Genomic DNA, 55,612 nt, shown 5'->3' with positions numbered 1-55,612 from the left:
CACGGGGACGCGCGGCGGCGCGGGTTCTGGGCCTCGTGGCCGCAGACCGGCGCGCCTGCGGGGCAGTTGCTCGCGACCGGCGTGCTGTCCCTGCTGACGGCTGTCCTGTCGGACGCCGCGTTCGGCAGCTGGGGCTGGCGGATCCCGTTCCTGCTCTCCGGGGTACTGGTGATCGTCGGTTTGTGGATTCGTCTGTCTGTCGATGAATCGCCGGTCTTCAAGCAGGCGTTGGCGCAGGCCGAGGCCCGCAAGGCGGACCGGGGCGCGGAGGCGGAGAAGCTGCCGCTCGTCGCCGTGCTGCGGCACCACTGGCGTGACGTCCTGATCGCGATGGGCGCACGCATGGCGGAGAACATCAGCTACTACGTGATCACCGCGTTCATCCTCGTCTACGCCACCACCTCGGCCGGTGTCTCCAAGCAGACCGCGCTCAACGCGGTGCTGATCGCCTCGGCCGTGCACTTCGTGGTCATCCCGGCATGGGGCGCGCTGTCCGACCGGATCGGTCGCCGTCCCGTCTATGTGATGGGCGCCGTGGGTGTCGGACTGTGGATGTTCCCGTTCTTCTCACTGATCGACACCGGCGGCTTCGGCAACCTGATCCTCGCCGTCACGGTGGGACTGGTGCTGCACGGGGCGATGTACGCCCCGCAGGCCGCGTTCTTCTCCGAGATGTTCGCGACGCGCATGCGCTACTCCGGAGCGTCCATCGGCGCGCAGTTCGCCTCGGTCGCGGCGGGCGCGCCCGCGCCGCTGATCGCGACCGCGCTGCTGGCCGACTACGGCAGCTCCACGCCGATCGCCCTGTACGTCATCGCCGCCGCCGTGCTCACGGTCGTCGCGGTGGCGGCGGCCAAGGAGACCCGCCACCGGGACCTGGCCGACGTCGCGCCTCCCACCGACGCGGAGCGGACGGCGGCCGCCCCGGCGGCGGACGCCCGGACGAGCTGATCCTCCAGGATCCTGCCGGCCCAGCCCCCGTACGACCGTGTACGACCGTGCCGGCCACGTACGGGGGTCAGTGCTGTCCCGGCTCCGACAACCGGTGCAGACGCAGGGCTAGTTGGATCTCCAGGGCGCGCGCAGGGGTCTGCCAGTCGTCGCCGAGGAGGCGGCCGACCCGCTCCAGGCGCTGGGCGACCGTGTTCACATGGACGTGCAGTTCGTCCTTGGTGCGTGCGGGGCTCATACCGCAGGCGAAGTACGCGTCGAGGGTCCGCAGCAGTTCGGTGCCGCGTCGTCGGTCGTATGCGACGACCTGGCCGATGGTGCGGTCGACGAAGCCGGGTATGTCCCGGTCGCCGGCCAGGAGCAGCCCCAGGAAGCCGAAGTCCTCGGCGGCGGCCCCGTCCCCGGAGCGGCCGAGGAGCCGCAGGGCGTCGAGGCAGCGCCGGGCCTCCGCATAGGCCGTGGCCACGGCGTCGGTGCGGGTGGCGAGGTCCTCAGCGGGTGCGGAGGCACCGACGGTGACCGGTGAGTGGACCGCTGTGCCCAGGTGCCGCGCGGCGCGGCGGGCCAGGTCGGTGGCACTGTCGCCGGGACCGAGGGGCAGCAGCAGGACGGTGCCGCCGTCGCGCGCGGCGGCCAGGCCGTGCCGCGTCGCGGCGAGGTGGGACGCCGCCGCTGCCAGGCGCCTGCGGGCGTCCGCCTCCTGGTAGGCGTCGGCCGCGGTGCTTTCGAGGCGCGCGGCCAGCACCACGTGGACGGCGTCGAGGTCGGCGTGCAGGCGGGCCGCGCGCTCCCGCAGCAGGCGCGGGTCGCGGTCGCGGGCGTCCAGCAGGTCGTCCAGCAGCTCGCCGCGTACGCGCTGTTCGGCCTCGGCGGCGGAGCGGCGGGCGAGGAGCAGCAGGGAGGTGACCATGGCGGCGCGCTCCAGGGTGCGCTGGTCGACGGGGTCGAGCCCCGGGTGGCCCCGCAGCACGAGGGCGCCGAGCAGTTCCCCGCCGGCGGCGACGGCGGCGATCCAGTCGTCCTCGAACCGCACGGCGTGTCCCTCCGCGCGGGACGTTTCCAGGGCTTCGGCCGGTGCGGCGGAGGCCTCGGCGAAGACGACCGTGCCGTCGAGGACCTCGGAGACCGCTGCGGCCACGTCGTGCACCCCGCCGCCGCGCAGGACCAGTTCGGCGAGCCGGTCGTGCACGTCGGAGGCCCGCTCGATGACGCCGCTGCGGTCCCGGATGATCTCGTTGGCCAGTTCCAGGTCGGCGAGGGCCGACCGGGTCTCGGCGAGCAGGTTCGCGGTGTCGATGGCGGCCGCCGCGAGGGCGGCGAAGGAGCCGAGCAGGGCGATCTGCTCGCGCTCGAAGACCCGGGCTCGGCGGTCCGCGGCGAACAGCACGCCGATGACGTGGTGCCCGAGCATCAGCGGCACGCCGAGAATGGCCACGAGCCCCTCGTCCCGCACGCCCGCGTCGATGGTGAGGGTGTGCTGGAAGCGGTCGTCCTTGAAGTAGTCGTCGGTGACGTAGGGGCGGGCGGTCTGCGCGACCAGGCCGCCGAGGCCCTCTCCCATGCCGAGCCGCAGCTGCTGGAACCGGGCCGCGACCGAGCCCTCGGTGACCCGCATGTGGGTGTCGCCTCTCGCCGGGTCGTTCAGGCTGAGGTAGGCGACGTCCGTGCCCAGCAGCGACCGGGCCCGCTGCACGATCGCCTGGAGCACGGCGTCGAGGTCGCGCAGCCCGGCGAGGTCGTGGGCGGTCTCGAACAGGGCGGACAGCTCGGCCTCGCGCCGACGCCGTCCCTCCAGCTCCGAGCGCACCCGCACGGCGAGCGGCTTGGCCCGCTGGAGCGCGGCGATCCACTCCGCGGACCGGCCTTCGGCGCGCGCGAGCAGCACCGGCTGCTCGTAGGCGTCGGCGGAGGCGCCCCGGGCCAGCAGCTCGAGGAACGGCGTCTCGACGTCGGCCGGTGGTGCTTCGGCGGCGCCGACGGAGCGCTCGGCTGACTGCGCGTGATCGCTGGACATGCTCACAGGATTCACCATGACCGGGCCGTCCCGTCAGCCCTGTGGACAACTCGCGGACCGTCGAGGCCAGGAGGTCAATGGGCGGTCCAGCCGCCGTCGAGCACGAGCGAGGTGCCGGTCACGAAGGACGCCTGCGGACCGCACAGATACGCCACGGCCTCGGCGACCTCCTCCGGTTCGATGAGCCGCTTGACGGCGCTGTCCTGCAGCAGCACCTCGGACAGGACGCGCTCCTCGGGGATGCCGTGCGCCTGCGCCTGGTCGGCGAGCTGCTTCTCGACCAGTGGGGTGCGCACATAGGCGGGGTTCACACAGTTCGAGGTGACACCGTGGGGTGCGCCTTCGAGGGCGGCGGTCTTGGAGAGTCCTTCCAGGCCGTGTTTGGCGGCCACATAGGCCGACTTGTAGGCCGAGGCGCGCAGCCCGTGTACGGACGACACATTGACGATGCGGCCCCACCCCTGTCCGTACATGTGGGGCAGGGCACCGCGAATGAGCCGGAACGGCGCCTCCAGCATCACGGTCAGCACCATGTGGAAGGCGTCGGGAGGGAACTCCTCGATGGGGCGCACCAGCTGGAGCCCGGCGTTGTTGACGAGGACGTCGGTGCCCGCGGCGGCGTGTTCGGCGGCGTCCAGGTCGGTGAGGTCGAGGACGTGCGGTCGCACGGTGCCCGCGAGGTCGTGTCCCTGTTCGGCGAGTGTCTCCAGTCCCCCGGCGTCGCGGTCGACGGCTCTCACCTCGGCCCCGGCGGCCGCGAGCCGCAGCGCGCAGGCGCGGCCGATGCCGCCGGCGGCGCCGGTGACGAGCGCGGTGCGGCCGCCGAGGTCGAGCGAGGAGGCGTGGGGAGCCGGAGAGACACGGGGCACGGTCATGCGTCGACCTTAGGAAGCGCCCCTGCCTGACCCCATGTGGTCACGCCCCATAGTTCAGCTGGAGGCAGTGGGGTCGAACCATGTGGGGGCGTCCGACACAGCCTGCTTGATCCTGAGCAGGCCGAACTCGTTCAGTTCGGGCAGGGCGTCGACGTCGAACCAGCCCACGTCCAGCGACTCGTCGTCGTTGACCCGTGCCTCGCCGCCGACGGCCCGGCAGCGGAGGGTGATGTCCATGTACTGGCAGGTGTCGCCGTTGTCGTACGTGACGGGGGTGAGCGCCTGGACGAGGACGACCCGCTCGGCGACGCAGTGCACGGCTGTCTCCTCGTGGACCTCCCGCACGGCGCAGGCCGCGGGCTCCTCCCCCGGGTCGGGGATGCCGCCGATCACGGACCACTTGCCAGTGTCGGACCGGCGGTTGAGCAGCACTCTGCCCTCGTCGTCGAAGACGATGGCGGTGACTCCGGGGAGCCAGAGCAGCTGATGGCCGGCAGACGCGCGGAGGGTGCGGATGAAGTCAGGAGTAGCCATGGCGACGACCCTAATCGGCCGGTCGCGGTGTCCCGCGCGATTTAAGCAGCGTGCAACGGGCGTACGGCTACACGTCACCGGCGCGTCGTCCGCGCAGACCGGCGCCCACGGCCCACCCCAGTCCGCCGGCCGCGACCAGCACGAGGGCGATCTCCGGCAGTACCCCCAGCCGCGTGGCGGGGGTCTGCGAGGACCGCAGCGGCACCTTCTGCACCAGTGAGTCGGCGACGAACATTCCGGTCTTCTGCGTGATCTTCCCGTCCGGCATGATCATCGCGCTGACGCCGCTGGTCACCGGGACCGTGACCGTACGGCTGTGCTCGACGGCGCGGACCCGGGACATGGCGAGCTGCTGGTAGGTCATCTCGCTGCGGTCGAAGGTGGCGTTGTTGCTCGGCACGGAGATCATCTGGGCGCCGTCGGTGACCTCGGAGCGCACGGTCCAGTCGAAGGCGGCCTCGTAGCAGGTGACGAGTCCGACCTTGGCGCCGTCCATGGTGAACACGCCCGGTTCGGTGCCACGGCTGAAGTCCTGGCGGACCATCGCCGTCCAGTTCTTGTTGATCGCGCCGATGAAAGAGCGCAGCGGCAGGTACTCGCCGAACGGCTGGATCTGGCGCTTGTCGTAGGTGTCGACGGGGCCCTTCGCCGGGTCCCACAGGATCTGTTCGTTGTACAGCTTGCCGTCGCGCTCCACGACGCCCCCGACCGAGATGGGCACGCCGATGGCCTTGGCCGCCCTGTCGATCACGGCGCGGGCGTCGGGGTTGGCGAAGGGGTCGATGTCGGAGGAGTTCTCCGGCCACAGCACGAAGTCGGGACGGGCGACCTTGCCGGCCTTGACCTCGGCGGCCAGGCGTTCCGTCTCGCGCGCGTGGTAGTCGAGCACGGCCCGCCGCTGGGAGTTGAAGTCGAGGCCCGCCCGGGGCACATTGCCCTGGATCGCGGCGACGGTCACGCTGCCGTCCTCGGCCTTGTCGCTGACCAGCGGCCGGGCCGCCACGGCAGCCACGACCGGGACGGCCACGCTCAGCAGGCCCACGGCCGCGGCGGCCCGTCGTACCGTCCCGGTGCGCCGGGTGAGCACGGCCAGCCGGACGACCTCGTACAGCCCGAAGCCGCACAGGACCACGGCGAAGCCGAGCACCGGGGTACCGCCCACCGCCGCGAGCGGCAGGAACACGCCGTCGGCCTGCCCGAACGCGACCTTCCCCCAGGGGAAGCCCTCGAACGGCACGCGCGCGCGTGCCGCCTCTCCTGCGATCCACACAGCGGCCGCCCACACCGGCCAGCCGGGAAGCTTCGACACGGCCGCGACGCCCGCGCCGACCAGAGCGACGAAGATCGCCTCGATGACGACCAGGGCGAGCCAGGGGCCCGGCCCGACCTCCACTCCGGTCCACACCAGCAGCGGCAGCAGGAAGCCGAGGCCGAAGAGATAGCCGAGGCCCAGTCCCGCCTTCCAGCTCCGGCCGCGCAGCACCCAGCCGAAGACGGCGAAGGCCGGCAGGGCCAGCCACCAGAGGATGCGGGGCGGGAAGCTGACATAGAGGAGCAGGCCGGAGAGCGCGGCTGCGGTGGGCGGAACGAGACGCCGGGCCCACGTCCGCGCCCCGGGCGCGTTCCGCGGCTCCAACTGGTCCGACTCGCCGACGGAGGTTGCGGTGACGGTCACTCCCGGAGTCTAAGGCGAGTGACCTTGAGGCCGACAGCGCGGTCCACGAGGCGGCGGCAGCACGCCGTTCGGGCGACCGCGCGCGGCGTCGTCCCGCCTGCGCAGCATCGTTCCTGCTCATTTCGTCACGACACATCCACAAACCGTCCACCAGCGGCTACGGTGTGCCGAAGCCTCAGTCGTGCGGCCCGTGGCGGACCGTGCGGCCGGGGTCTTCACAGGTCGGGGGCGACGTGGTGCGGGGGGCGGGGCGGGGTGGGTTCACATGGGCTGACGTCCGCGTCCGGGCTGGACGCGGACGGCGAGAGAAGAATCGTTTCCGATGCGGCGGGCGTCGTGGTGCTGGGGGCTTGCGCCGGCTGGTCCCTGATCACGGCCGCGGTGCACGAGGGCCGGCCCGAGGGCGTGCTGCTCGCGGTGCTGGCCGTGGCGGCCGGGTACGCCGCGGGACGGATCGGCGGGGCCCTGCTGCCGGTCGGCGCGCCCTGCGCCGGGGCGCTGGCGGGTGTCGCGCTGACCGTGGCCGTTCCGCACCTCGCCCCGGGTCCGCAGATCACCGCGCCCCTGGGACACGCCGGAGCCACAGCGGCCGTGCTGACGCTGTCGGCCGGTGCCGCGTGCTGCGCGGCCTGGGCCGCCGCCGCGCCGGCCGTCCGGATCGCCCTGCGCGTGCTGGCCGCCGGGACCGCGGTGCTGGCGGCCGTGCTCGGTTCGACCACCGGCTGCGTCACCTGTGCGGCGGTGCTGCTGTGCTCGCTCGCCGCCAGCCGCACCCGTCACCGCGGTGTCGGCCTCGCCGTACTGGCCGCGGTCGCCGCCCTGGTGACCTGCCTGGCCTGGGCGGTCGCCGCGCGGGCCGTACCGGGCGGGTTCGTGGCCGCCCTCGAAGGGCGGCTGACGCCGCACCGCGTACAGCTCTGGGAGGACGCGTGGCACCTGCTGCGCGAGAACGCCGCTCTGGGGGTCGGCCCGGGCCGCTTCGGGGAGCTGAGCACGACGGCCGCCCAGTCACTGGTGTCCGACGGCAAGCCCCACTCGGCGCCCCTGCAGCAGGCGGCCGAGCAGGGCATCGTCGGCGTTGCCCTGCTGGCGGCGGCGTTCGGCTGGGTGCTGTACGCCCTGTGGCGCGGCCCGCGCCCGACGCCGGTGGTGCTCACCGCGGGCGCGGCCCTGACGGCGCTCGCCGCCATCGCCGCGATCGGCAACGCGCTGAGCTTCACCGCGGTGTCGGTGGGTGCGGGCCTGCTGGCGGGCATGGCCACGGCACGCCCCTGGGCCGACGAACAGTCGGCCCGGGCCCCGGACACCCACGCGCGCGGCGCCGGACGTACCCCCGCCTGGTGACCGGCCGCCGCGGTGAGCATGGCCGGCGATCGACCGCCCTCAGAGCGCGGGAGCGCCCGGTTTCGTGTGCCGCAGCCGTGCCTTGATCACCTGTACGGCCGCCTCCGCGTCGTCCACGGTGACCGTGAAGGTGTGCCCGTCCCACAGCTCCAGCACGACGCCCTCACCCTGTCGAACGACGACCGCGGTGCCCTTCTCGGGCCGCCAGCGATAGCCCCAGCCGCCCCAGTGGCGGGGGGTGACGTGCGGGATGTACGTGGCGCCCGCCACGTGGGAGAGCGGGATACGGCGGCGGGGCAAACCGATGTGGCCGCAGCGCACCTCGAGGTGCTCGTCGTCGACGCGCAGCGCGACGTGCACGAAGGCGAGGGTGCCGAAGAGGACCAGCAGCCCGGCGGCGATGCACCCGACGACGGCCATGACGAGCGGGGCGCCGGACGTCCACGCCGAGTCGACGGCCAGCTCGATGCCCAGCGCCATGCAGGCGGCGCCGACGAGCGCCAGCAGCCACTGGACCCGGTTGGTGGCACGACCGGTCCAGACATCGGGGTGCGAGTGGGGGGCGTTCTCGCCGTGGGGGTGGTCCCTCATGCATATGAGGTTACTCAGGTTTCGCTCTGCCGGTAGCAGGTGGCGGAGCGTGACTGCGCCGACCGGGCGGCGGGCCGGCTCGGCACGGGGCGATGGCGTCCGGCGTCCGGTGCCGGTCAGCCGGCGGGCGTGACCGCCTGGAGCAGTCGCCCTTCGTCGTACGCCAGGGCCGGCGCGGGCAGCGTGCCCTCGCGTCCGCTCAGCAGCACGGTGAGGGTGCCGTGGGGCGTGGCCCCCGGTGCGGGCTGCTCGCCGAGCCGGCGCAGGGCCTGGGCGGCGACGGCGCCCGCGGAGCCGTGCAGCACGAGGGGCGGGCGGCCGGGGCGCTGGACGGCGGTCCGGATGCGCTCGGCGACCAGTTCGTAGTGGGTGCAGCCCAGGACGACGGTCGTCACCTCGTCGGGGGTGAGCGCGGCGGCCGCGGACACGGTGGCGTCGATCGCCGCCTCGTCCGCGTGCTCCACCGCCTCGGCGAGGCCCCAGCAGGGCACCTCGGTGACGGGCACTCCGCCGGCGAAGTCCCGGATCAGGGCCTGCTGGTACGGGCTGCCGGTGGTGGCCGGGGTGGCCCAGATGGCTATGGGCCCGCCGCCGGCCGCGGCGGGCTTGATCGCCGGGACGGTGCCGACGACCGGGAGCTCCGGTTCGAGGCGGGCGCGCAGGGCGGTGAGCGCGTGGACGGTCGCGGTGTTGCAGCCGACGATCAGGGCGTCGGGGCGGCGCGCGGCGGCCGCCTCGGCGACGGCCAGGGCACGCTCGGTCAGGTCCTCCGGAGTCCTCGGTCCCCACGGCATGCCGTCGGGGTCGAGGGAGAGTACGAGATCGGCGTCGGGGCGCAGCCGCCGCATCGCGGCGGTGGCCGCCAGCAGGCCGATTCCGGAGTCCATGAGCGCGATCTTCACCCGATCACGATAGACGATGAGCCTTCCCGGCCAGGTCCGGTGGGGCAGACTGCGCGCGTGAGCGCCGTTGTGTGGACTGCCGCTGGATCACTTCTCGCCTGGCTGTGGCTGCTGCTCTGTCAGGGCTTCTTCTGGCGCACGGATGTGCGGCTGCCGCGGCGCCGGGACCCGGACGCGTGGCCGGCCGTGTGCGTCGTCGTCCCGGCCCGCGACGAGGCGGCGACACTGCCCGCCGCGCTGCCGTCGCTGCTCCTGCAGGACTATCCGGGACGGGCGGAGGTCTTCTTCGTCGACGACGGCAGTTCGGACGGCACCGGTGATCTCGCTCGGGAACTGGCGCGCCGGCACGGCGGGCTGCCGTTGACCGTGGGCTCGCCGGGCGAGCCGCCCGCGGGCTGGACCGGGAAGCTGTGGGCGGTGCGCCACGGCATCGGCCTGGCACGCGCGCGTGATCCCGAGTATCTGCTCCTGACGGACGCCGACATCGCGCACGCGCCGGACAGTCTGCGGGAATTGGTGGCGGCGGCCCGCGCGGGAGAATTCGACGTGGTCTCGCAGATGGCCCGGCTGCGGGTGGGCAGCGCCTGGGAACGGCTCGTCGTGCCGGCCTTCGTCTACTTCTTCGCTCAGCTCTACCCCTTCCGCAGGATCGGCAAGAAGGGAACGCGGACGGCCGCCGCGGCCGGCGGTTGCGTCCTGCTGCGGGCGGAGACCGCCGAGCGGGTGCGGGTCCCGGACGCGTTCCGGCACGCCGTCATCGACGACGTCGCCCTCGCCCGGGCCGTCAAGCGAGGCGGCGGGCGGGTCTGGCTGGGGCTCGCCGACCGGGTGGACAGCGTGCGGCCGTATCCGCGGCTGCACGACCTGTGGCGGATGGTGTCGCGCAGCGCGTACGCCCAGCTGCGGCACAACCCCCTGCTGCTGGCCGGGACGGTCGCGGGGCTGGCGCTGGTGTACCTGGTGCCGCCGGTGGCGGTCGTGGCCGGCCTGGCCGCGGGGAGCGCGGCGGCGGCGTTCACCGGCGGACTGGCGTGGCTCGTGATGACCGGTACGTACGTCCCGATGCTCCGCTACTACCGGCAGCCGCTGTGGCTCGCTCCCCTGCTGCCGTTCACCGCGTTCCTCTATCTCCTCATGACGGTCGACTCGGCGGTGCAGCACTACCGGGGACGCGGTGCGGCCTGGAAGGGCCGCACCTACGCCCGTCCGGACGCCGTGCCCGACGAGGGCTGACGGCCGCCGGTGAGAAAGGGGGTCACTTCCGGCCGGGGGTCCAGTTCATGCCCCACCCGTAGGCGTAGTCGACCGTGCGCTGCGGGCTGACCCCGCGCTCGGGCACCAGGTAGCGCGCCTCCCGCTGGACGACCAGGTCGCCGCCGGTGTTGGTGATCAGGGCGAGCGCGCACACGGGTGAGGGGACCGTGCACTCGTCGAGGGAGAACTCGATGGGGGCTCCGTACTGCGGCTGGAGCGTGACGGTGGCGTTCAGGTCGGCGAAGGACCGGGCGCCTTCGTAGATGGTGACGAAGACGAGGATGCGCCGGAAGGCGTTCTTGTGGTCGAGATTGACGGTGAGGTTCTCACCGGCCGCCACGGCGCCGGTGCGGTCGTCGCCGTCGAGGTGGATGTACGGGGGCTGGTGCAGCGCTCCGAAGGTGTTGCCGAGGGCTTGTACGACGCCCTTGCTGCCGTCGGTGAGTTCGAACAGCGCGCACAGGTCGAGGTCGAGGTCGGAGTGCATCGCGGCCGGGCGGCCGAATTTGCTGCTCCACCCCGAGAACTGCTTGCGCACCTCCCAGTTGAGGTTCACATGGAGGGCGCCGGAGGTGCCGCCCTGCTTGGTGAGCGAGACGGACGGGGCCGCCTTGGTGAGCGTCACCTTGGTCAGACGGACCGGCGCCGGTGCCGCCGGGGGCGCGGCGGGCGGGGGCGGGGCCGCAGGCCGCGTCATCTGCGGAGGCGTGGGCGCCGGGGGCGCTGCGGGCGGCGGGGCGACCGCGGGCGGTGCCGCGGCCGGGGCCGCCTGCTGCGGCTCGTCCACCGTGATGCCGTAGTCGGTGGCCAGCCCTTCGAGCCCGCTGCTGTAGCCCTGCCCGACGGCCCGGAATTTCCAGGCGCCCTGGCGGCGGTAGAACTCGCCCAGCACGAAAGCGGTTTCAGTCGTGGCGCCCGGGTTGTCGAAGCGGGCCATCGGGATGCTCCGGTCGGCATCCTGCACCTCGATGTACAGGTCCGGGACCTGCCCGAAGGTGCCGCCGTCGGCGGAGGCGGCGAGGACGACCGTCTCGATGGCGGGCTCCACGCGCGCGAGGTCGACCAGGAGCGCGTCGGTCACCCGGCCATCGGAGTTCCGCTTGCCCTCGTGACTGATGGCGCCTGAGGAGTGCGCGGGCTGGTTGTAAAAGACGAAGTCCGCGTCGGAACGCACCTTCCCGCTTACCAGCAGCAAAGCGGAGGCGTCCGCGTCGGGCACACCCGGTCCGGCCCGCCAGCCCAATTCCACCCGCAGCGCCGCGGTAGGCACAGGAGTGTTTGAACCTTTCAGCATTTGCATGTCCGCCCCCATCGCGTATCACCGCGCCAGGCACATCCCGGCCGTCCGTCGAGTTCCGTGCGCACAACCTATTCCTCCGCGCGGCGAACTCCCATGCGCCGCCACCGGAAGATCCGGCGGCCAACCCCTGGTAACCCGCCCGGAACTCGGCCTTTACACGATCAGAACCCGGTTCGGCGCCCTTTTTTGGCGAGTTCGCTCGCATTGGGGATCCCAGGTCACTGCGGACGCGGAAAACAACCCTCTTATCGGTCTCCCCAACCAGCACATCGTTGGCTTAACTTATGTGGCATGACCTCCCCCCGCTCCACCTATGGCGGCGGCTACTACTCCGCCTCCTTCCCGGACACCCCGATCTACGACAGGCTCGTCGCCGAGCGGGGCACCCCGCAGATCGCCCCGATCCGGGTCCCCGCGCAGTACGACATGCCCGGCAGCAACCTGCCCGCCCTCCCGTCCGCGCTGCCCGCTCTGCCGGCAGCCCCTTCCCAGCCCGCCTACGGCTATCCGCAGGCACAGCAGCCCGCCCCGCTCCAGCAGGCGCCCGCGGCGTACATCCCGCAGCAGGCCTCCGCACCGCGCGGCTACCCCGGTCCCCAGCCCCAGCAGCCGCGCCCTGCGGCGCCCGGCGGCTACGAGGCGATGCGCCCCGCGGCTCCCCGGCCCGCGCCGGCTCCCTATCAGGACCCGTACAACAACCAGCAGTACCGCGGTTACTGAGCGCCCCCGGGGGTTGTCGGTGCCGGCTGGCACGATGACCCCATGGGGTACGCACAGCTGCACTCGATTCACGTCCATCCGGTCAAGGCGGTCCGGGGCCTGGCGCCCCGGAAGGCCGTCGTGGAGCCCTGGGGGCTGGCCGGAGACCGGCGCTGGGTGCTGATCGACGACGGGGGAAAGGTCCTCACGCAACGCCAGGAGCCGCGCCTGGCACTCGCCGCCGCAGAGCTCCTGCCGGACGGCGGCGTCCGACTGTCCGCGCCCGGCATGGAGCCGCTGACGGTGCCCGTTCCCCGCCCCCTCGGCACGGTGCCGGTGCAGATCTTCCGCGACAAGGTCGAGGCGGTCCCGGCCGAGGACGAAGCCGCGCACGCCTGGTGCAGCGCCTATCTCGGCATCGATGTGCGCCTCGTGTACATGCCCGATCCGGCCACGCGCCGTCCCGTCGACCCGGAGTACGCGCGGCCCGGCGAGACCGTCTCCTTCGCCGACGGCTTCCCGCTGCTGCTCACGACGACGGCCTCGCTCGACGCCCTCAACACCCTGATCGCGCAAGGCGACCACGCGGACGAGGGCCCGCTGCCCATGAATCGTTTCCGGCCGAACGTGGTCGTGGCGGGCACCGCCGCATGGGCCGAGGACGCGTGGTCGCGCATCGCCGTCGGGGAGGTGTCGTTCCGGGTCGCGAAGCCCTGCGGCCGGTGCCTGGTGACCACCACCGACCAGAGCACGGGCGAGCGCGGCCGCGAGCCCCTGTACAGCCTGGGGCGGCACCGGCGGCTCGGCGGCAAGCTGGTCTTCGGACAGAACCTGGTGCCCCTGTCCCGGGGCACGATCCGGGTCGGGGACCCTGTCAGGGTCCTCTGACAGCGCGGGCGGAAGGTCTCCGGCGACCTCGGGAACCGCCCCACGGGCCCGGGCGTTGGCCTTGTGTGAGAAGTTCATGAGAGACCCGTGAGAGGTGATTTGGCTCTCTCTTCGACGGGTCGGCGCGTGGACGGCTCCGCCGGGGGTTATCACGGAGCGGGAAGGGGGTGCGGTCGGTGCGAGCGATCAGGGGGCTCTGGCGCTGGCGGCGCAATCCGCTGTGCCGCGCGACCGATCTGGCCGAGGCCTGGGTGGCGCTGGCCGCCCTGCTGCTGATCCTCCTGGTCGCCCCGGTGGCCGGAGCCCTCGTCGGAGGCGCCGCCCAGGACACGCTGCAGCAGTCCGTCCGGACCCAGCACGAGGCACGGCATCCGGTGACGGCCACGGTGGTCCGCAAGCTGGACCGCTCCCCGCTCGACGCCGACCCGGAGACCTCGACGGGCAGGGATCTGCGCAACCGCGTCCTCGCCGACTGGACCGCCCCGGACGGCACCGCGCACCAGGGCCCGGTCCTGGCGGGCCTCAAGGACCCGCAGCAGGGCGACGAGTTCCGGATATGGACCGACCGGCACGGCCGGATGGTGGCCCGCCCGCTCGACTCCGCGACGGCGTCGACGCACGCGGTCCTCGGCGGCATCGGCGCGGCCCTGGCGGCCGGCGGCCTCGTGGAGGGCGGCAGGCGGCTGATCGTCTGGCGCATGGTCCGCCGCAGGTACGCGCGTTGGGACCAGGCATGGGACAAGGCGGGCCCGGACTGGGGCAGGACGGGCACGGGCAGCTGAGACGGCCTTCCGACTCTGGTCAACCCACCACCCGCGCGCACGCTACGGTGGTCCGGCCGAGACGATCGGCACAACCCGCGCGCGAGCGAGCAGGAGGGGCGCGCCGGTGTCGCTGCCGCGTGCGCGCGCAGGCCCGAGAGGCCGAGCACGGCCGCGACTCACGACACGGGCTGAAGCGCCCCGAGGGCGAACGAGCCATCAGTACGACCGAGGTGGGGGCACAGCTACACCATGGCACAGGGCACGGTCCAGGTGACGCACACCGGCACGTCGCGGTGGCGGCGCCGCACGGGTGAGTACGCATCGCTCGCCGCTGCCCTGGAGGCCGCGGCCGACGGAGACGTCCTCACCGTCGCCCCCGGCACCTACCGGGAGAACCTCGTCGTGCAGCGCGCGGTGACCCTGCGAGGGCCCGAGGGCTCCCCCGGCTCGGTGCGGATCGCGCCGGTGGACGGGGTGCCGCTGACGGTGCGCGCCTCGGCGGTGGTGCAGGACCTGCATGTGGAGGGGCAGGACTCGGCCGCCCCGGCCGTGCTGGTGGAGGAGGGCACACCGGAGCTGCGGGACGTGCGGGTCGTCACGCGCTCGGCGGCGGGAATAGAGGTGCGCGGCAGCGCCCGGCCCACGGTCCGGCGCTGCGCGGTCGACAATCCGGCGGGCGTCGGCATCGCCGTACTCGACGGCGCGGGCGGCGTGTTCGAGGAGTGCGAGGTCGTCGCGGCCGGCCAGGCCGGCGTGGCCGTGCGCGGCGGCGCCCACCCCCGTCTGGAGCGCTGCCGGGTGCACCACGCCTCGGGCTCGGGCCTGTCGGCGACCGGGGAGAACTCTGCGCTGGAGGCGGTGGGCTGCGAGATCTACGAGGTCCGGGGCAGCGGGGTGCAGATCACCGGCCGGGCCACCGCGCACCTCACGGACTGCGATGTGCACCGGACGACGGCCGACGGCGTCACTCTGGACACGGACGCCGTGCTGACGCTCGCCGACTGCCGTATCCACGACATCCCGGAGAACGCGGTCGATCTGCGCTCGCGTTCGGTCCTCACGCTGACGCGCACCACGGTGCGGCAGTTCGGGCGCAACGGCCTGTCGGTGTGGGACCCGGGCACGCGCGTGGACGCCAACCAGTGCGAGATCTTCGACAGCACGGGCGACTACCCGGCGGTGTGGGTGAGCGACGGCGCCACGGCGGTGCTCGATTCGTGCCGGGTGCACGACGTGCCGGACGCGCTGTTCGTCCTCGACCGCGGTTCGCGCGCGGACGTCGTCGACAGCGACCTGTCGCAGGTGCGCAACACGGCCGTGTCGGTGAGCGACGGCGCGACCGCCCAGCTGGACGACTGCCGGATCCGGGACGCGGCGACGGGCGCCTGGTTCCGCGACCACGGCAGCGGCGGCACCCTCAGCAACTGCACGCTGGACGGCACCCAGACCGGCGTCATCGTCACCAAGGGCGCCGACCCCACCGTGGAGCGCTGCACGATCGACTCCCCGGCGGAGGCCGGGGTCTATGTCTCGGCCGGCGGCCGCGGCAGCTTCCAGAACTGCCGGGTGACGGGCAGCGGCGGCTACGGCTTCCATGTGATCGACGGCAGCCGTACGACGCTCCGGAAGTGCCGCACGGAGCGCTGCACGCGCGGTGGCTACGAGTTCGCGGACAGCGGCGCGGACGCGGCGTCCGGGACGGGCCCCGTGGTGGAGGACTGCACCAGCGACGAGAGCGCCGGGCTCAGGGCGCCCGCGGCGCGGGAGACGGCCGTGCAGACGGTGAACCACTCCCCCGGTCTGCTGGGCGCCCTCCCGGAGCAGCGCGCCGAACCGGCGCCCCCGGCCCCGGCCGTGGAGCCCGAGCAGCCGTCCCGCACGTCCAAGGCCGTCCTCGGTGAACTGGACGCGCTGGTGGGCCTGGAGAGCGTCAAGCGCGAGGTGCGTGCCCTCACCGACATGATCGAGGTCGGCCGGCGCCGGCAGCAGGCGGGCCTCAAGGCGGCGTCGGTCAAGCGGCACCTGGTCTTCACCGGCTCCCCCGGCACCGGCAAGACGACGGTCGCGCGGCTGTACGGCGAGATCCTCGCCTCCCTCGGGGTGCTGGAGAAGGGCCACCTGGTCGAGGTGTCCCGGGTCGACCTGGTGGGCGAGCACATCGGCTCGACCGCGATCCGCACCCAGGAGGCCTTCGAGAAGGCGCGCGGCGGGGTGCTGTTCATCGACGAGGCGTACGCGCTGTCCCCCGAGGACGCGGGCCGCGACTTCGGCAAGGAGGCCATCGACACGCTGGTGAAGCTGATGGAGGACCACCGGGACGCGGTCGTGGTGATCGTCGCGGGCTACACGGCCGAGATGGAGCGCTTCCTGTCGGTCAACCCGGGTGTGGCGTCCCGCTTCTCGCGGACCATCACCTTCAGCGACTACGGCCCCGAGGACCTGCTGCGGATCGTGGAGCAGCAGGCCGAGGAGCACGAGTACCGGCTGGCGCCGGGCGCCGCCGAGGCCCTGGAGAAGTACTTCACGGAACTCCCCAAGGGCCCGGCGTTCGGCAACGGCCGTACCGCGCGGCAGACGTTCGAAGCGATGGTGGAGCGGCACGCGAGCCGCGTCGCCCAGGTCGCGGAGCCGAGCACGGACGATCTGACGCTGCTCTACGACGAGGATCTGCCCGAGCTGCTCTGAGGGTCCTCCTCAGGGCCCGGGCAGGGCGGCTCGGCGGGATGCCGGGGTGCCGGCAGGCCCGGCCGCAGCCGGGCCAGCAGCTTGCGGCGTTCCTCGGCGAACGCCGGGTCGGCCTGGTAGTCGGAGTGGCCGAGGATCGGCGCCGGCAGCGGCAGCAGGTCTGTGCGGCCGTAGGCGAGGGGGTCTTTCAGGGGGCCGTGGTCAACCTGGTGGCCGCGGTCGCCGGGCAGGCGCATCGGGCCGCCGATGGGGTCGGTGAGCCGGTAGAGGTTGCGCCAGCAGTCGACCTCCCGGTGCAGTGAGCCGAGCGCGGCGGGGCCGAAGTGTGCGGGGAACCAGCGGCCGTAGAGGCGTTCCAGCGGGGAACCGTAGGTCAGCAGCGCGACGCGTTTGCGGGCGGACGGGGCGAGTTGCCAGGCCGCCGCGGCGGCGAGCACGCTGCCCTGCGAGTGCCCGGAGATGACCAGCCGTCCGCCGGTGGTCCGGGTCCAGGTCGCCATCCGCCAGGTCAGGTCGGGCACGGCGCGTTCGGCGTAGCAGGGCGGGGCGAAGGGATGGGCGGCGCGCGGCCAGAAGGTGCCGACGTCCCAGAGGATGCCGATGGTGCGGCGGGCCGCCGCGTCCTTGTAGGCGCGCCGGCCCCAGGTGACGAACAGTATGAAGCCGAGGCCGATCAGCCAGGAGCCGAGGGCCTGGGCGGTCTCCGCGGCGCCGTGGACGACGGGGTAGGCGCCCTGCGCGGCCTCTCCCGGTGTCTCGTCGGTGGTCAGGGCGCCCACCAGGGCTCCGGCGCCGAGGAGCAGGGTGACGCCGGAGGTGACGGCGACGATGCGGGGGCCCCGGTCGGTGAGCGCGGCCATCGCGCGGGTGTAGGCGATCCGGCGGGTGCGGGCGCGGTCCTGGGCCTCGTCCGGGTAGTCGCGTGCCACGGCCTCGCGTTCGGCGCGGGCCAGCTGCCAGGCGCGCCGGGCCAGCCAGCCGAAGAGCACCAGCAGCACCACGATCAGGGGCGGGATGACGGACGCCTGCCAGGTCAGCAGGACCGGTGGGCCCTCGATCGACGTGCCGGTGCCGTCCAGCCAGTCGGACACGCGCTGGGACACGCCGCCGGACATCACCCCGCCCAGGGCGCAGGCCAGCATCGCGACGGCCGGTCCGCCGAGGCCGCGCAGCACGGCCCGCCGGTCGGGGTCGGTGCGGTGCAGGGCGTGGGCGACGCCGGCGAGGACGATCACCAGCAGCCCCTGCACCAAGGCGATGCCGCCGAAGGTCATGTCGCCCGGCAGCCGGCCGGCCGACTCCCAGCCGGGGCGCTGCCACCCGGCGTACAGCAGGGCGAGGCCGAGCAGGACGAGCGCGGCGAGCGGCAGACGTCGTACGAAACGGTCGTCGAGCTCCCGGTCCAGGCGCCGCTCACTGCGGCCCCGGCGGCACACGACCCACACCACGGCGACCGCGCAGGCCACGAGGGCCGCCTCCAGGAGCAGGCCCAGGATGTTCAGTACGGCGGGGCCGCCGGGCTCGCGGTCGCGGCGGGCCGCGGCGCCGGCGACCGCGGCCGCGACGGTGATCAGTCCGGCGGCGGTGTGTGCCGCGCGCAGCCGGGCGACCAGCCGGCGTCCGTACCAGAATCCGGGACGCCCCAGCGCGGTCGGGCTGCCGTCCTCGTCGGGCTCGGGGCGGCGTTCGATCGGCTGCTGGGACTCGTAGTCGGTCCAGGTGCGCTTGGACAGGTACCACAGCAGGGCGGTCAGCGCGGTGGGGACGAAGGCGGCGAGGGCGAGCCTGCGGCCGGGGCTGCTCCACCAGCCGCCGTCCGAGACGGTGGGTGAGAGGAAGCCCAGCCAGGAGTGGCGCTCGGCGCACGCGGAGGTGCCCGCGCACTGCCATGCCGCCAGGTCGAGGGCCACCTCGCAGGCCGCCGCGACGAGCAGCACGGTCAGGGTGAGTCCCGCCAGCCGCACCAGGAGGCCGTAGAGGCGGACCGTGCGTCTTCGGCCGCGGGCGGTGGGGCGCATCCAGTGGGCGAGGTTGACGACCATGAACGGCAGCAGCAACAGCCACAGGGCGCGGGTGCCGTTTCCGGAGGTGAGGTTGCACCAGACGTAGGCCTCGGGCACCGGTCCGTCGCGGCGGTGGGCGTCGGGGCTGGTCTCCGCGTCGACGTCGTCGGCGCGGCGGAAGACGGCCGCGATGTTGTCGCCGGTGATCCGCACCGTGCGCGGATCGTTGAGCATGTCCTGCGGCGTGGTGCCGCCCACGCCGTGGACCAGGAGTTCCAGGGCGGTCCCGGTCTCGCCGGGCCGCGGGGCGGGCTGGTCCGGCCCGCCGGTCGAGACATGTTCCTGCGCACGTTCCACTGATTCGCACTTCCCCCGTGACACGCCGTCGGCTCTGTCCGTGCGGGCACAAGGATCTCCACTTCTGCGGCGCCGCACACCCCCTGTCACGGAATCTCCCCGATCCGTGATGCGGGGCAGCGACGGATGAGCCACGAGTGACATGTGCGCGACGAGTGGTCGGTGGCGCCGCCGGCTCCGCGACATGCGAGGATGAGACGTCCGCGCACCGGAGCCCGGGGAGAATGTCCTAGTGGGGGCGGGTGTGCTGGGCGAGTCGGACGGCATTGAGGCGAAAGGACCGGAGCGTACGTGAGCGAGAATCAGAACCTCCTCGCGGAGCAGCGGCGATCCCTGATCCTCGACGAGGTCCGTCGCCGGGGCGGTGTCCGGGTCAACGAGCTGACCCGGAAGCTCGGCGTGTCGGACATGACGGTCCGCCGCGATCTCGACGCGCTGGCCCGCCAGGGCGTGCTGGAGAAGGTGCACGGCGGCGCGGTCCCGGTGGTCGAGGCGAGTACGCACGAACCGGGCTTCGAGGCGAAGTCGGGCCTGGAGCTGACCGCCAAGGAGGACATCGCGCGGGCCGCGGCCAAGCTGGTCGCGCCGGGCGCGGCGATCGCCCTGTCGGGCGGAACGACGACCTTCGCGCTGGCGCACCAGTTGCAGGACGTACCGGATCTGACGGTGGTCACCAACTCGGTGCGGGTGGCGGACGTCTTCCACGCGGCGCAGCGCACCTCGGGCCCCCGGCAGGGCGCGGCCACGGTCGTGCTGACCGGTGGGGTGCGCACTCCGTCCGACTCGCTGGTGGGGCCGGTGGCCGACCAGGCGATCGCGGCGCTCCACTTCGATCTGCTGTTCCTCGGTGTGCACGGCATATCGGTCGAGGCCGGTCTGTCGACGCCGAACCTCGCGGAGGCCGAGACGAACCGGCGGCTCGTGCAGTCGGCCCGGCGGGTGGTGGTGGTCGCCGACCACACCAAGTGGGGCAAGGTGGGCCTGAGTTCGTTCGCCTCGCTGGAGCGGATCGACACGCTCGTGACGGACGCCGGCCTGCCGGACGAGGCGCGCGGCGTGGTCGTGGAGCATCTGCGGCGGCTGGTGGTGGCCGGGGAGCCCGAGGAGGGGGCAGACATCTGACGGGCCGCCAGCTAAGGTCTGGCAGACCCTGGGGTGACGCTTCCGGTCATCGCCCGTTCCGTGCGAGGAGGGCTTCGTCCATGCCTCACCGTCTGCGCCCCGTCGGGCTCGACTTCGCCGGGATCGCGCCCGTGCGGCATGTCTCCGCGCTGGTGATCTCGGCTCCGGTGGAGGCGGTCTACCGTGCGCTGGAGGACGTGCCCGGCTGGGTCGACTGGTTTCCCCAGGTGACGGCCGCCCGCGAGATCGACGGAGGCGCGGGCCGCGACATCACGCTCACCGGGGGCGTCCGGTTCCGTGAGTCCGTCATCGCGGCGAGGGAACCCGAGGTGTACGCCTACCGCGTCGACGTCACCAACGTGCCCGGGGTGCGCGCGATCGTCGAAGAGTGGCGGCTCGCGCCGGCCGGTGACGGCACCCGGGTGCGGTGGACCTTCGCCACCGACGGGACGGCGGCCTACCGGCTCGCCATGAAGCCGATACGGACAGCCCAGGCGCGCGCCTTCCGGGATGCCGTCTCGGCGCTGGACCGGAGGCTGGCGGCCTGACGCCGCGGGCCCGGTCTCAGTCCGGCCAGACGCCCGTCTCCAGCAGCGAGTCGATCGCGGCCGTGTACGGCGCGATGTCCAGTCCCTGGGCGGCGAGCCAGGTGTCCGAGTAGTACTTGTCGAGATACCGGTCCCCCGGGTCGCACAGCAGGGTCACGACACTCCCCTGCCGCCCCTCGGACACCATCTCGGCAGCGATCTTCAGCGCGCTCCACAGACCCGTGCCCGTCGAGCCGCCCGCCTTGCGGCCGATGGCGCGCTCCAGTGCCCGTACGGCGGCGACGCTCGCAGCGTCGGGCACCTTCATCATCCGGTCGATGGCGCCGGGCACGAAGCTCGGTTCCATACGGGGCCGGCCGATGCCCTCGATACGGGATCCGCAGTCGTACGTGACGTCCGGATCACCGGTGGTCCAGCCGTCGAAGAAGCACGAGTTCTCCGGGTCGGCCACGCAGACGCGCGTGTCGTACTGCATGTAGTGGATGTAGCGCGCGAGGGTCGCGGAGGTGCCTCCGGTGCCCGCCGTGGCGACGATCCACGCCGGCTCGGGATACCGCTCCAGGCGCAGCTGGCGGAAGGTGGATTCGGCGATGTTGTTGTTCCCGCGCCAGTCCGTGGCCCGTTCGGCGTAGGTGAACTGGTCCATGTAGTGACCGCCGGTCTCCGTCGCGAGACGGGCGGACTCCTCGTACATCGTGCGAGGGTCGTCGACGAAGTGGCACCGTCCGGAGTGGAACTCGATGAGGCGGATCTTCTCGGTGCTCGTCGTGCGCGGCATGACGGCGATGAAGGGAACGCCGATGAGCTTCGCGAAGTACGCCTCGGAGACGGCCGTCGAACCGCTGGAGGCCTCGATCACGGGTCTGCCCGGACGGATCCAGCCATTGCACAGGCCGTAGAGGAAGAGGGAGCGGGCCAGCCGGTGCTTGAGGCTGCCGGTGGGGTGGGTCGACTCGTCCTTCAGGTACAGGTCGATGCCCCAGCGCTCCGGCAGGGGGAACTGGAGCAGGTGTGTGTCGGCCGAGCGGTTGGCGTCGGCCTGGACCCTGCGGACGGCCTCTTTCAGCCACGCGCGGTAGCCGGCGTCACTGTGGTCGACGTCGAGGGTGACGCCGGTCCGGGTCTGCTGGGGAGTGCTCACGAGGGGGCTCCTAACGCTGCGCGCCGACGGCACGTCGCGCGGCCGACACCTCGATGATATGCAGCTTCCGCACGCTTCTCACCTGCATAAACGCATCTTTGAGCCCCCCAAAGCGCCCCCTGGGGCAGAGGCCGGGGCAAGGGGGCGCGCGGTCCCGGGGGCGCATTCGCGTGTGTGCTGCGGGCGCCCCCCGGCGAGGGGGTCTCACGCACTGGTGCTCGACGCCGGGTGCGGGCAGACTTCACCGCGGGACCAAGGCCCCGCACGGGGTACCGGCAGGGGTACGAAGCACCGCCGGAGCGGGCAGGCGAGGCACACTGGATCAGAACACGAGCCGTACCGGGCGCCGCGGGGAGCGCGGGCCGGTACACCGAGGCGCACAAGGGGGCGGGTGGCATGGCGGAGCCGGAGTTCAGGGCCACGGGAGTGCGGATCGGGAAGCGGCTGCGTTCGCTCACCCGGGCCGGACAGGTCCGGATCAGCGACGGCCGGCTCGAGCTGCTGACCAGCTACGGCAGTGAGATCGACAGCGCGCCGGTACAGGCGGTGCGCGCGTCCAAGCCCTGGTTCGGCCCCGATGACCGGGCCACGGCGGACCTCAACGGCAATCGGTACCTGCTCACCCTGGGCGATCATGACCCCGCTCCGGGCGAGCCGGGGCCGCCCGCGGCACGGCGCTTCATCGAGGCCGTGCGCCGAGCGGCGGGGCGTGGCGACTGAGATGTCCGCGAGTTGCGGTACCTCACCCCCTGCGTCACTCTGGTCTCACGTCACTCTGGGTTTACCGGCGATAACGCTGCGAACCAGCCCGCCGGCCACGACAGCGGGCGGCAGTGTCATAAAGGCGCCCTGCTGGATCCGAACTCCGTGTTCTTCCGGACCTCACGTCGGGGAGTCGCAGCCGTGATCAGCTACCCAAGCAGACACTGCACGGTGGAGCTTCAAGCTTTGCCGTCGCGGATCGGCCAGGTCCGCAGAATCGTATCTGCGCAATTGCGCTACTGGCATCTGGACGCCCTGATCGACCGGGCCTCGCTCGGCGTGACGGAGCTGTTGTCCAACGTCCACCGGCATGCCCAGCCCGACAAGACCTGCACGGTGGAGATAGAGCTCCTCCTCGACCGGCTCACGGTCTCGGTGCACGACCACGACCCGCGGATGCCCGTGATCGAGGACCCCCAGGACATCGCGCCGCTGGCGACCTGCGGGCGCGGGCTCGCGATGGTGGCCGCCATGAGCGAGAGCTGGGGCGTCCGGCCGGACGGCGAGTCCGGCAAGGTCGTGTGGTTCACCCTGCCGACCTCCGTGGTGGCGGCGCCGTCGCGCCGGGCGCGCCGCGCCGTCCTGGAGAAGCCCGCGCGCAGGTTCGCGGAGGCCCCCTCCGCCGACGGGCTGCGGCCCGATCATGCTCCCGCCCGGTCCGCCGTTGCCGGTTGACCGGGCGGTGACCACCCTTCGCACGGCGGTCACCTCGAGGTGACTCGTTCGGTCAGTATGCTCACGCACCACCACCCTTGGCCGAGCGCCCGAACTCCTCGTTCAGTACGGACAGCCGGCGCCAGTACTCGTCCTCGTCGATCTCGCCGGAGGCGAAGCGGTGGCCGAGCACGGCGATGGGCGAGTCGTTCTCGACAGCGGGCTGCCGCCACGGCCCGCCACGGCGTCCGCGCCACACGGTGCGGCGCAGCAGCATGATGCCGCCGCCGATCACCAGCGCCCAGATCAACGGGAAGAACAGGATCCACGGGCCGGGCCCGCCGCCGTCGCCGAAGTTCGCCAGGGTCTGCATGTCGTCCAACTCCTCGGATTCGCTGCCGCGATGTTCTTTCTCTGCTTCCGAGAGTCGCCCCGCAAGGGGGCACCGGTCGTCGTACGGCCAGCGGCAGTCCGCGTACTTCGTGGGGAGTAGGCGCGGCCTCGACTTCTGTAACTACTGGTATGTACAGTGAGCGCATGAGCACCTCGGAACGGCTGATCGAGTCCACTCGCGAGCTGCTGTGGGAGCGTGGCTACGTGGGCACGAGCCCCAAGGCGATCCTGGAGCGCGCGGACGCCGGGCAGGGCAGCATGTACCACCACTTCAAGGGCAAGCCCGATCTCGCACTGGCCGCGATCCGGCGGACCGCCGAGGAGATGCGGGCCACCGCCGAGGGAGTGCTCGGCGGCCCCGGAACGCCGTACGAGCGCGTCGAGGCATATCTGCGGCGCGAGCGGGACGTGCTGCGAGGCTGTCCGATCGGCCGGCTGACCATGGACCCGGACGTGATCGCGAACGACGAACTGCGTGCCCCCGTCGAGGAGACCCTGGACTGGCTCCGGGGGCGGATCGCCGGGATCGTCGAGGAGGGCAAGGAGCAGGGCCAGTTCGTACCCTCGCTGGACGGCGAGGAGATCGCGGCCGCGGTCGTGGCCACGGTCCAGGGCGGCTATGTCCTCGCCCGCGCCTCCGGCTCGCGTGCCGTGTTCGACGCGGGGGTGCGGGGGCTGCTCTCGCTGCTGGCACCCCGTACCGCCTGAGGAGGCTGCCGTGCACGCCATGCAGTACGAACTCACCCTGCCCGCCGACTACGACATGGGCGTCGTCCGCGACCGGGTCGCCCGTGTGGGGCGGCTGCTCGACGACTGGGACGGGCTCGGCCTCAAGGCCTATCTGATGCGCGAGCGCGGTCTGCGCGGCTCGCCGGTCAATCAGTACGCGCCCTTCTATCTGTGGAACACCATGGAAGGCATGAACTCGTTCTTGTGGGGCGGTGGGTTCCAGCGGCTCGGTGACGACTTCGGGCGCCCGTCCGTGCGGCAGTGGACGGGGCTCGCGTACGAGGAAGGGGGCGGGGCCCAGGCGCGGTTCGCGGTACGGCACCGCCAACCGGTCCCCGATGGGGGGCTGTTGGCCGAAGTGGTGGCGGACGCCGTGGGCGAGGCCCGGCGGCTGGCGGCGGAGGACGGGGCCCTGCTCGCCGCGGCCGCCGTCGACACGAGCCGGTGGGAGCTGGTGCACTTCTCGCTCTGGGAGCACGACACGCCCAAGGCCGACGGCGACGTGTTCGAGGTGCTGCACCTGTCGGCGCCGGGCCGGGAGCGGCTGCCCCGAGGGCGTCAGTGGTGAGCGCGATACGCACGGTGCTGGGGGACGTAGCCCCTGAAGACCTGGGCGTGTGCGACGCCCACGACCATCTGTTCTTCGGCAGTCCCCGGCTGCCCGGCCAGGAGCTGCGCAGCGTGGCGGCGGCGCGGGCGGAGCTGGCCGCGTTCCGGGAGCGGGGCGGCGGGGCCGTGGTGCAGTGGACGCCGTACGGGCTGGGGCGGCGGGCCGCCGATCTGCCGCCGCTGTCCCGGGAGACGGGTGTGCACGTGGTCGCCGCGACGGGTCTGCACCAGGCCGTGCACTACGACGAGGACACGCTCGCGGGGCTGCGTGGCCGGCTCGCCGACGTCTTCGTCTCCGAACTCACCGAGGGCATCGGGGTGTCGGGAGTGCGGGCCGGGCTCGTCAAGGTCGCGGGCGGGTTCCACGCGCTGGACGCGCACGCGCGCTGGACCATGGAGGCGGCGGCCGAGGCGCATCACGCCACGGGGGCGGCCGTGGCCGTGCATCTGGAGCTGGGCACGGGCGCGCTCGACGTACTGGACCTGCTGTGCGGGGAGTTGGGGGTGCCGCCGCACCGTGTGGTGCTCGGGCATCTCAACCGCTCCCCCGACCTCGTGGTGCACCGGCAGGCGGCGGAGTCCGGCTGCTATCTGGCCTTCGACGGGCCGTCACACGCCCACCACGCCACGGACTGGCGGATGCCGGACGCCGTACGGGCCCTCGCCGACGCCGGGTTCGGGGACCGGGTGCTGCTGGGCGCCGACACCACCACGGCCGCCGCCCGCTCGGTGGGCGGCGGCCCCGGGATGCCTTATCTGCTGCGCCGGGTGCGGCCCCGGCTGGTCCAGGCCGTGGGCGAGGACCTGGTGGAGCGCATCCTCACGGAGAACCCGGGCCGGGCGTTCGCGGTGGAGTGGCGCTGACCGGCGTGGTCACGGGCGTCAGCCTCCGGCCTGGTCACTGTCCTTCAGTTCGCCCCATCCGTGCCAGCGGTCGACCTCGATCCAGGCGCTGACCCGGGGGCGGACGCGGTCGGGGTAGGGCTTGCCGATGTAGTGCCCGGCGAGGCGATCGATGTCGGCCAGGTCCTTGTCGTCGTACATCTCGGTGACGCGGCCGATGAGAGTGACGTGGGTGTACCAGTCATCGCCGTCCAGGACGGTGAGGGTGACGCGCGGGTCGCGGCGCAGGTGCTTGAGGCGCACGCGGCCCTCGTCGAGGTTGATCAGGACACGGCCGTCCTTCCACAGGTACCAGGTGGCGGTGGAGACGGGCGCGCCGTCGGAGCGCAGCGTGGCCATGACGCACGGGTTTGGCCGGCTCAGCAGGGCGTCGGCCTCGGGCGGCAGCGGCGGCTTGGACATACGGGGAACCTCCTGGGTCGATCAGGTGGACGGCTTCTCGTCGAAGCTGGCGAAGTAGGCGGCGACCATGTCCTCGTCGCCATGGCCCTGGGCGGCGGCACGCTCCATACGGGTGGCGGCCGCCTCGGCGACGTCCAGGCGGACGCCGTTGCCCGCACCGGCCTGGACGATCAGGCGGGCATCCTTCGCGGCGGTGGTCACCGCGAACTGGGGCGGTGTGAGCCGGTCGTCGAGGACCAGCTCGGACTTGGCGCGCAGATAGTTCATGTCGAGCGGGCCGCCGGCGACGAGGTCGAAGAAGCCGTGCGGGTCGACGTCGAGGGCCTTGGCCAGCGCCAGGGCCTCACCGGCGGCGGCCGTGACGGCGAGAACCCAGCTGTTGGCGACCAGCTTCAGCCGGGTGGCGGCACCCGCGGCTCCGTCCTCTCCGGTCCACATGGTGCGGGCGCCGACGGCGTCGAAGACCGGCGTCACCCGGTCCCGCCCTTCGGCGGGCCCGGCGGCGAGCACGGTCAGCTGCCCGGCCTCGGCGGGCTGACGCGTGCCCAGGACGGGCGCGTCGTAGAAGACCAGGCCGTGCTCGCGGGCGAAGGCGGCCAGATCGGCGATGCCCTCGACACCGGCGGTGGTGGACTGCACCCATGCGATGCCGGGGCGCAGGGCCGGGGCGGCCTCGCGCATCGTCTCCAGGGCGGCCGGACCGTCGTAGAGCATGGTCAGGACGACATCGGCGTCCCGCACCGCCTCCGCGGGCGTGTCGACGATCCGCACGCCCTCGGCGGCCAGCGGCTCGGCCTTGGCACGCGTACGGTTCCAGGCGCGGACGGTGTGGCCGGCCCGGGCGATGTTGCGGGCCATGGCCGCGCCCATGATGCCGGTGCCCAGGACGCTCACGGTGAGCTTGTCGGTCATTGCGCTCAACTTCCTCGGTGGTGCGGTGCGGGCGTACTGCCTGCGAACCAGCCTGCCCGCTCAGCGGCGAGCCTTCCCGGAAGCGGCGCGGGCACGCCTGTCCCACCACGCCTTTGTGCCGCTTCAGCTCACCGAGATGTCCACGGACGGCCGCAGCTTCGCCGCCGCGGCCAGCGCCTCGTGCACCGGGTGGGTGTCGAACCGGTTCAGCAGATCCGCGTCCGCCGGGTGCTCGGCGACCGGGTAGGCGATCTGCTCGTACGCCGCCTGGAAGCGGGGACCCCAGCGGCGGGCGCCGAGGCGGGCCGTACGGGAGCAGTTGTCGACCATGTATGCCACGTCCCGGGCGTGCATGTACGGCAGCAGGGAGTCGACGGCCTCGATGACGGACTCGTTGACGATCTCCGACCAGGGGTGTCCGCGGTCGGCGAACTCGTCGATCTGGGCCGTCATGGTGGCGACGAACACGCCGGCGGTGAACGGGTCGACGGGCAGGTCACGGGTGCCGCGCCGGGCCCGCACTCGGTCGCTCGCCGACCACATGGGGGATCCCCCGATCCCGCTCATCGGGCGGGCGCCGAGCCGCCGTTCGGCGAGGATCACGCTGCGCAGTTCGGTGCCGTCGGCGACGTCGTCGTAGATCTCGGCGACGATCTCTCGCGCGGGGGCGTAGGTGGCCGTGTACGCCCGGTCGAAGAGGTCCCGGTCGGAAGGGTCGAGGCCCTCGCGCACGGCTCGCAGCCCGGCTTGCGAGATGGTGCGGGCGATCGGGCCGGTGATGTTCTCGCAGGACCGTTCATAGGCCGTCACCTCGTCGTCGCCGGCCAGGCGGCAGCGGGTGTGCAGGCTCTCGACGATGCCGTGGACGGCACCCAGCAGAATGGCGCGTTCGCCGACGATGTCCGAGCGATACTCGCTGTCGAGGGTGGTGCGGAAGGTGTAGGGCGAGCCGAGCGCCACGGACCAGCCGAGCGCCAGGTCGACGGCCCGCCCGTCGGGATCGGCGTGCACCGCGAAACTGCTGTTGATCCCGGCGCCGTTGATGTGCGCGCCCTGCTCGTAGAGCCGCCGCACGGAGTCGCCCATGCCCTTGGGGCACACGGCGATCACCCCGTGCCCCGACGGGAACTCCCCGCCGGTTTCCTGGAGATGGCCGAGCAGGAAGCCGTGCGAGAGGCCGATGACGGCGCCCGGTCGCAACGCGGCGAAGATCTCCTGGTGGTGCGCGGCGAGCGCGGCGTCGGCGATCAGCAGGAGCACCAGGTCGCTGTCCGCCGTGACCTGGAGCCAGTCGCCGAGGGTGCCGTCGTCCTCGGTGAAGCCGTGGGCGCGGGCGTCGGCGCGGGAGCCGGAGCCTGGGCGCAGCCCGACGGTGACCCGGATGTCCGTATCGGCTAGGGAGTCACGCAGGTTGAGGGCCTGCGCCCGTCCCTGAGGCCCCCAGCCGATGACGCCGATGCGGCGGACACCGGCGAATGCCTGCGGGAGGAGCGGGAAGAGGTGCCGTCCGCCGCGCAGCACGGTCTCGGTGCCGCCGGGCACGTCCATGGTGTCGAGCGCGAAGACGCGGGAGGTGTACATGGTTGTCGACGTCATGGTCGAGTTGTAGGCTCGGCAGGATCCTTGCGGCAAGCGCAACTTGTGCAGCGCGGTGTTGCACCGAATGAAAGGGCCAGGTCACCCCGTGCGGGACGAGCACCGGGAGCTGCGGCTGTTCCTGCATCTGGCGCAGACGCTCAACTTCGGCCGGACGAGCCTGGACTGCCACGTCAGCCCGGCGACGCTGACGCGGACCGTGCAGCGGCTTGAGGCCGGACTCGGGCACCGGCTGTTCGATCGGGGGCCGCGCGGGGTGTCGCTCACGGCCGAGGGGCACCGGTTTCGCGAGTACGCCGTCCAGGCCCTGGAGTTGTGGCGCTCGTACCGCGAGGAGCACCCCGACCCCGCCCGGCTCACCGGCCGCCTGGCCGTGTTCGCCACGGTGACGGCGTGCCAGGCGCTGCTGCCGGACCTGCTGGGTCCCTTCCGTGCCGCACATCCGCGGGTCCGGCTCGATCTGCGCACGGGTGACGCGGCGGCGGCCCTGGCGCGGCTGGACGAGGGCGAGGTGGACGCGGCCGTGGCGGGGATCCCGCCGAGGCTGCCGGAAGCGCTGGTGAGCCGCACGGTCGCGGTGACGGAGCTGGTCCTCGTCACGGCCCGGGGCCGTCCCGGTCCCGGACTCGACGGTCCGTTCGTGCTCCCCCACCGCGGTCTGGTCCGCGATGCCGCCGACCGGTGGTTCCGCACACGGGGTACGGCACCCGACGTGGCCTGTGAACCGGACGGCCACGAAGGGCTGCTGACGCTGGTCGCCCTGGGCTGCGGCACGGGCGTGGTGCCGCGTCTGGTGCTGGAGCACAGTGCGGTGCGGGACCGGCTGGTGGTGGTCCCGGCCGATCCGGCGCCGGAGCCGTTTCCGATCGGGCTGTGCGTACGGCGGGCGGATCTGCGGCGGCCGTCGGTGGCGGCGTTGTGGAGTCTGGCCTCGGTGAACGCGCTGAGCGGCCTGGGTCTTACGTGAGCGCCCCGAGGGGATCGTCCAGCACCGGCTGCCACGCCAGTTCCGCCGCGCCGACCAGGCTGTTGTGGTCGAGGGTGCACGGCAGGATGGGGACGCCGCCGCTCTGGCCCCAGAGGCTGCGGTCGGCGACGACCGCGCGGAGACGGTCGGGGTCGGCGTCCAGGAGGGTGCGGTGCAGGCCGCCGAGGATGATGCGGTCCGGGTTGAGGATGTTGACCAGGCCGGCGAGTCCGAGGCCGAGCCGGTCGATGAGGGCCTCGGTGGCGGTGCGTACGCCCGGGTCGTCGTAGTGGTGGCGGACCAGGTCGATGGACTGCTGGAGCAGGGACACCTCGGGACCCGGGTCGCGGCCCGCCGCCGTGAGGAAGGCCAGCGGGTCGGTCTCCACGTCCAGGCAGCCGCGGCTGCCGCAGTGGCAGGGGCGGCCCTCGGGGTGCACGGTGAGGTGTCCGACCTCGAGGGCGAGGCCCGAACTGCCTCTGTGGAGGCGGCCGTCGAGGACGAGCGCGCCGCCGACGCCCCGGTGGCCGGTGGCCACGCACAGCAGGTCGCGGGCGCCGCGCCCGGCGCCGTGCCGGTGCTCGGCCAGCGCGGCGAGGTTGACGTCGTTCGCGGCGAAGGCGGGTCCGTCGATGCCGGCCGCGCGCACCTGCTCGGCGAAGATGTCGCGGACGGGCGCGCCCGCGGGCCACGCCAAGTGGAGCGGGTTGAGCGCCAGGCCCTCGGGTTCGGCGACCGCGGACGGGACGGCGAGTCCGGCGCCCACACACCGCCGCCCCGTCTCCTGGAGCAGCTCGGCGCCCGCCGTGACCACGGAGGCGAGCACCTTCGCCGGGTCCGCGTCGACGACCTCGCAGCCGGGCGCGGTGGCGACGATCCGGCCGCCCAGCCCGACCAGCGCCGCCCGGAACCCGTCGGCGTGCACCTGCGCGGCGAGCGCTACGGGGCCGTTCTCGGCGACGGCCAGCCGGTGCGAGGGCCTGCCCTGGGATCCGGCCGCCGCGCCCGGCCGGGCGTCGACGCGGATCAGCCCGAGCGCCTCCAGCTCGGCGGCGACCGCGCCGGCCGTCGCCCGGGTCACTCCGAGCTCGGCGGTGAGTACGGCCCGGGTCGGCGCGCGTCCGGTGTGGACGAGTTCCAGTGCGGGTCCGAGCGCTGAGCGCCCCCGGTCCAGCCGCGTCCTCGAGGTGCTCCCATCCCCCGCCTGCCGGGGGTCCGCCTTCCCGCTCATGAGGGCGAGTCTCCCATGATCCGCCGGGCCCCCGGCCTACAGACCGCTGACCCGGAGCGTGATGTTGAGCCGTCCGGTCAGGCCGAGCCCGGGCGGTGCCGTGTCCCCGTGTACCCGGGGAACCCCGTGGTAGGCGAGCCGGGACGGGCCGCCGAAGACGAACAGGTCGCCGCTGCGCAGCTCGACATCGGTGTAGGGCCGGGTGCGGGTCTCGGTGTTGCCGAAGCGGAAGACGCAGGTGTCGCCGAGGCTCAGCGACACCACCGGGGCCTCCGACTTCTCGTCGCCGTCGCGGTGCATGCCCATGCGGGCGTCGCCGTCGTAGAAGTTGATCAGCGCGATGTCGTAGGCAGCCGTCACCGGGTCGCCCAGGGTGTCCTGGACCGCTCGGCGGCCCAGGTCGCCCAGCCACTCGGGGAAGGGCTTGACCGGGGCGCCGTCGCCGTCGGCGACCGTGCGGGCGTAGGCGTACGGGTACCAGTGCCAGCCGAGGCAGACCTGCCGGGCGGTCATCGTGCCGCCGCCGGGTGTGCGGACCGTGCGCAGTCCGGCCGGTGGGCGGGCCCATTCCCGGCAGGCCTCCAGGAGCTCCCGCTGGTGTTCCGCGTCCAGCCAGTCCGGTATGTGTACCGCGCCGGGTGCCACCTGCGTACGGGCCCTGGGGAACAGCTCGCCGTCCATGCTTCCCATCCTGCCCGACACGGCCTGAGCTGCGGCTCGGCTAGCCTTGACGCACGATGAACGACCGTATGACGACGCCGTGGGGCGAGTTCGCGCTGACCCGTTTCCCCGAGGATCCGCGAGACAGGCTGCGTGCCTGGGACGCTTCCGACGAGTACCTGCTGAGGCATCTGGCGCGGGAGCGGGTCCCGCTGTCGGGCACGGTCGTGGTCGTCGGGGACCGGTGGGGCGCGCTGGTGACGGCGCTCGCGGAGCACGGGCCGACGCAGATCACGGATTCCCATCTGACCCAGGAGGCGACCCGGGCCAACCTGGCGCGGCACGGTGTCGAGCCCGGCGCGGTCCGGCTTCTCACCACGCAGGATCCGCCACCCGACCGCGTCGACGTGCTCCTGGTGCGGGTGCCGAAGAGCCTGGCGCTGCTGGAGGACCAGTTGCTGCGGCTGGCGCCTGCGGTGCACGAGGGGACCGTGGTCGTGGGCACGGGGATGGTGAAGGAGATCCACACCTCGACGCTCGAGTTGTTCGAGCGGATACTCGGCCCGACCCGCACCTCGCTCGCCGAGCGGAAGGCCCGGCTGATCTTCTGCACGCCGGATCCCGCACTGGAACGGCCCGCCAGTCCATGGCCGTACGTCTACACGCTGCCGGACGGCATCGGCCCGGCCGCGGGAGGCACCGTCGTCAACCACGCGGGTGTCTTCTGCGCCGACCGGCTCGACATCGGCACCCGGTTCTTCCTCGGGCATCTGCCGGGCAGCAGGGGCGACGGCCGGCGAGTGGTGGACCTGGGGTGCGGCAACGGCGTGGTCGGTACGGCGGTGGCGCTGGCCGACCCGGAGGCCGAGGTGCTGTTCGTGGACGAGTCGTTCCAGGCCGTGGCATCGGCGGAGGCGACGTACAAGGCGAACGGGGTGCCGGGGCACGCCGAGTTCCGGGTGGGCGACGGGCTGGACGGGGTGCCGTCGGGCAGTGTCGACCTGGTCCTCAACAACCCGCCGTTCCACTCCCACCAGGCGACGACGGACGCCACGGCCCGGCGGATGTTCACAGGGGCGCGGCGCGCGCTGCGGCCGGGCGGCGAGCTGTGGGTGATCGGCAACCGGCATCTGGGCTACCACGTCACGCTGCGGCGGATCTTCGGCAACAGCCGACTGGTCGCCAGTGACCCGAAGTTCGTGGTGCTGAAGGCCGTCAAGCGGTAGCCGGGCCGAGGGTCCGGAGGGCTCTCGCCACCGTCTTTGTCATCGCCTCTCGCGCCACCGTCAGGTAGCCGCGCGGGTCGACGGCCTCGGGGCGCTCGGCGAGGAAGTCCCGGATGGCGCCGGTCAGCGCGATGTTCAGGGCCGTGCCGATGTTGACCTTGGCGATACCGCCCGCGACCGCTGCCATGAGTTCGTCGTCCGGGACGCCGGAGGAGCCGTGCAGGACGAGCGGGACGTCCAGGGTCGCCGACAGGCGCTTGAGGAGGGCGTGGTCGAGGCTCGCGGTGCGGGTGGTCATGGCGTGGGCGCTGCCGATGGCGACGGCCAGGGCGTCCACCCCCGAGTCGGCGACGAAGGCCCGGGCCTCGTCGGGGTCGGTGCGGGCGCCGGGGGCGTGCGCGTCCAGCGGGGGTCTGCCGTTCTTGCCGCCGATCTGCCCCAGCTCGGCCTCGATCCAGAGGCCTTGCTCGTGTGCCCAGTCGACGGCCGCCCGGGTCGTGGCGAGGTTCCGGGCGTAGGGCAGCCGGGCGGCGTCGTACATCACGGAGCTGAAGCCGGCCTCGGCCGCCTGGTACAGCAGGGCGTCGCTCTGTACGTGGTCGAGGTGCAACGCGACCGGTACGGCGGCGCGTTCGGCTTCGGCGACGGCCGCGCGGGCGAGCGGGAGCAGTTGCCCGCCGCGGAACTTGACCGCGTTCTCGCTGACCTGGAGCACGACGGGGGCGTGCACGGACTCGGCTCCGGCGATGACGGCCTCGATGTGTTCCAGCGTGATCACGTTGAACGAGGCGACGGCCGAGCGGGCCGCGGCGGCGCGGGTGACGAGCTCGCCGGTGGTGGTGAGGGGCACGGTGCCTCCAGGGTCAGGGACGAGGATGACCGAGGTCAGTGAGTGAGGATCACCGAGCGGGTGAGATGGCGGGGGCTGTCCGGGTCGAGGCCGCGGGAGGCGGCGACCGCGACGGCGAGCCGCTGGGCACGGACTAGTTCGGCGAGCGGGTCCAGGGTTCCGGCGATCCACAACGCGCCCGTGCCGCCGACCTGTTCGGCGAGGCCGTCCGGCGCGTCCCCGAACATCCAGGTCGCGGTTCCGCTGGTGGTGACGCTGATCGGCCCGTGCCGGTACTCCATCGCCGGGTAGGCCTCCGCCCAGGACAGCGACGCCTCGCGCATCTTCAGCCCGGCCTCGTTGGCCAGGCCGATGGTCCAGCCGCGTCCCAGGAAGGCGAACTGGGCGCATTCCACCAGGCCTTCGGGCAGGGGCTCCGCCAGTGCCGTGCGCGCGTCGGTGACGGCCACGTCGGGGTGGAGTCCCAGATGGGCGCGGAGCAGGGTGAGGGCGGTGGTCGCGAACCGGGTCTGCACGACGGAGCGTTCGTCCGCGAAGTCGAGTACCGCGAGCTCGTCGGCCGCCGCCATCACGGGCGTGTCCGGGTCGGCGGTGATCGCGGTGGTGCGGGTGCGGCCCTTCAACCGGCCGAGCAGGTCGAGGACTTCGGTCGTGGTGCCGGAGCGGGTGAGGGCGACGACCCGGTCGTAGTCCCTGCCGTAGGGGAACTCCGAGGCGGCGAAGGCGTCGGTCTCGCCCTGGCCGGAGTCCTCGCGCAGGGCCGCGGCGGCCTGCGCCATGAAGTAGGAGGTGCCGCAGCCGACGATCGCGACCCGCTCCCCCGCCGCCGGCAACACCCCCGCGTACTCCGCCGCCTCCGAGGCGGCGCGTGTCCAGCACTCGGGCTGGCTGATCAGCTCGTCCTCGACATGCGTCATGCCGCACCCTCCGCTCTGATTGTTCCTGCAAGATATCGCCACCTTTCGAGCAACATCAAGCATTACGTGAGATCGGGTGCGCTAGGGTCGCCCGGAGATCGAGACGTGGAGGTGCGGATGTCGCGCGACGCCCGCTGGAAGGCGCTGCTGGACCTGCTCGTGGAGCGCGGCCGGCTGGACGTCGAGGAGGCGGCCGGAGAGCTGGGGGTGTCGGCCGCGACGATCCGCCGCGACTTCGACGGGCTGGCCGAGCAGCAGATGCTGGTGCGCACCCGGGGCGGCGCGGTCGTGCACGGCGTGTCGTACGAGCTGCCGCTGCGCTACAAGACGGCCCGGCACGCCTCGGAGAAGCAGCGCATCGCGAAGGCGGTGGCGGATCTGGTCGCGCCCGGCGAGGCGGTCGGACTGACCGGCGGTACGACCACCACCGAGGTGGCGCGGGCGCTGGCGGCGCGCGGGGATCTGGCGTCCGGGTCGCCCGCGCTGACCGTCGTGACGAACGCGCTGAACATCGCCAACGAGCTGGCCGTACGCCCCCAGTTCAAGATCGTGCTGACCGGCGGGGTGGCCCGCGCGCAGTCGTACGAGCTGGTCGGGCCGCTCGCGGACGGGGTGCTCGGGCAGATCACCGTCGATGTGGCAGTGCTCGGCGTGGTCGCCTTCGACGTCACACACGGGGCCGCGGCACACGACGAGGCCGAGGCCGCGATCAACCGGCTGCTGTGCGAGCGCGCGGAGCGCGTGGTCGTGGCCGCCGACTCCAGCAAGCTGGGCCAGCGCGCCTTCGCCCGGATCTGCGCGGCCGAGGCGGTGGACACGCTGGTCACGGACACGGCGGCCGACACGGAGACGCTGCGCCCCTTCGAGGAGGCCGGGCTGCGGGTCGTCACGGTGTGACACGCGGCCGCTTCCTGTCTGCGGGCCTAAGCTGATAGCCAGGCGCTCGCCAGGCAGGGAGGCTGCCATGCGGGAAACAGCGGACGGGCGGCGGTATCTGCCGATCGCCGAGCACGGGCTGATCGGCGACCTGCGCAGCGTGGCCCTGGTGGGGACCGACGGCACGATCGACTGGTACTGCTGCCCGGCCTTCGACGCGCCGAGCGTGTTCGCCTCGATCCTGGACGCGGAGCGCGGCGGCTGTTTCGAGCTGGCGGCGACGGTGCCGGCCCGGACCAAGCAGTTCTACTTCCCGGACACCAACGTCCTGATGACGCGGTTCTTCACGGAGGACGGCGTCGGCGAGGTGCAGGACTTCATGCCGGTGGACGGCGGGCCGGCCGAGGCCGAGCGGCACCGGCTGATCCGCCGGGTGGTGTGCGTACGCGGCTCGATCCCCTTCCGTACGCGCGTGGCTCCCCGGTTCGACTACGGCACCCGGCCGCACACCGTCCGGCTGAACGGTGAGACGGCGCTCTTCGAAGCCGACGGGATGGCGCTCGCGCTGACCGCGACCGTGCCGCTGGAGGCCGACGGTCCTGACGTGTGCGGGGACTTCAAGCTCGGCGAGGGCGAGTCGGCGGTGTTCGCGCTGGACAAGGTCGGCGGCGAGGTGTCGCCCCGCCGGTGTGCGCGCATGGAGGCGGAGGAGCAGCTCTCGGCGACGGTGGCGTACTGGCGGGCGTGGCTGGCGTCGTCGCGGTACCGGGGCCGCTGGCGGGAGATGGTGCACCGCTCGGCCCTGACGCTGAAGCTGCTGACGTACGCGCCGACCGGGGCGATCGTGGCCGCGCCGACGACGAGCCTGCCCGAGCGGCTAGGCGGCGAACGCAACTGGGACTACCGGTACGTGTGGGTGCGCGACGCGGCGTTCTGCGTCTACGCCCTGCTGCGGCTGGGCTTCACCGGCGAGGCCGAGGCGTTCATGGATTTCGTGTCCCGGCACATCAGCCCGGGCGACGGCAAGCACTCCGGACCGCTGCAGATCATGTACGGCATCGACGGGCGCGCCGACCTGCCCGAACGCACTCTCGACCATCTGGAGGGCCACGAGGGCTCCCCTCCGGTACGGGTCGGCAACGCGGCCGCCGACCAGCTCCAGCTCGACATCTACGGCGCGCTGATCGACTCCATCTACCTCTACGACAAGTGGGCCAAGCCCATCTCCAGCGGTCAGTGGGACGATGTGACCGCGCTGGTTGACTGGGTGTGCGCGCACTGGGACCAGCCCGACGAGGGGGTCTGGGAGACCCGGGGCGGCCGCAAGAACTTCCTGTACTCGCGGCTGATGTGCTGGGTGGCGATCGAGCGGGCCATCCGGATGGCCACCCGGCGCGGGCTGCCCGCCGATCTGCCGCGCTGGCGGGAGTGCCGCGACACGATCTACCGGCGGATCATGAGCCGGGGCTGGTCCGAGGAGCGCCGGGCCTTCGTCCAGCACGAGGACGGCGACGTGCTGGACGCGGCCGTGCTGATGATGCCGCTGACGAAGTTCATCGCCCCGACGGACCCCAAGTGGCTGTCGACGCTGGACGTCCTCACCGAGGAACTGGTGTCGGACTCGCTGGTCTACCGCTACGACCCGCAGTCCAGCCCGGACGGTGTCCGCGGTGACGAGGGCACGTTCTCCATCTGCTCGTTCTGGTACGTCGAGGCCATGGTGCACGCCGGCCGGATCGACGAGGCGCGCCTGGCCTTCGAGAAGATGCTGACGTACGCCAACCATCTCGGCCTGTACGCCGAGGAGATCAGCCACACCGGGGAACAGCAGGGCAACTTCCCGCAGGCGTTCACGCATCTGGCACTGATCAGCGCGGCCTTCAACCTGGACCGTGCGCTCGGCTGAGGCAGCTCAGTGCCCGTGACCGTCGCCTGTATGCCCCTCCGGGGTACCCGGTCCGTCGGTCGCCGTCCCGCCGGCCCGGACGGTGAACGCGGCCGTGCGGACCTTTCCCTCGTGCTTGAAGTCGAGGAACAGGCGGTAGGAACCGGTGCTGGGTGCCGTGGCCGTGAACGAGACGGCCGGGCCGGGCCGGGTGGTGCCGTCGCCGGGTTCGCCGTTCGGGTGGACGTGCAGGTAGGCGAGGTCGCCGGAGCGCAGGGCGACCAGGTGGCCGTACGCGCCGAGGTAGGGCTGGAGGTCGGTGACGGGCTTGCCGGCCCGGGAGACCCGCAGTTTCAGTTCGCTCGCCTTGCCCGGGCGCAGGGCGCCGGCCAGCTCGACCTCGTAACCGTCGGTCTCGGCCGTGGTGCTCGCCGACGGGAGTTTCTCCGGCTGGTAGGGACCGGAGGCGGCGAGGTCCGCGCCGAGGGTGAGGTTCCGGGCGTTCTTCTTCGCCGGGGTGAAGTCGGCGAAGACGCGGTAGCCGCCGGCGCGGGGCAGGTCGACGGGGATGCTCCAGGTGCCGTCGGCGGCGCGGCTGGGGTGCAGGTGGCGGTAGGTGACCAGGTCGCGTGAGGCCACGATGAGGTGGAGTTCCTTGTCGTGTTCGCGCTGGTAGGCGGTGACGGCCCGGCCGCTGCCGTCCCGGACGGTGAAGCGCAGGTCGGCCCGCTGTCCGGCGGTGACGCGCGGGGTCTCGAGGTCGAGCGTGTAGCCGCCCTCGGAGATCTGGAGTCCGCCGGCCGGGGGTGCCCCCTGTCCGGCGCGACCGCCGCCCTCCTCCGGCTCCGGCGCGGGCCGGGTGTGCTCGTCCTCGTGTTTCGGCGGGGCGTCGGCGACGACGGGGTCGATGCCCTGCCCGACGCCGTAGGCCGTGCCGAACGTCGCGGCCAGGGCGGCGGCGAAGGCGGTGATCTTCAGTCCGGTATTCATGGCCGGCGTCTCCTTCAAGAAGCGGGCCTCCCGCGCTGATGCGGGGACTCCATGCAGCTCACCATACCCCCGGGGGGTAGTGAGTCAAGCTGTTCTCGCGCTTGCATCCTATACCCCTCAGGGGTATACAGGAACTCGGCGAGGGATACCCCCGCCCCGTATCATTCGGAAGCACCCCCAGGAGGCACCGATGCCCGCCACCACCTACGCCGTCGCCGGAATGTCCTGCGGTCACTGCAAGGCCACGCTGACCGAGGCCATCGGCGGGCTGGACGGCGTCAGCGGCGTCGAGGTCGATCTCGGCAGCGGACACGTCACCGTCACCAGTGCCGCCGAGCCCGACGACGCCGTGATCGCGGAAACCGTCGACGAGGCCGGCTACGAGCTGACCGGGCGGGTCTGACCATGACCATCGAAACGGTCGGGACCGGCGCCGAAGTGGAGCTCGCCATCGGAGGCATGACCTGTGCCTCCTGCGCGGCTCGCATCGAGAAGAAGCTCAACCGCATGGACGGGGTCAGCGCCACCGTCAACTACGCCACCGAGAAGGCGAAGGTCAGCTACTCCGGTGATATCTCGGTCGGGGATCTGATCGCCACGGTCGAGGCCACCGGGTACACCGCCCAGGAACCGGCACCGGCCGAGCGGCACACCGAGCCCGAGGAAACCGACGAACTCCGTCCGCTGCGCGAGCGGCTGGTCACGGCCGTGGTGCTGGCGGTTCCCGTCGTGGCCATGGCCATGATCCCGGCGCTGCAGTTCGAGTACTGGCAGTGGCTGTCGCTGACGCTGGCCGCACCCGTCGTGACGTACGCGGCCTGGCCTTTCCACAAGGCCGCGTTCACCAACGCCCGGCACGGCGCGGCCACCATGGACACGCTGATCTCGGTGGGCACCTCGGCCGCGTTCCTGTGGTCGCTGTGGGCGCTGTTCTTCGGCACCGCGGGCACGCCGGGCATGACGCACCCCTTCGAGCTGACCATCGAGCGCACGGACGGCGCCGGGAACATCTACCTGGAGGCCGCCGCGGGCGTGACGGCCTTCATCCTGGCCGGGCGGTACTTCGAGGCGCGTGCGAAGCGCAAGGCGGGGGCGGCGCTGCGGGCGCTGCTGGAGCTGGGCGCCAAGGACGTCACCGTGCTGCGGTCCGATGACCGTGAACAGACCGTTCCTGTCTCCGAGTTGAAGGTCGGTGACCGCTTCCTGGTCCGGCCCGGCGAGAAGATCGCCACGGACGGGACGGTCGTCGAGGGTTCCTCGGCCGTGGACGCCTCGATGCTCACCGGCGAGTCCGTGCCAGTGGAGGTCAGCACCGGCGATCCGGTCACGGGCGCCACGATCAACGTCGGCGGCCGGCTCGTCGTGCGCGCCACCCGGGTCGGCTCCGACACTCAACTGGCCCGTATGGCCCGGCTGGTGGAGGACGCGCAGAACGGCAAGGCCGCGGCGCAGCGGCTCGCGGACCGAATCTCCGCCGTGTTCGTGCCGGTCGTGATCGCACTCGCGCTGGGCACGCTGGGCTTCTGGCTCGGCAACGGCGTCGGTCTGACGGCCGCCTTCACGGCCGCCGTCGCCGTCCTGGTCATCGCCTGCCCGTGCGCCCTCGGTCTGGCCACACCGACCGCGCTGATGGTCGGTACCGGGCGGGGTGCCCAGCTCGGCATCCTCATCAAGGGCCCGGAGGTCCTGGAGTCCACACGCCGGGTCGACACCGTCGTCCTCGACAAGACCGGCACCGTCACCACCGGCCGGATGACCCTGCTCGCGGTGCACACGGCCGACGGCACCGGCGAGGCCGAGGTGCTGCGGCTGGCCGGGGCACTGGAGCACTCCTCCGAGCATCCGATCGCCCGGGCCGTCGCCGACGGGGCGCTGGAGAAGCTGGGCGGCGCGCTGCCCCCGCCGGAGGACTTCGCCAATGTGCCCGGGCTCGGCGTCCAAGGCGTCGTGGAGGGCCACGCGGTGCTCGTCGGGCGGGAGCGGCTGCTGGCCGACTGGGCGATGGAGCTGCCGGAGGACCTGGCCCGAGCCAGGGCGGCGGCCGAGGACGCCGGACGTACCGCCATCGCCGTCGCCTGGGACGGCGAGGCGCGTGCGGTGCTGGAGGTCGCCGACGCGGTGAAGGAGACGAGCGAGGAAGCGATCCGGCGGCTACGCGCGCTCGGGCTGACCCCGATCCTGCTGACCGGCGACAACGAGGCGGTGGCCCGGTCCGTCGCCCGCGAGGTCGGTATCGCTCCGGAGGATGTCGTCGCCGAGGTCCTCCCGCAGGACAAGGTCGACGTCGTCAAGCGGCTGCAGGCCGAGGGCCGCTCGGTGGCGATGGTCGGCGACGGTGTCAACGACGCGGCGGCCCTGGCCCAGGCCGATCTCGGACTGGCGATGGGCACCGGCACGGACGCCGCGATCGAGGCCGGGGACCTGACCCTGGTGCGGGGCGACCTGCGGGCCGCGGCGGACGCCATCCGCCTCTCCCGCCGCACCCTCGGCACCATCCGCTCGAACCTGTTCTGGGCCTTCGCCTACAACGTGGCGGCCCTGCCGCTGGCCGCGGCCGGACTGCTCACGCCGATGATCGCCGGGGCGGCCATGGCCTTCTCCTCGGTCTTCGTCGTCGGCAACTCGCTGCGGCTGCGCACTTTCCGGGCGGCCGGCTGAAGCGGTCGCGGGACCGCGACGGCGGCCCGGTCAGCGGTGGTGCCAGACCAGCGTGTAGCGCCAGAACAGGCGGCGGCGCAGACGGGCGCCGGGCAGGACGGCACGGGCCTCGCGGAGGATCTCGGGGAAGGTCATGTCCGCCGGTCTTGTGGGGGCGGTCATCGAGGCAGGGCGTGCTGCCCGGCGGCCCCGGTTCTTCACCAGGGCCATGACGATGTTGAGCGGGACCGACACGATGCCGAGAAGGTGGTCGGTGGGGGTCTGTTCCCGGGAGACCCCGACGACGACCAGGGTGCCGCCGGGGGCCAGACGGTCGCGGAAGGCCTGCAGGGTCTCCGTGAACGGCAGGTGGTGGAGCACGGCGACGCAGGTGATGACGTCGTACGACTCGTCGGGAAGCCCGGCCGGCGCGTCGGCCACCGCGTAGGTCACCGGGGCCGTCGCCGGGGTCAGCTCCCGCGCCCGGGCCGTGATCGCCGGGTCGGCGTCGATCCCCCGCACCCGGTCGGCCCGGGTGGCCAGCAGCCGGGCGAGGTCACCGCTGCCGCACCCCACGTCCAGGGCGCTTCCCGCACGCGCGGGGAGTCGCCGCAGGATCCAGCGGTGGAAGTGGGCGTTGTGGTCCCAGGGGCGGGCGGCGTGGAAACGGTCGAGTGCGCGCAGGGCCCGGTGCGGTGGTGATGTCATGCCGCAAGTTCACCAGTACGCCACCGGACGGCCGTGCCGAGCCCGCCTCACGGCGCACGGATGGCCGTCCGCCGCGTGGGCACTCAGCAGGTACCGGCCCGCGGGGGCGCCGAGCGTGCGCCCGGCGTGAGCCGGTACCTTGCTGGGGAAAGGCCACTGCGGGGAGAAGCACATGACCGATCCGACGATCACAGACGCGGACGCCCCCCGTCCGCTGCCGAGCGGAGGGAAGCCCGCAAACCGACCCGGCCGGCTCCTGGCCGCCGTCCTCGGCGATCTCAGGGCGGTGGACGGCGCCCTGTACGCGGCGGTGGCGGCCACCCCCACGCCCACCCTCGACCGGACGCTGCGCCATCTGTCCCACGCGGCCGACCACTCCAAGATCTCGTTCGGCATCGCCGCCGCCCTGGCGCTGGCCGGGAAGCGCCCGCGCCGGGCCGCGGTCGTCGGCGTCGGGGCGATCGCCGTGGCGGCGGCCTCCGCCAACCTGCTCGGCAAGCGCCGGGTGCGCCGGGGCCGGCCCGACCGGGAGGCGGCCCGGGTGACGGTGGACCGGCATGTCCGGATGCCCACGTCGGCCTCGTTCCCGTCCGGGCACACGGCGTCGGCGGTCGCGTTCGCCACCGCCGTCGGTGTGGTCCTGCCGCCCGCCGCGGTGCCGCTCGGGGCGCTGGCGAGCGCCGTCGGCTACTCCCGTATCCACACGGGCGTGCACTATCCGGGCGACGTGGCCGCCGGGGCGGTCCTCGGCATCGCGAGCGCCGCCGCGGCGCTGGCCGCCGCGGCGGCCACCCCTTCGGCGCGGACCCAGGCCCTCTTGACGGCGGCTCGTGCGTGGCCGCGGATCAGCATCGGTTCCACGGGACGTTGAGGCCGTCGGCCGGGCGTGCGGCTTGCCGCCCCGCGCCCGGCCCCGGCACACCGGCGGGCCCTCAGCCGAAGGCCTTCACCGCCTGGTAGTACGTCCACGCCGTGCTGTCGCAGGCGTTCTTCGTGCCGCCCGTGTAGGCGGCGCAGATCCGCTTGAGGTCCTCGTAGAAGGCGCTGTCGAGACGGGACTTGTCGGCGCTGAAGGTGCCGGCGGCCTTGTAGTTGCGGTAGCCGAAGTCGTGGCGGGCGCAGGACATCAAGAAGGGGAAGCCGAACGGGTTGTCCGGCGACGAGGAGCAGTAGTCGGTCGACCAGTCGAAGGCGTACGCGGACCAGGCGGCCTGGTTCGCACGGGCGGCGGCCCAGGCGTTGTAGCTCGACGCGCTGGTCTGCGTCCAGCTCGCGAGCACCTGGGGCTTGTCGGCGGGGGCGGCACTCGCGAGGCTCGCGGTGCCGACGACGGTGACGAGGGACAGGGCTGAGGCGGCAAGACCGGTGGCGAGTCCGCGGTGCATCCCACACCTCCATGAGGCTGCGGCCCGCCGATCGAGCCGCAGGTTCATGACAAGAGCATCGCCACCTCCCGAGGGCGCTCACACCTGAGGTGCCTCAATGGCCCCTTAATTCTTGGCTATTGAAGGAGAACGGCAGCCGACCGGCGTACGTCGACGGCGGTGAGCGCAAGAGCCATCGGCCCCGGGACCAGGAAGGCCAGGGGCAGCAGCATCCACGCGCACAGCGCGGCCGTCGCCACGGCGAGCAGGACCAGCCCGCTGCCGCCCGCGTCCGCCACGGCGTCCCGGGCGGCCCCGCGCACCGCAGCGCGCCAGTCGGTGAGCGACTCGGGGCGTCCGCAGGCCCGCAGGCCGACGACCGTCGCACAGGCCCCGATGACGGCGGCGGCCACCGCGAACAACCGCGCCCCCGGCAGCCCCGCCCCGGCCAGCGCCAGATCGGCCGAGAGCAGCAGCAGACCCGCCAGCGCGACGCCACCGGCCAGCAGGTCACCGGCCCGCAGCCGCCGCCGCAGCAGGGCGAAGTACCGCCCCGCGGTGACGGGCCGGTCCTGTCCCGCGCCGCGCAGTACGGCGCAGGCCGTCGACAGCGCGGCCGGTGCGGTCACCAGCGGCAGACAGGCCGCCGCCGTGGCAAGGCCGACGCTCAGCACATCGGCGAACAGGGCCAGGCGCGGCCCGAACACCTCACCGGCCTCACGATTCCGCACCCCGCTCACCCCTTGACTCCGGAACTGGCCATGCCCTCCACCAGGAACCGCTGGAAGGCGAGGAAGAACAGCACGATCGGCAGTAGCGCGATCACCGACAGGGCGAACATCGGGCCGAACGCGGAGGTGCTGGAGGCGTCCACGAAGGACCGCAGCGCGAGGGTCAGCGTGAACTTCTCCGGGTCGAAGAGGTAGATGAGCTGGGTGAAGAAGTCGTTCCAGGTCCAGATGAAGGTGAAGATGGCGGTGGTGATCAGGGCCGGGCGGGTGAGCGGCAGGACGACCTGGAAGAAGCTGCGGAAGGGACCGCAGCCGTCGATCCGGGCCGCCTCCTCCAGCTCGCGCGGCAGCCCGCGCATGAACTGCACGATGAGGAAGACGAAGAACGCCTCGGTGGCGAGGAACTTCGGCAGGATCAGCGGCCAGTAGGTGTTCACCAGGCCGAGCTGGTTGAAGATGATGTACTGCGGGATCAGCACCGCGTGGTGCGGCAGCATGATCGTGGCGATCATGAAAGCGAACAGCGGCCCGCGGAAGCGGAACCGGAGGCGCGCGAAGGCGTAGGCGGCGAGCGAGCAGCTGATGACGTTGCCGAGGACCGCGCCGCCCGCGATCAGCAGCGAATTGCCGAGCAGCCGCCAGATGGAGACGTCGTTGACGCCGTCCAGGGCGGTGGAGTAGTTCGACCACTCCAGGTGACTGGGCAGCAGGTTCAGGCTCGCGATGACCTCGTCGGCGGGCTTGAGCGAGGTGGCCAGCAGCCAGGCCAGCGGGTACAGCATGACCAGCAGCGCGACCAGGCAGCCGAGGTGCACGGCGATACGGCCCCAGCGAACGGGCCTGTCAGTGATGGTCGTAGAGGTCACCGGTCCCCCTCGGAGGCGTAGAAGACCCAAGAGCGCGAGGTGCGGAACAGCACCGCCGTGACGACGCCGATCACGAGGAGCAGCACCCAGGCCATGGCGGAGGCGTAGCCCATGTGGGAGGCGACGAAGCCGCGGTCGTAGAGGTACATCGTGTAGACGAGGGTCGAGTCGGCCGGTCCGCCTTTGCCGCCGCTGACCGCGAAGGCGGGTGTGAACACCTGGAAGGCCTGGATGGTCTGGAGGACCAGGTTGAAGAAGAGCACCGGGGAGAGCATCGGCACGGTGACGGACAGGAACTGCCGCCATTTCCCGGCCCCGTCGACCGCTGCCGCCTCGTACAGCTCGGCGGGTATCTGCTGGAGTCCGGCGAGGAAGATGACCATCGGCGCGCCGAACTGCCACACCGTCAGCAGCGCGACGGCCAGCAGCGAGAAACCGGGCTTGTTGACCCAGCCGCCGGTGCCGAGCAGATTGTCGACCGTGCCGCCGTCGTTGAAGACGGCCCGCCAGACGAGGGCGATGGACATCGAGGCGCCGAGCAGCGAGGGCGCGTAGAAGGCGGAGCGGTAGAAGCCCTTGCCGCGCTTCATGCCCTTCAGGGCGAGCGCGACGACGAGGGCGAGGGCCAGTTGCAGGGGCACCGCGATGACGACGTACGTCAGGGTCGTCACGACCGAGCGCCAGTAGCGCGGGTCCTCGGTGAACATCTGCGTGTAGTTGCGCAGGCCGACCCACTTCGGCGGGTTGAACAGGTCGTAGTCGGTGAAGGAGAGGTACAGCGACACGGCCATCGGCAGCAGCGTCAGGACGGTCGCGCCGAGCACCCACGGGGAGAGGAACACCCAGGCGGCGCCCTCGCGTTCGCGCCTGGGGCGGCGCTTCGGGGGGACGGCGGGGGCGCGCTTCGCCTCCGGGGGGATCGCGGTGGTGGTCATGACCTCAGCTCCGCCTTCGCCTCGGTGACGTAGTTCTCGGCCGCCTCGCGGGGCGACATGCGCGCGTAGGACACCTGGTCGTAGTCGCGCTGGAAGGTGGTCTGCAAGGCGTTGTCGCCCGAGGGCGGGGCCTGGGGCGGGTCCTTGAGCTTGCCGTCGAGGGATGCCTGGAAGTCGGCGATGGTCTTGTCGAAGTCCTTGAGTTCCGGGCCGATCTCGTCGCGGATGGTCTCGTTGACAGGGATGCCGCGGCCGGCGCCGAGGATCTTCGCGGCCCGCCGATCGTTGATCATGAAGTCGACGAGCTGGGCCGCCTCCTTGGGGTGGCCGGTGTTGGCCGAGACGCCGAGGAACATGGACGGCTTGAAGTACTGGCCGGGTGTGCCGTCCTCGCCGGACGGCATGGGGGCGAGGGCGACTCCGCTCGGGATGAGCGCGAGGTAACCGCTGGACGGGGCGTCCCAGTTGGCGTCGGCGGTCGCCTTGCCGCGGCCGAGCGGGGTGTTCTCCACGGAGCCGTCGAGCTGTGTGGTCTGCTCGGCGGGCGAGACGGCGCCCTCGCGGCGCAGCTTGTCCGTGAAGGTCCACCAGCGGGTCAGGTCGCCGGCGGTGAAGCCGAGCCCGCCGTCCTCGGTGTAGAGGGACTTGCCCCGGCCGCGCAGCCAGACCTCGAAGGCGTCCTCGCTCTGGCCCGGGTCGGTGGCCCCCGGTCTGCCGGTCTTCTTCGCGAGGGCGCGCATGGCGTCGGCCCACTGGCTCCAGGTCCAGCTCTCGCCGGGGAGCGGGACTCCCGACTTCTTCCAGGTCGCGACGTCGTAGACGACTGTCTCGGTGCCGCGGCCCTGCGGTATCGCGTACTGGACGTCGTCCACGCGGCCGGTGCCGAGCAGCCCCTGGTCGATCTCGGAGGTGCGCAGGACCGACTTCTGCTTCGCCAGGTCGAGCAGGACACCGCCGGAGGCGTACTGGTCGATCTGACGGTAGTCCAGCTGCATGACGTCCGGCGCGTCGCCGCCGGCGGCCTGGGTGGCGAGCTTCTGTTTGTAGGCGTCGTAGCCGGAGAACGACGTCGTGACGTCGATGTCCGGGTGCTGTTTCTCGAACAGCGCGACGGCCTGCTCGGTGCGTGCCGCGCGGTCGGGGTTGCCCCACCACGTGTAGCGCAGCACGACCTTGCCGCCACCTGCCGATTCCCCGGATCCTCCGCAGCCTGCCAGCACGGCGCACAGTGCCAGTGCGGCGGCCGACGCGCAGAACCCCTTTGTCCTGTGTCCGGGCATGCCGAGGTCACCTCTCCTTTCCTCGGACTTCCTGTTGGCCCCCCTCGGCCTGTTGCTCCCCGGCCCCCTCGCTGGGTTACTCGCCCTGGTAGGGCAGCGTCGTCCCGGGCAGGTTGTACTCGTCCCGGCGGCCGCACATGCCGAAGCCGCCGAGCCGGGTGGGCGCGGCCTCGTGGGCGGTGGCGTCGCCGAGATGGACGGGCTCCCCCGCCTCCAGCGCGTCGAGCTGGGCGCCGGTGCGTTCGGCGGTGGCCAGCGCACCCGCCCGCCACAGCTCGCGCCAGGTCGGCACCTTGTCGCGCACGATCCGCGCGGCGGCCCGCTGGAACTCCAGGTACGGGCCGTTGTCGCCGGCTTCGAGGGCCTCGCGCAGGACGAGGTAGCCCTCGACGGCGAGGTCCCTGCGGCGCCGGGCGGCCGCCGCCGTCTCCGGGCCGGTGCCGGGCGGCAGCTTCGCGGCGGCGGCGTACTTCTCGGGGTCGGCGAGCACCTCGGGCGGGAAGGTGAACACGGCGTCACCGGCCTCGGGCAGGCCGCTGTTCTGCATCAGCACGGTGATGCGCAGGTCGCCGCCCTGCACCATGCGGTGCACGGTGCCCGGTGTGAACCAGGCGATGGAGCCGGCCGCGAGGGGGATGTCCCGGTAGCCGTCGGGGCTCAGCGTCTGGACCGCGCCCCGGCCGCCGGTGACGACGTACGCCTCGGTGCACACCAGGTGCAGATGCGGGCTGCCGCCGCAGACGCCGTCGGCGGCCTCCCAGTCGTAGCCGCTCAGATGAGACAGGCCGATCGCGCCGGGCAGCGGGTGCGGCAGGGCGGGCTTCGGTTCGCTCACCACGGCAGGCCCTCCAGGTACGTGCCGACCCGGTCGCGGTCCCAGGCGCCGTCGGCGACGACCAGCCGGTAGCGGTAGCCGAAGGACTCGCCCGGCGGGAGTGCGAACTCCTCGAAGAACGCCCAGGAGAAGGCGACCGTCGGGAAGGGCTCGGCGCGGACGAACCAGTGCGACTCGTGGATCGCGGACTTCTCGTCGAGGTTCTCGGGCGCGTGCGCGAAGACGAGCGTGGAGTGCCCGTCGACGTCGTCGTGCTCGGTGGTGAAGGCGAGCCAGGGGCCCTGGGTGCCCATGAGCTTGCCCGCGTCGGCGTCGGTGTCCGGGGCGAAGACCGTGCCGCCGGTGAAGTCGCGCGGGCCGCGCCACTGGAGTCCGGTGTAGCCGGCCATCTCGCGGCCCGCGGTGGTCGGTGAGCCGAAGGCCAGGGGCTCGGAGCGGAGGTTGGTGAGGCGGATCGACCAGTCGAGGGCCCAGGATCCGGTCTCCTCGTCCACCGAGTGGACGGTCAGCCCCCGCACCTCACGGGCCCACTCCTCGCCGCCGTTCTCGACCCAGGTGAGGTTCTCGGTGAAGGCGAGCCGGTCGTCCTCGACCGTGAAGTCCTGGAAGCCGTCGTGCCGCATCGAGCCGACACGCTCGGGCAGGGGCAGATAGCCCTGGCCGTGGACGTAGCAGTTGCCGCCCCAGAAGTTCTGGCCGGACAGATGGCTCGAGGTCATCTGCAGGCCCTTGTGCCAGCGGTGGTCGTTCGGGCGGTAGCCGGTGACCGTGCGGCCGGAGAGGGTGCGCACGGGGTGGGCGTACGGCTTGCGGGACTCGAACGGATCCGGGTCGGGCCGGTAGACGTAGCGGAGGATCTCCGTGCCGCCTGCCGACGTGACGGCGATGTCCTCGCCGTGCGTGTGGGTGACTCGGATGGTCATGCGCGCTCCTTGGGGGCCCAGTCGGGGTACTCGCCGTGCATGGCCTCGTAGAAGGGGTCGCCGGGGCCGATCTCCCCCGCGTGCACCGAGCGGCCGGTGAACGCCGCCTTGTACAGGGCGGCGGCGAACTCGAGGGTGGCGCGGGCGTCCTGGCCGCTGCCCGGTGGTCTGGTGCCATGGTCGTAGGCGTCCAGGAGCGCGCCGAGCTGGGCCGTGTGCGAACTGGGCACGTCGCTCGCGGGGGTGCGCCAGGCGGTGGCGCGCTCGGAGGCGACGTGCGGGGCCGGGGTGTAGGCCCAGCTGTCGTTGCTGTGGCCGTACAGGTGGGTGAGCTCGACCGTGGCGTCCGCGCAGTCGACGCGGATACGGCTCACCTCGTCCGGGGACAGCACGCTGTTCACGACGGTCGCGAGTGCGCCGCCCCGGAAGCGCACCAGCGCGGTGGAGACGTCCTCGCTCTCGGTGTCGTGGACGAGCCGGGCCGCCATGGCCTGGATCTCCTCCCACTCGCCGAGCAGGTGCAGCAGCAGGTCGTACTGGTGGATGCCGTGACCCATGGTGGGGCCGCCGCCCTCGCTGGCCCACTTGCCGCGCCACGGCACCGCGTAGTACGCGGCGTCCCGGTGCCAGGTGGTCTGGCAGTGCGCGACCAGCGGGGCGCCCAGCTCACCGCCGGTGATCAGCTCGCGGGCGTGCACGGCGCCGGAGCCGTAGCGGTGCTGGAAGACGACCGCCGCGTACGCGCCGGAGGCCTCCTCGGCGGCGGCGATCTCGTCGTACTCGGCGAGGGACAGGGTGAGCGGCTTCTCGCAGAGCACCCAGGCACCGGCCTTGAGCGCGGCCACCGTCTGCTCCCGGTGCAGGGAGGGCGGTGTCCCGATCAGGACCAGGTCAGGGCGTTCGGCGTCCAGCATCGCGTCCACCGAGGTGTACCCGGCGACCTGGTCGCCGGCCAGCTCGCGGAAGGTGTCGAGCCGCTCCTGGTCCACATCGACGGCGGCGACCAGCTCCACCCGGTCGGAGTGGGCCCGCAGCGCGGGCAGGTGGCTCCCGCTGACGATGGCTCCGGTGCCGACGACGGCCACGCGACGGCGGGTGGGAGACCCTGGGGACACGGACATGCGGCGCTCCTCGGACGGCCGGTGGACTCACGCTTGGAAAGCGCTTGCACTCGGAAGGTGACCCTAGGCGCGGGACCATGTCTGGACAACCCCCCTGCGACGACCTGCACAAGGTCTGCGCGAGCATTCTCCCAGCTTGGGGCGGATATTCCGGCCGTTGTCACCGCCATGGAAACGGCATTCCCCCGCCTCCTCCCGGGGGTTGGCCCCACCATGAACGGGCTGCCAGCCGGAGTGATCAGCGGGCAGCCCTTCCCTACCGTTCTGTCGCACAGCAGCCCCTTCCGCAATGTCCATGCCGGACGGCCGAGGGGAGTTTCGCGACAGAAGGGACACCCACGTGTTACCCCGTTCCCCGGCAGCCCCGGGACGAGCCGCCCTCGCGCTGACGGCCGCCGCCCTCGCCCTCACCGTGCTGCCTTCCACGGCCGAGGCGGTCCCCGGCTCCGACCCCCTCGCCCGCTACCACCAGCAGCGCCTCACCTGGAAGAGCTGTGTGCTCGGCCCTCAGGACACGACCGGTAAGGAGCTACAGCAGGCGGGCGCCCGCTGCGCCGATGTGACGGTTCCACTGGACTACTCGGACCCCGGCGGCCGCACGATCACCGTCGCGATATCCCGGATCCGCGCCACCGACACCGACCGGCGCGTCGGCCCGCTGCTGCTCAACGGCGGCGGCCCCGGCGGGCCGTCGCTCGGCGACCCGCCTTGGGTGGGCAAGGCGATGAAGGACGTCGCCGCACGGTACGACGTGGTGGGCGTCGACCCCCGCTTCATCGGCCGCAGCACCCCGCTGGACTGCCGCTGGCCGACCGGCTCGGCGTGGCGCGGGGCGGGCGAGGACCGGGCCGGCTTCGACCGTGTCACCGCGTTCTCGAAGGACCTCGCCGAGCGCTGCCGCACCAACGCGGGCGATGCCCTGCCCCACGCCACGACCCGCAACACCGCGCGCGACATGGACGTCGTCCGGGCCGCGCTGGGTGAGCGGCGGATCTCCTATCTGGGCTACTCGTACGGCAGTTACCTCGGCGAGGTGTACTCCACGATGTTCCCCGGGCGCACCGACCGGGTCGTCCTGGACGGGGTGATCGACCCGGACCGGTACGGGCCGAGGCTGCTGCGGGGCGTCGAGCGCGCCAACCGGCACGCGCTGGAGGGGTGGGCGTCCTGGGCCGCGGCGCGTGAGGGGACCTACGGGCTGGGCGGGACACGCGCCGAGGTGCTGGCCACGGTGGACCGAGTCCGGAAGGCCTCGGCCCGTAGACCGCTGCGGCTCGGCGACCACCGGCTGGACGGGCATGTGATGCCCATGGTCGTCTTCAACGGCCTCTCGCAGCACAACGACGCCTCCTACGGTGACTTCGCGCAGGGCGTACGGGACATGCTGCGGGCGTCCGAGGGGCGGCGGGTGACGCCGTCCCCCTGGCTCGCCGGGGTGCTCGAGTTCACGCTCACGGGCACCGACTCCGCCTACGGCAGCGCGCAGGCGGCGATCCTGTGCGGCGACGGCACCGCGCCTCGTGACCCGGAGGTCTACTGGCGCGACGTCCAGCGCGGCCGGGCGCAGGATCCGCTGTTCGCGCCCGTCACGCACAACATCAACCCGTGCGCGTTCTGGGACCGGCCGCGCGAGCGCCCGACCAAGATCCGCGACGACCTGCCGGCCCTCCTCGTCAGCGCCACCGGGGACCCGCGCACCGACCACGACGGCGCCGAGGCGGTGCGTGGCATGTGGCCCTCCTCGCGCCTGGTCACACTGAGCGGCGCCGATCAGCACGCGGTGTACGGCGTCTACGGTGCGCCGTGCGTCGACGACACGGTCAACGCCTACCTCGCGACGGGCCGCCTGCCGGCGAAGGACGTCGACTGCGCGGCGAGCTAGTCTGCTGCCCCCGAGGGAGCAGGGCGGTCGCAGCTGTTCCGGGGGGGAGAGAGGGCCGCTCCTCCCTGGGGGCTAGGCGCGTACCTCGCCCCCGGGCCGGAGCTCGGTGGGGCCGCGGAAGCGGTAGCGGCGTTCGGGGCGGCCCGCCACGCCGTAGCGCAGGGAGACCTCCACGCGGCCGACGGTGTGGAAGTGCTCGAGGTAGCGGCGGGCGCTCACGCGGGAGACGCCGGTCATCGCGGCGCACTCGCTGGCGGACAGGGTGCCGTCCGTCTCCCGCAGGGCCCGCTCGACCAGCTCGGCGGTCTCCACGCTCATGCCCTTGGGCAGGGCGGCGACGGGCGAGGTCCCTCCGGCGGCTCCGGCCAGCACCCGGTCGACGTCGGCCTGGCTGCGCACGACCGTGCCGAGCAGCCGGCCGCGCCGGTCGGCGTAGCGCTCCAGCCGGGCGCGCAGCTCCTCGGACTCGAAGGGTTTGAGGAGGTAGTCGACGACCCCGTGCCGGACGGCCCCGCGGACCGTCTCGGCCTCCCGGGCGGCGCTGACGACCATGACGTCGCAGTCGTGGCCCGCGGAACGCAGCCGGGGTATGACGTCGAGGCCGAGGATGTCCGGCAGATGCAGGTCGAGCAGCACCAGGTCGGGGCGCAGCGCGTCGGCGGCGGTGACGGCCTGGGCGCCGGTACCTGCGACGCCGACGACGCGGAAGGAGTCGACGCGCTCGACGAAGGCCCGATGGACCTTGGCCACCATGAAGTCGTCGTCGACCACGAGGACGTCGATCGCGCCGGTGTCGGCGGACGTACGGGACTCGCTGGTCATCGGGTCGCTCCTTCCGTGCCGGGGCCGCCCATCATGGCGTCCACCTGCGGTGAGGGAAAGGGATGTGCGGGATGCGGTCCACGGGGCCGGGTGCCCACGGCGGTTCCGGCGACCGCAAAGACCAAAACCTCCGTTGGTTCCGCAAGAGAGACAGCCCGTCGGCGCCCGGTGCAGCATGTGGCCCACATCACCCTCCCCCACAGGGCCCTTACCTACCCGCATCGACGTACCGACAGGTGGTGGCACTCGTGCGCCTGCGCACTCCCCTAGCCCTGCTCGGGGCCGCCGTGCTCGTGCTCGTCGGACCGCCGCTGCTGACCACCGGCAGCGGCACCGAGACCGGCACACAGATCCCAGGCCTGCGTTTCATGGTCCCCAACACGCCCGGCGGCGGCTACGACATCACGGCCCGTACGGCCGCGAAGAACGCCGAGGACGCCGGACTGACCCACAACATCGAAGTGTTCAACCTGCCCGGAGCCGGCGGCACCGTGGGCCTCAGCCGACTGGTGAGCGAACAGGGCAACGGCAAGCTCGCCATGTCCATGGGCCTCGGGGTCGTGGGTGCCGTCCGTTCCAACGACGCGCCGAAGACGCTCGGCGACACCACGCCGATCGCCCGGCTCACCGAGGAGCAGGACGTCGTCGTGGTCGCCAAGGACTCCCCGTACAAGACGATCGACGACCTGATCGGCGCCTGGAAGGAGAACCCCGGCAAGCTCCCGGTGGGCGGCGGGTCCTCCCCCGGCGGGCCGGACCACCTCGCGCCGATGCTGATGGCGCGGGCCGCCGGGATCCCGCCGAAGCAGGTCAACTACATCCCCTTCGACGGCGGCGGCGAACTCCTCGCCTCCATCCTCGGCAACAAGGTCGCCTTCGGTGTCTCCGGTGTCGGCGAGTACCTGGACCAGATCAAGGCGGGCGAGCTGCGCCTCCTCGCGGTCACCGGCCCCAAGCGGGTCGCGGGGCTCGACGCCCCGACGCTGACGGAGGCCGGCTACGACGTGAACTTCACCAACTGGCGCGGCATCGTCGCCCCGCCCGGCCTCACCGACGGCGAACGGGCCAAGCTCGTGCGGCTCGTCGAGGAGCTGCACGGCTCCGAAGAGTGGCGGAAGTCCATGAAGCAGAACGGCTGGGACGACGCCTTCCTCACCGGTGACAAGTTCGGCGCGTTCCTCGACGCCGAGGACAAGCGCGTGGTTTCGGTGCTGAAGGAGCTGGGACTGTGACGACGCAGACCGACATTTCCCCCGCCGAGACCGGCGGCGAACGGCGCTCGTGGCTGCGCGAGCACTCCGAACTCGGGGTGTGCGCGCTGCTGCTGGCCCTGGGCGTGCTCGTCCTGACCGACGCGCTCACCATGGACGTCGACATCGCCCAGCGCGGCCCCGTCGGTCCGAAGACCGTGCCGATCGTGGTCGGGGCCGGGCTGCTGGTGATCGCCGCGCTGCTCGCCGTGGACGTGCTGCGCGGCGGCCGGGGTCAGGCCGAGACCGGCGAGGACGTCGACCTGTCCGAGCCCGCCGACTGGCGCACGGTGCTGCTGCTCGCCGGAGTGTTCCTCGGCGCGGCCGTCCTCATCGAGCCGCTCGGCTTCCCCGTCGCGGGGGCGCTGCTGTTCTGGGGCGCGGCGTTCGCGCTCGGCAGCCGCAGGATCGACCGCGATCCGCTCATCGCGGCCGGGCTGTCCCTCGTGACCTACGTCGTCTTCAACAATCTGCTCGGAGTGCCCCTGCCCGGCGGTCCGCTGATGGGAGTGCTGTGACATGGATGCCTTCAACTCCCTTCTGGACGGCTTCGGCACAGCCCTCACGCCGATCAACCTCCTGTGGGCCGTCATCGGTGTGCTGCTCGGCACGGCGATCGGCGTGCTGCCGGGCATCGGCCCCGCGATGGCGGTCGCGCTGTTGCTGCCGGTGACGTACGGGCTCGACCCGATCGGCGCGTTCATCATGTTCGCCGGCATCTACTACGGCGCGATGTTCGGCGGCTCGACCACCTCCATCCTGCTCAACACGCCCGGTGAGAGCGCGGCGGTCGTGGCTGCCATGGAGGGCAACCCCATGGCCAAGTCCGGGCGCGGCGCCCAGGCGCTCGCGGCGGCCGCAGTGGGGCACTTCGCGGGCGGTCTGATCGGCACGCTCCTGCTGGTGGCGCTCGCGCCGACCGTCGCGAAACTGGCCGTGGACATCGGCGCGCCGGACTACTTCGCCATCATGGTGCTGGCGTTCATCGCGGTGACGTCGGTGCTGGGCTCGTCCCGCATCCGCGGCCTCGCCTCCCTGCTCATCGGCCTCACCCTGGGCCTGGTGGGCCTGGACCAGATGACCGGCCAGCAGCGCCTGACGTTCGGCTCGCTCCAACTGGCCGACGGCATCGACGTGGTGATCGTGGCGGTCGGTCTCTTCGCGATCGGCGAGGCCCTGTGGGTCGCCGCCCATCTGCGGCGCAGGCCGCCGGAGCCGATCCCGGTGGGCCGGCCGTGGCTGGGGCGCGGGGATGTGAACCGGACCTGGAAGTCGTGGCTGCGCGGCCCGTTCATCGGTTTCCCGTTCGGCGCGATCCCCGCGGGCGGCGCGGAGATCCCCACCTTTCTGTCGTACGTGACGGAGAAGCGCCTGTCCAAGCACAAGGACGAGTGGGGCAAGGGCGCCATCGAGGGCGTCGCGGGGCCGGAGTCGGCGGCGTCCGCCTCGGCGGCGGGCACCCTGGTGTCGATGCTGACCCTTGGTCTGCCGACCACGGCGGTGGCGGCCGTCATGCTGGCCGCCTTCCAGCAGTACGGCATCCAGCCCGGCCCGCTGCTCTTCGAACGCGAACCCGACCTGGTCTGGGGCCTGATCGCCTCCCTCTTCGTCGGCATGGTGCTGCTCCTGGCCCTCAACCTGCCGCTGGCGCCGGTGTGGGCGAAGCTCCTGCGCATCCCGCGCCCGTACCTCTACGCCGGGATCATGTTCTTCGCGGCGGTCGGCGCGTACGCGGTCGGCGGCGAGGTGATCGACCTGGTGATCCTGCTGATCATCGGCCTGATCGGCTTCGGCATGCGCCGCTACGGCCTGCCGGTGCTCCCCGCCGTCATCGGCGTCATCCTCGGCCCCAACGCCGAGCAGCAACTCCGGCGCGCCCTGCAGATCAGCGACGGCAGCGTGACGGGCCTGGTCAACACACCGTTCGCGGTGACCGTGTACGCGGTGATCCTGGTCCTGCTGGCGTGGCCGCTGCTGAAGAAGGCGGTGACACGCGGGCGCGTGGAGGCCTGAGAAGCTCGATCCCGTGGGGGCGTGGCTCACCCGAGC

Annotated in this window: 53 protein-coding genes (1 of these 53 cut by a window edge); 25 read left to right on the top strand and 28 right to left on the bottom strand. The window is 72.6% G+C overall.

The annotated features are described in order from the left end of the window. A protein-coding gene (locus ACWIF2_RS15165) for an MFS transporter (protein ID WP_454360702.1) crosses the window boundary here: on the top strand, positions 1-951 show its 3' portion. Its footprint begins 438 nt before the window's first position; the window shows 951 of its 1,389 coding nt (coding positions 439-1,389); the start codon falls outside the window, past its left edge; the stop codon is at positions 949-951. A gap of 67 nt (positions 952-1,018) precedes the next feature. On the opposite strand, the gene ACWIF2_RS15160 is transcribed toward ACWIF2_RS15165, so the two are convergent. The 4 genes from ACWIF2_RS15160 to lnt all read right to left on the bottom strand — a co-directional run bounded on the left by ACWIF2_RS15160 (position 1,019) and on the right by lnt (position 6,049). After that, entirely contained in the window at positions 1,019-2,965 is a 1,947-nt protein-coding gene (locus tag ACWIF2_RS15160) for a helix-turn-helix domain-containing protein (protein WP_454360701.1), read from the bottom strand. A gap of 74 nt (positions 2,966-3,039) precedes the next feature. Next, positions 3,040-3,840, bottom strand: a complete 801-nt coding sequence (locus tag ACWIF2_RS15155; RefSeq protein ID WP_454360700.1) for a 3-hydroxybutyrate dehydrogenase — start codon at positions 3,838-3,840, stop codon at positions 3,040-3,042. A gap of 54 nt (positions 3,841-3,894) precedes the next feature. After that, the gene (locus ACWIF2_RS15150) at positions 3,895-4,374 is read right to left on the bottom strand and encodes an NUDIX hydrolase (protein ID WP_454360699.1); all 480 of its coding nucleotides are present in this window, start codon (positions 4,372-4,374) and stop codon (positions 3,895-3,897) included. Between the two features lie 67 nt (positions 4,375-4,441). Beyond that, complete coding sequence (gene lnt / locus ACWIF2_RS15145; protein ID WP_454360698.1) at positions 4,442-6,049, bottom strand: apolipoprotein N-acyltransferase; 1,608 nt, start codon at positions 6,047-6,049, stop codon at positions 4,442-4,444. Positions 6,050-6,361: 312 nt separating this feature from the next. Here lnt and ACWIF2_RS15140 point away from each other — a divergent pair, with 312 nt between their 5' ends. Next, positions 6,362-7,393: an O-antigen ligase family protein gene (locus ACWIF2_RS15140; protein WP_454360733.1), complete on the top strand. Its 1,032-nt coding sequence runs from the start codon at positions 6,362-6,364 to the stop codon at positions 7,391-7,393. A gap of 39 nt (positions 7,394-7,432) precedes the next feature. Here the strand turns inward: ACWIF2_RS15140 and ACWIF2_RS15135 are convergent, their stop codons facing one another. Together ACWIF2_RS15135 and ACWIF2_RS15130 are read right to left on the bottom strand one after the other, a co-directional pair. Then, positions 7,433-7,984 (bottom strand): hypothetical protein, encoded by a 552-nt coding sequence (locus ACWIF2_RS15135; RefSeq protein WP_454360697.1) that lies wholly within the window; start codon positions 7,982-7,984, stop codon positions 7,433-7,435. 116 nt (positions 7,985-8,100) lie between these two features. Then, complete coding sequence (locus ACWIF2_RS15130) at positions 8,101-8,886, bottom strand: glutamate racemase (protein ID WP_454360696.1); 786 nt, start codon at positions 8,884-8,886, stop codon at positions 8,101-8,103. A gap of 39 nt (positions 8,887-8,925) precedes the next feature. Here ACWIF2_RS15130 and ACWIF2_RS15125 point away from each other — a divergent pair, with 39 nt between their 5' ends. After that, entirely contained in the window at positions 8,926-10,119 is a 1,194-nt protein-coding gene (locus tag ACWIF2_RS15125) for a glycosyltransferase (protein WP_454360695.1), read from the top strand. A gap of 22 nt (positions 10,120-10,141) precedes the next feature. On the opposite strand, the gene ACWIF2_RS15120 is transcribed toward ACWIF2_RS15125, so the two are convergent. Continuing rightward, complete coding sequence (locus ACWIF2_RS15120; protein WP_454360694.1) at positions 10,142-11,434, bottom strand: TerD family protein; 1,293 nt, start codon at positions 11,432-11,434, stop codon at positions 10,142-10,144. A gap of 297 nt (positions 11,435-11,731) precedes the next feature. Here ACWIF2_RS15120 and ACWIF2_RS15115 point away from each other — a divergent pair, with 297 nt between their 5' ends. From ACWIF2_RS15115 to ACWIF2_RS15100, 4 genes are all read left to right on the top strand, one after another. Continuing rightward, positions 11,732-12,160 (top strand): DUF6643 family protein, encoded by a 429-nt coding sequence (locus tag ACWIF2_RS15115; protein ID WP_215123360.1) that lies wholly within the window; start codon positions 11,732-11,734, stop codon positions 12,158-12,160. Positions 12,161-12,202: 42 nt separating this feature from the next. Continuing rightward, on the top strand, positions 12,203-13,027 hold the full coding sequence (locus ACWIF2_RS15110) for an MOSC domain-containing protein (RefSeq protein WP_454360693.1): 825 nt from the start codon (positions 12,203-12,205) through the stop codon (positions 13,025-13,027). Between the two features lie 176 nt (positions 13,028-13,203). Further along, positions 13,204-13,809 carry an Rv1733c family protein gene (locus tag ACWIF2_RS15105; protein WP_454360692.1) on the top strand — a complete coding sequence of 202 codons (606 nt, stop codon included), beginning with the start codon at positions 13,204-13,206 and terminating at the stop codon, positions 13,807-13,809. A gap of 231 nt (positions 13,810-14,040) precedes the next feature. After that, complete coding sequence (locus tag ACWIF2_RS15100; protein ID WP_454360691.1) at positions 14,041-16,476, top strand: right-handed parallel beta-helix repeat-containing protein; 2,436 nt, start codon at positions 14,041-14,043, stop codon at positions 16,474-16,476. On the opposite strand, the gene ACWIF2_RS15095 is transcribed toward ACWIF2_RS15100, so the two are convergent. Further along, complete coding sequence (locus ACWIF2_RS15095; protein WP_454360690.1) at positions 16,446-18,836, bottom strand: hypothetical protein; 2,391 nt, start codon at positions 18,834-18,836, stop codon at positions 16,446-16,448. The two genes, ACWIF2_RS15100 and ACWIF2_RS15095, sit on opposite strands and share 31 nt — an antisense overlap. A gap of 291 nt (positions 18,837-19,127) precedes the next feature. Here ACWIF2_RS15095 and ACWIF2_RS15090 point away from each other — a divergent pair, with 291 nt between their 5' ends. Together ACWIF2_RS15090 and ACWIF2_RS15085 are read left to right on the top strand one after the other, a co-directional pair. Then, the gene (locus ACWIF2_RS15090; RefSeq protein ID WP_382488087.1) at positions 19,128-19,958 is read left to right on the top strand and encodes a DeoR/GlpR family DNA-binding transcription regulator; all 831 of its coding nucleotides are present in this window, start codon (positions 19,128-19,130) and stop codon (positions 19,956-19,958) included. 80 nt (positions 19,959-20,038) lie between these two features. After that, positions 20,039-20,506 carry an SRPBCC family protein gene (locus ACWIF2_RS15085; RefSeq protein WP_454360689.1) on the top strand — a complete coding sequence of 156 codons (468 nt, stop codon included), beginning with the start codon at positions 20,039-20,041 and terminating at the stop codon, positions 20,504-20,506. 16 nt (positions 20,507-20,522) lie between these two features. On the opposite strand, the gene ACWIF2_RS15080 is transcribed toward ACWIF2_RS15085, so the two are convergent. Continuing rightward, positions 20,523-21,647 (bottom strand): PLP-dependent cysteine synthase family protein, encoded by a 1,125-nt coding sequence (locus ACWIF2_RS15080; RefSeq protein ID WP_454360688.1) that lies wholly within the window; start codon positions 21,645-21,647, stop codon positions 20,523-20,525. Between the two features lie 396 nt (positions 21,648-22,043). Between ACWIF2_RS15080 and ACWIF2_RS15075 the strand changes: the two genes are divergently transcribed. Then, a complete protein-coding gene (locus ACWIF2_RS15075) occupies positions 22,044-22,367 on the top strand; it encodes a hypothetical protein (RefSeq protein WP_261682162.1) in 324 nt (107 codons plus the stop codon). 183 nt (positions 22,368-22,550) lie between these two features. After that, positions 22,551-23,084 carry an ATP-binding protein gene (locus ACWIF2_RS15070; RefSeq protein WP_454360687.1) on the top strand — a complete coding sequence of 178 codons (534 nt, stop codon included), beginning with the start codon at positions 22,551-22,553 and terminating at the stop codon, positions 23,082-23,084. 61 nt (positions 23,085-23,145) lie between these two features. Here ACWIF2_RS15070 and ACWIF2_RS15065 read toward each other — a convergent pair whose 3' ends face one another. Then, entirely contained in the window at positions 23,146-23,436 is a 291-nt protein-coding gene (locus tag ACWIF2_RS15065) for an SHOCT domain-containing protein (protein ID WP_454360686.1), read from the bottom strand. A 149-nt stretch (positions 23,437-23,585) separates the two neighbouring features. Here ACWIF2_RS15065 and ACWIF2_RS15060 point away from each other — a divergent pair, with 149 nt between their 5' ends. The 3 genes from ACWIF2_RS15060 to ACWIF2_RS15050 are packed head-to-tail and all read left to right on the top strand — an operon-like array spanning position 23,586 to position 25,658. Next, the gene (locus tag ACWIF2_RS15060; RefSeq protein ID WP_454360685.1) at positions 23,586-24,164 is read left to right on the top strand and encodes a TetR/AcrR family transcriptional regulator; all 579 of its coding nucleotides are present in this window, start codon (positions 23,586-23,588) and stop codon (positions 24,162-24,164) included. A 10-nt stretch (positions 24,165-24,174) separates the two neighbouring features. Then, a complete protein-coding gene (locus ACWIF2_RS15055) occupies positions 24,175-24,753 on the top strand; it encodes a DUF4865 family protein (RefSeq protein ID WP_454360684.1) in 579 nt (192 codons plus the stop codon). After that, positions 24,750-25,658 (top strand): phosphotriesterase family protein, encoded by a 909-nt coding sequence (locus ACWIF2_RS15050; protein WP_454360683.1) that lies wholly within the window; start codon positions 24,750-24,752, stop codon positions 25,656-25,658. Before ACWIF2_RS15055 ends, ACWIF2_RS15050 begins: the two co-directional genes overlap by 4 nt. Before the next feature lie 18 nt (positions 25,659-25,676). Here the strand turns inward: ACWIF2_RS15050 and ACWIF2_RS15045 are convergent, their stop codons facing one another. From ACWIF2_RS15045 to ACWIF2_RS15035, 3 genes are all read right to left on the bottom strand, one after another. Further along, positions 25,677-26,099 carry a PPOX class F420-dependent oxidoreductase gene (locus tag ACWIF2_RS15045; protein WP_454360682.1) on the bottom strand — a complete coding sequence of 141 codons (423 nt, stop codon included), beginning with the start codon at positions 26,097-26,099 and terminating at the stop codon, positions 25,677-25,679. 21 nt (positions 26,100-26,120) lie between these two features. After that, a complete protein-coding gene (locus ACWIF2_RS15040) occupies positions 26,121-27,020 on the bottom strand; it encodes an NAD(P)-dependent oxidoreductase (protein ID WP_454360681.1) in 900 nt (299 codons plus the stop codon). A gap of 114 nt (positions 27,021-27,134) precedes the next feature. Beyond that, complete coding sequence (locus tag ACWIF2_RS15035; protein ID WP_454360680.1) at positions 27,135-28,607, bottom strand: ketol-acid reductoisomerase; 1,473 nt, start codon at positions 28,605-28,607, stop codon at positions 27,135-27,137. Positions 28,608-28,695: 88 nt separating this feature from the next. Here ACWIF2_RS15035 and ilvY point away from each other — a divergent pair, with 88 nt between their 5' ends. Next, a complete protein-coding gene (gene ilvY, locus ACWIF2_RS15030) occupies positions 28,696-29,574 on the top strand; it encodes an HTH-type transcriptional activator IlvY (protein ID WP_454360679.1) in 879 nt (292 codons plus the stop codon). Here the strand turns inward: ilvY and ACWIF2_RS15025 are convergent. Together ACWIF2_RS15025 and ACWIF2_RS15020 are read right to left on the bottom strand one after the other, a co-directional pair. Continuing rightward, positions 29,567-30,805: an ROK family protein gene (locus ACWIF2_RS15025; RefSeq protein ID WP_454360678.1), complete on the bottom strand. Its 1,239-nt coding sequence runs from the start codon at positions 30,803-30,805 to the stop codon at positions 29,567-29,569. The genes ilvY and ACWIF2_RS15025 overlap by 8 nt on opposite strands. A gap of 36 nt (positions 30,806-30,841) precedes the next feature. Then, complete coding sequence (locus ACWIF2_RS15020) at positions 30,842-31,486, bottom strand: alpha-ketoglutarate-dependent dioxygenase AlkB family protein (protein ID WP_454360677.1); 645 nt, start codon at positions 31,484-31,486, stop codon at positions 30,842-30,844. Positions 31,487-31,554: 68 nt separating this feature from the next. Between ACWIF2_RS15020 and ACWIF2_RS15015 the strand changes: the two genes are divergently transcribed. Further along, positions 31,555-32,691: a methyltransferase gene (locus ACWIF2_RS15015; RefSeq protein WP_454360731.1), complete on the top strand. Its 1,137-nt coding sequence runs from the start codon at positions 31,555-31,557 to the stop codon at positions 32,689-32,691. Here the strand turns inward: ACWIF2_RS15015 and ACWIF2_RS15010 are convergent. Both ACWIF2_RS15010 and ACWIF2_RS15005 read right to left on the bottom strand, forming a co-directional pair. Continuing rightward, complete coding sequence (locus ACWIF2_RS15010; RefSeq protein ID WP_454360676.1) at positions 32,681-33,541, bottom strand: class II fructose-bisphosphate aldolase; 861 nt, start codon at positions 33,539-33,541, stop codon at positions 32,681-32,683. The two genes, ACWIF2_RS15015 and ACWIF2_RS15010, sit on opposite strands and share 11 nt — an antisense overlap. Positions 33,542-33,576: 35 nt before the next feature. Beyond that, positions 33,577-34,458: an SIS domain-containing protein gene (locus tag ACWIF2_RS15005; RefSeq protein WP_454360675.1), complete on the bottom strand. Its 882-nt coding sequence runs from the start codon at positions 34,456-34,458 to the stop codon at positions 33,577-33,579. Positions 34,459-34,575: 117 nt separating this feature from the next. Here ACWIF2_RS15005 and ACWIF2_RS15000 point away from each other — a divergent pair, with 117 nt between their 5' ends. Both ACWIF2_RS15000 and ACWIF2_RS14995 read left to right on the top strand, forming a co-directional pair. Then, on the top strand, positions 34,576-35,355 hold the full coding sequence (locus ACWIF2_RS15000; protein ID WP_454360674.1) for a DeoR/GlpR family DNA-binding transcription regulator: 780 nt from the start codon (positions 34,576-34,578) through the stop codon (positions 35,353-35,355). 67 nt (positions 35,356-35,422) lie between these two features. After that, positions 35,423-37,240, top strand: a complete 1,818-nt coding sequence (locus tag ACWIF2_RS14995) for a glycoside hydrolase family 15 protein (RefSeq protein ID WP_454360673.1) — start codon at positions 35,423-35,425, stop codon at positions 37,238-37,240. Between the two features lie 6 nt (positions 37,241-37,246). On the opposite strand, the gene ACWIF2_RS14990 is transcribed toward ACWIF2_RS14995, so the two are convergent. After that, positions 37,247-38,209, bottom strand: coding sequence for a hypothetical protein (locus ACWIF2_RS14990; RefSeq protein WP_454360672.1), 963 nt, complete (start codon positions 38,207-38,209; stop codon positions 37,247-37,249). 190 nt (positions 38,210-38,399) lie between these two features. Here ACWIF2_RS14990 and ACWIF2_RS14985 point away from each other — a divergent pair, with 190 nt between their 5' ends. Then, positions 38,400-38,612, top strand: a complete 213-nt coding sequence (locus tag ACWIF2_RS14985) for a heavy-metal-associated domain-containing protein (RefSeq protein ID WP_454360671.1) — start codon at positions 38,400-38,402, stop codon at positions 38,610-38,612. Positions 38,613-38,614: 2 nt separating this feature from the next. Beyond that, positions 38,615-40,867 (top strand): heavy metal translocating P-type ATPase, encoded by a 2,253-nt coding sequence (locus tag ACWIF2_RS14980; protein ID WP_454360670.1) that lies wholly within the window; start codon positions 38,615-38,617, stop codon positions 40,865-40,867. 30 nt (positions 40,868-40,897) lie between these two features. Here ACWIF2_RS14980 and ACWIF2_RS14975 read toward each other — a convergent pair whose 3' ends face one another. Continuing rightward, positions 40,898-41,554, bottom strand: coding sequence for a class I SAM-dependent methyltransferase (locus ACWIF2_RS14975; protein WP_454360669.1), 657 nt, complete (start codon positions 41,552-41,554; stop codon positions 40,898-40,900). Positions 41,555-41,726: 172 nt separating this feature from the next. Between ACWIF2_RS14975 and ACWIF2_RS14970 the strand changes: the two genes are divergently transcribed. Next, a complete protein-coding gene (locus tag ACWIF2_RS14970; RefSeq protein WP_454360668.1) occupies positions 41,727-42,425 on the top strand; it encodes a phosphatase PAP2 family protein in 699 nt (232 codons plus the stop codon). A 61-nt stretch (positions 42,426-42,486) separates the two neighbouring features. Here the strand turns inward: ACWIF2_RS14970 and ACWIF2_RS14965 are convergent, their stop codons facing one another. From ACWIF2_RS14965 to ACWIF2_RS14930, 8 genes are all read right to left on the bottom strand, one after another. Continuing rightward, complete coding sequence (locus tag ACWIF2_RS14965) at positions 42,487-42,939, bottom strand: phospholipase (RefSeq protein ID WP_454360667.1); 453 nt, start codon at positions 42,937-42,939, stop codon at positions 42,487-42,489. A 116-nt stretch (positions 42,940-43,055) separates the two neighbouring features. Further along, on the bottom strand, positions 43,056-43,658 hold the full coding sequence (locus ACWIF2_RS14960) for a hypothetical protein (protein WP_454360666.1): 603 nt from the start codon (positions 43,656-43,658) through the stop codon (positions 43,056-43,058). Further along, complete coding sequence (locus ACWIF2_RS14955) at positions 43,655-44,431, bottom strand: carbohydrate ABC transporter permease (protein WP_454360729.1); 777 nt, start codon at positions 44,429-44,431, stop codon at positions 43,655-43,657. The genes ACWIF2_RS14960 and ACWIF2_RS14955 overlap by 4 nt, the downstream gene beginning before the upstream one ends. 80 nt (positions 44,432-44,511) lie before the next feature. Further along, positions 44,512-45,450, bottom strand: coding sequence for a carbohydrate ABC transporter permease (locus ACWIF2_RS14950; RefSeq protein ID WP_454360665.1), 939 nt, complete (start codon positions 45,448-45,450; stop codon positions 44,512-44,514). Then, the gene (locus ACWIF2_RS14945) at positions 45,447-46,730 is read right to left on the bottom strand and encodes an ABC transporter substrate-binding protein (protein ID WP_454360664.1); all 1,284 of its coding nucleotides are present in this window, start codon (positions 46,728-46,730) and stop codon (positions 45,447-45,449) included. The genes ACWIF2_RS14950 and ACWIF2_RS14945 overlap by 4 nt, the downstream gene beginning before the upstream one ends. A 76-nt stretch (positions 46,731-46,806) precedes the next feature. Further along, on the bottom strand, positions 46,807-47,568 hold the full coding sequence (locus ACWIF2_RS14940) for a cupin (protein WP_454360663.1): 762 nt from the start codon (positions 47,566-47,568) through the stop codon (positions 46,807-46,809). After that, entirely contained in the window at positions 47,562-48,488 is a 927-nt protein-coding gene (locus tag ACWIF2_RS14935) for a DUF6807 domain-containing protein (RefSeq protein WP_454360662.1), read from the bottom strand. The genes ACWIF2_RS14940 and ACWIF2_RS14935 overlap by 7 nt, the downstream gene beginning before the upstream one ends. Continuing rightward, complete coding sequence (locus ACWIF2_RS14930; RefSeq protein ID WP_454360661.1) at positions 48,485-49,609, bottom strand: Gfo/Idh/MocA family protein; 1,125 nt, start codon at positions 49,607-49,609, stop codon at positions 48,485-48,487. The genes ACWIF2_RS14935 and ACWIF2_RS14930 overlap by 4 nt, the downstream gene beginning before the upstream one ends. Positions 49,610-49,949: 340 nt before the next feature. On the opposite strand from ACWIF2_RS14930, the gene ACWIF2_RS14925 reads away from it, so the two are divergent. Then, a complete protein-coding gene (locus tag ACWIF2_RS14925; protein ID WP_454360660.1) occupies positions 49,950-51,491 on the top strand; it encodes an alpha/beta fold hydrolase in 1,542 nt (513 codons plus the stop codon). 72 nt (positions 51,492-51,563) lie between these two features. Here ACWIF2_RS14925 and ACWIF2_RS14920 read toward each other — a convergent pair whose 3' ends face one another. Beyond that, positions 51,564-52,313 (bottom strand): response regulator, encoded by a 750-nt coding sequence (locus tag ACWIF2_RS14920; protein WP_454360659.1) that lies wholly within the window; start codon positions 52,311-52,313, stop codon positions 51,564-51,566. A 248-nt stretch (positions 52,314-52,561) separates the two neighbouring features. Between ACWIF2_RS14920 and ACWIF2_RS14915 the strand changes: the two genes are divergently transcribed. From ACWIF2_RS14915 to ACWIF2_RS14905, 3 genes are read left to right on the top strand one after another with little or no spacing between them, the layout of a single operon-like run. Then, positions 52,562-53,545 carry a Bug family tripartite tricarboxylate transporter substrate binding protein gene (locus tag ACWIF2_RS14915; RefSeq protein ID WP_454360727.1) on the top strand — a complete coding sequence of 328 codons (984 nt, stop codon included), beginning with the start codon at positions 52,562-52,564 and terminating at the stop codon, positions 53,543-53,545. Then, positions 53,542-54,081 (top strand): tripartite tricarboxylate transporter TctB family protein, encoded by a 540-nt coding sequence (locus ACWIF2_RS14910; RefSeq protein ID WP_454360658.1) that lies wholly within the window; start codon positions 53,542-53,544, stop codon positions 54,079-54,081. The genes ACWIF2_RS14915 and ACWIF2_RS14910 overlap by 4 nt, the downstream gene beginning before the upstream one ends. A gap of 1 nt (position 54,082) precedes the next feature. Continuing rightward, positions 54,083-55,576: a tripartite tricarboxylate transporter permease gene (locus ACWIF2_RS14905; protein WP_391105660.1), complete on the top strand. Its 1,494-nt coding sequence runs from the start codon at positions 54,083-54,085 to the stop codon at positions 55,574-55,576. The last annotated feature ends 36 nt before the right edge of the window (positions 55,577-55,612 follow it).

The sequence above is a fragment of the Streptomyces sp. NPDC055506 genome (assembly GCF_053643595.1).
The sequence above is the reverse complement of the archived record's forward strand: the minus strand, read 5'-3'. Positions and strand labels throughout refer to the sequence as shown.

Excerpts from the sequence above, each read along its gene's own strand:
- ACWIF2_RS15015 (WP_454360731.1), top strand. The coding sequence starts at position 31,555 with ATGACGACGCCGTGGGGCGAGTTCGCGCTGACCCGTTTCCCCGAGGAT.
- ACWIF2_RS15150 (WP_454360699.1), bottom strand. The coding sequence starts at position 4,374 with ATGGCTACTCCTGACTTCATCCGCACCCTCCGCGCGTCTGCCGGCCAT.
- ACWIF2_RS15115 (WP_215123360.1), top strand. The coding sequence starts at position 11,732 with ATGACCTCCCCCCGCTCCACCTATGGCGGCGGCTACTACTCCGCCTCC.
- ACWIF2_RS14935 (WP_454360662.1), bottom strand. The coding sequence starts at position 48,488 with ATGACCATCCGAGTCACCCACACGCACGGCGAGGACATCGCCGTCACG.
- ACWIF2_RS14905 (WP_391105660.1), top strand. The coding sequence starts at position 54,083 with ATGGATGCCTTCAACTCCCTTCTGGACGGCTTCGGCACAGCCCTCACG.
- ACWIF2_RS14945 (WP_454360664.1), bottom strand. The coding sequence starts at position 46,730 with ATGCCCGGACACAGGACAAAGGGGTTCTGCGCGTCGGCCGCCGCACTG.
- ACWIF2_RS15025 (WP_454360678.1), bottom strand. The coding sequence starts at position 30,805 with ATGAGCGGGAAGGCGGACCCCCGGCAGGCGGGGGATGGGAGCACCTCG.
- ACWIF2_RS14975 (WP_454360669.1), bottom strand. The coding sequence starts at position 41,554 with ATGACATCACCACCGCACCGGGCCCTGCGCGCACTCGACCGTTTCCAC.
- ACWIF2_RS14965 (WP_454360667.1), bottom strand. The coding sequence starts at position 42,939 with ATGCACCGCGGACTCGCCACCGGTCTTGCCGCCTCAGCCCTGTCCCTC.
- ACWIF2_RS14930 (WP_454360661.1), bottom strand. The coding sequence starts at position 49,609 with ATGTCCGTGTCCCCAGGGTCTCCCACCCGCCGTCGCGTGGCCGTCGTC.
- ACWIF2_RS15120 (WP_454360694.1), bottom strand. The coding sequence starts at position 11,434 with ATGCTGAAAGGTTCAAACACTCCTGTGCCTACCGCGGCGCTGCGGGTG.
- ACWIF2_RS15035 (WP_454360680.1), bottom strand. The coding sequence starts at position 28,607 with ATGACGTCGACAACCATGTACACCTCCCGCGTCTTCGCGCTCGACACC.
- ACWIF2_RS15000 (WP_454360674.1), top strand. The coding sequence starts at position 34,576 with ATGTCGCGCGACGCCCGCTGGAAGGCGCTGCTGGACCTGCTCGTGGAG.
- ACWIF2_RS14950 (WP_454360665.1), bottom strand. The coding sequence starts at position 45,450 with ATGACCACCACCGCGATCCCCCCGGAGGCGAAGCGCGCCCCCGCCGTC.
- ACWIF2_RS14970 (WP_454360668.1), top strand. The coding sequence starts at position 41,727 with ATGACCGATCCGACGATCACAGACGCGGACGCCCCCCGTCCGCTGCCG.
- ACWIF2_RS15135 (WP_454360697.1), bottom strand. The coding sequence starts at position 7,984 with ATGAGGGACCACCCCCACGGCGAGAACGCCCCCCACTCGCACCCCGAT.
- ACWIF2_RS15045 (WP_454360682.1), bottom strand. The coding sequence starts at position 26,099 with ATGTCCAAGCCGCCGCTGCCGCCCGAGGCCGACGCCCTGCTGAGCCGG.
- ACWIF2_RS15085 (WP_454360689.1), top strand. The coding sequence starts at position 20,039 with ATGCCTCACCGTCTGCGCCCCGTCGGGCTCGACTTCGCCGGGATCGCG.
- ACWIF2_RS14920 (WP_454360659.1), bottom strand. The coding sequence starts at position 52,313 with ATGACCAGCGAGTCCCGTACGTCCGCCGACACCGGCGCGATCGACGTC.
- ACWIF2_RS15020 (WP_454360677.1), bottom strand. The coding sequence starts at position 31,486 with ATGGACGGCGAGCTGTTCCCCAGGGCCCGTACGCAGGTGGCACCCGGC.
- ACWIF2_RS15065 (WP_454360686.1), bottom strand. The coding sequence starts at position 23,436 with ATGCAGACCCTGGCGAACTTCGGCGACGGCGGCGGGCCCGGCCCGTGG.
- ACWIF2_RS15075 (WP_261682162.1), top strand. The coding sequence starts at position 22,044 with ATGGCGGAGCCGGAGTTCAGGGCCACGGGAGTGCGGATCGGGAAGCGG.
- ACWIF2_RS15110 (WP_454360693.1), top strand. The coding sequence starts at position 12,203 with ATGGGGTACGCACAGCTGCACTCGATTCACGTCCATCCGGTCAAGGCG.
- ACWIF2_RS14955 (WP_454360729.1), bottom strand. The coding sequence starts at position 44,431 with ATGCTGTACCCGCTGGCCTGGCTGCTGGCCACCTCGCTCAAGCCCGCC.
- ACWIF2_RS15005 (WP_454360675.1), bottom strand. The coding sequence starts at position 34,458 with ATGACGCATGTCGAGGACGAGCTGATCAGCCAGCCCGAGTGCTGGACA.
- ACWIF2_RS15155 (WP_454360700.1), bottom strand. The coding sequence starts at position 3,840 with ATGACCGTGCCCCGTGTCTCTCCGGCTCCCCACGCCTCCTCGCTCGAC.
- ACWIF2_RS14980 (WP_454360670.1), top strand. The coding sequence starts at position 38,615 with ATGACCATCGAAACGGTCGGGACCGGCGCCGAAGTGGAGCTCGCCATC.
- ACWIF2_RS14995 (WP_454360673.1), top strand. The coding sequence starts at position 35,423 with ATGCGGGAAACAGCGGACGGGCGGCGGTATCTGCCGATCGCCGAGCAC.
- ACWIF2_RS15100 (WP_454360691.1), top strand. The coding sequence starts at position 14,041 with ATGGCACAGGGCACGGTCCAGGTGACGCACACCGGCACGTCGCGGTGG.
- ACWIF2_RS15160 (WP_454360701.1), bottom strand. The coding sequence starts at position 2,965 with ATGTCCAGCGATCACGCGCAGTCAGCCGAGCGCTCCGTCGGCGCCGCC.
- ACWIF2_RS15060 (WP_454360685.1), top strand. The coding sequence starts at position 23,586 with ATGTACAGTGAGCGCATGAGCACCTCGGAACGGCTGATCGAGTCCACT.
- ACWIF2_RS14985 (WP_454360671.1), top strand. The coding sequence starts at position 38,400 with ATGCCCGCCACCACCTACGCCGTCGCCGGAATGTCCTGCGGTCACTGC.
- ACWIF2_RS14990 (WP_454360672.1), bottom strand. The coding sequence starts at position 38,209 with ATGAATACCGGACTGAAGATCACCGCCTTCGCCGCCGCCCTGGCCGCG.